At 65.2% G+C, this 57,671-nt stretch carries 48 protein-coding genes and 1 other RNA gene (1 of these 49 running past the window's edge); 29 read left to right on the top strand and 20 right to left on the bottom strand.

The annotated features are described in order from the left end of the window. The 6 genes from EVC45_RS28165 to EVC45_RS28140 form a co-directional block, all read right to left on the bottom strand. Positions 1–810, bottom strand: the 5' portion of a protein-coding gene (locus EVC45_RS28165; RefSeq protein WP_129961479.1) for an adenosine deaminase. The gene continues 231 nt to the left of window position 1, outside the view; 810 of the gene's 1,041 nt are visible here — the first part of the coding sequence; its start codon is at positions 808–810; its stop codon lies off the left edge, out of view. Positions 811–858: 48 nt separating this feature from the next. Next, on the bottom strand, positions 859–1,875 hold the full coding sequence (gene xdhC, locus EVC45_RS28160) for a xanthine dehydrogenase accessory protein XdhC (RefSeq protein ID WP_129961478.1): 1,017 nt from the start codon (positions 1,873–1,875) through the stop codon (positions 859–861). Continuing rightward, positions 1,856–4,348 (bottom strand): xanthine dehydrogenase molybdopterin binding subunit, encoded by a 2,493-nt coding sequence (gene xdhB / locus EVC45_RS28155; protein ID WP_129961477.1) that lies wholly within the window; start codon positions 4,346–4,348, stop codon positions 1,856–1,858. The genes xdhC and xdhB overlap by 20 nt, the downstream gene beginning before the upstream one ends. Next, a complete protein-coding gene (gene xdhA / locus EVC45_RS28150; RefSeq protein WP_211193490.1) occupies positions 4,348–5,886 on the bottom strand; it encodes a xanthine dehydrogenase small subunit in 1,539 nt (512 codons plus the stop codon). The genes xdhB and xdhA overlap by 1 nt, the downstream gene beginning before the upstream one ends. Positions 5,887–6,272: 386 nt before the next feature. After that, positions 6,273–6,782, bottom strand: coding sequence for a disulfide bond formation protein B (locus tag EVC45_RS28145; RefSeq protein ID WP_129961475.1), 510 nt, complete (start codon positions 6,780–6,782; stop codon positions 6,273–6,275). A gap of 144 nt (positions 6,783–6,926) precedes the next feature. After that, positions 6,927–8,306 carry an amidase gene (locus tag EVC45_RS28140; RefSeq protein WP_129961474.1) on the bottom strand — a complete coding sequence of 460 codons (1,380 nt, stop codon included), beginning with the start codon at positions 8,304–8,306 and terminating at the stop codon, positions 6,927–6,929. Positions 8,307–8,520: 214 nt separating this feature from the next. Between EVC45_RS28140 and EVC45_RS28135 the strand changes: the two genes are divergently transcribed. Both EVC45_RS28135 and EVC45_RS28130 read left to right on the top strand, forming a co-directional pair. Continuing rightward, a complete protein-coding gene (locus EVC45_RS28135; RefSeq protein ID WP_129961473.1) occupies positions 8,521–10,278 on the top strand; it encodes a cation:proton antiporter in 1,758 nt (585 codons plus the stop codon). A 128-nt stretch (positions 10,279–10,406) separates the two neighbouring features. Beyond that, on the top strand, positions 10,407–11,861 hold the full coding sequence (locus tag EVC45_RS28130) for a gamma-glutamyl-gamma-aminobutyrate hydrolase family protein (protein ID WP_129961472.1): 1,455 nt from the start codon (positions 10,407–10,409) through the stop codon (positions 11,859–11,861). Between the two features lie 181 nt (positions 11,862–12,042). Here EVC45_RS28130 and EVC45_RS28125 read toward each other — a convergent pair whose 3' ends face one another. After that, positions 12,043–13,086: a hypothetical protein gene (locus EVC45_RS28125; protein ID WP_129961471.1), complete on the bottom strand. Its 1,044-nt coding sequence runs from the start codon at positions 13,084–13,086 to the stop codon at positions 12,043–12,045. Positions 13,087–13,297: 211 nt separating this feature from the next. Next, positions 13,298–13,822, bottom strand: a complete 525-nt coding sequence (locus EVC45_RS28120; RefSeq protein ID WP_129961470.1) for a GNAT family N-acetyltransferase — start codon at positions 13,820–13,822, stop codon at positions 13,298–13,300. A gap of 329 nt (positions 13,823–14,151) precedes the next feature. Here EVC45_RS28120 and EVC45_RS28115 point away from each other — a divergent pair, with 329 nt between their 5' ends. Further along, entirely contained in the window at positions 14,152–15,453 is a 1,302-nt protein-coding gene (locus EVC45_RS28115; RefSeq protein ID WP_129961469.1) for an MFS transporter, read from the top strand. Between the two features lie 75 nt (positions 15,454–15,528). Here the strand turns inward: EVC45_RS28115 and EVC45_RS28110 are convergent, their stop codons facing one another. Further along, on the bottom strand, positions 15,529–17,376 hold the full coding sequence (locus EVC45_RS28110) for a tetratricopeptide repeat protein (RefSeq protein WP_129961468.1): 1,848 nt from the start codon (positions 17,374–17,376) through the stop codon (positions 15,529–15,531). Between the two features lie 208 nt (positions 17,377–17,584). On the opposite strand from EVC45_RS28110, the gene EVC45_RS28105 reads away from it, so the two are divergent. Further along, positions 17,585–19,306: an FAD-dependent monooxygenase gene (locus EVC45_RS28105; protein WP_129961467.1), complete on the top strand. Its 1,722-nt coding sequence runs from the start codon at positions 17,585–17,587 to the stop codon at positions 19,304–19,306. A gap of 92 nt (positions 19,307–19,398) precedes the next feature. Here EVC45_RS28105 and EVC45_RS28100 read toward each other — a convergent pair whose 3' ends face one another. Genes EVC45_RS28100 through EVC45_RS28085 form a run of 4 tightly spaced genes read right to left on the bottom strand, consistent with a single transcriptional unit; the run spans position 19,399 to position 24,712 of the window. Next, the gene (locus EVC45_RS28100) at positions 19,399–19,650 is read right to left on the bottom strand and encodes a formate dehydrogenase subunit delta (RefSeq protein WP_129961466.1); all 252 of its coding nucleotides are present in this window, start codon (positions 19,648–19,650) and stop codon (positions 19,399–19,401) included. A gap of 8 nt (positions 19,651–19,658) precedes the next feature. After that, positions 19,659–22,640: a formate dehydrogenase subunit alpha gene (fdhF, locus tag EVC45_RS28095; RefSeq protein WP_129961465.1), complete on the bottom strand. Its 2,982-nt coding sequence runs from the start codon at positions 22,638–22,640 to the stop codon at positions 19,659–19,661. Between the two features lie 15 nt (positions 22,641–22,655). Beyond that, positions 22,656–24,230: an NADH-quinone oxidoreductase subunit NuoF gene (locus tag EVC45_RS28090; RefSeq protein WP_129961464.1), complete on the bottom strand. Its 1,575-nt coding sequence runs from the start codon at positions 24,228–24,230 to the stop codon at positions 22,656–22,658. Beyond that, positions 24,227–24,712, bottom strand: a complete 486-nt coding sequence (locus tag EVC45_RS28085) for an NAD(P)H-dependent oxidoreductase subunit E (protein WP_129961463.1) — start codon at positions 24,710–24,712, stop codon at positions 24,227–24,229. Before EVC45_RS28085 ends, EVC45_RS28090 begins: the two co-directional genes overlap by 4 nt. A gap of 135 nt (positions 24,713–24,847) precedes the next feature. Here EVC45_RS28085 and EVC45_RS28080 point away from each other — a divergent pair, with 135 nt between their 5' ends. Beyond that, positions 24,848–25,927: a substrate-binding domain-containing protein gene (locus tag EVC45_RS28080; RefSeq protein WP_129961462.1), complete on the top strand. Its 1,080-nt coding sequence runs from the start codon at positions 24,848–24,850 to the stop codon at positions 25,925–25,927. 130 nt (positions 25,928–26,057) lie between these two features. After that, complete coding sequence (locus tag EVC45_RS28075) at positions 26,058–26,324, top strand: hypothetical protein (protein WP_129961461.1); 267 nt, start codon at positions 26,058–26,060, stop codon at positions 26,322–26,324. Between the two features lie 115 nt (positions 26,325–26,439). Here the strand turns inward: EVC45_RS28075 and EVC45_RS28070 are convergent, their stop codons facing one another. The 5 genes from EVC45_RS28070 to ompA all read right to left on the bottom strand — a co-directional run bounded on the left by EVC45_RS28070 (position 26,440) and on the right by ompA (position 29,889). Next, positions 26,440–26,808 (bottom strand): hypothetical protein, encoded by a 369-nt coding sequence (locus tag EVC45_RS28070; RefSeq protein ID WP_129961460.1) that lies wholly within the window; start codon positions 26,806–26,808, stop codon positions 26,440–26,442. 229 nt (positions 26,809–27,037) lie between these two features. Beyond that, positions 27,038–27,407, bottom strand: a transfer-messenger RNA (tmRNA) gene (gene ssrA / locus EVC45_RS28065). Between the two features lie 144 nt (positions 27,408–27,551). Then, entirely contained in the window at positions 27,552–28,265 is a 714-nt protein-coding gene (gene gph / locus EVC45_RS28060; protein WP_129961459.1) for a phosphoglycolate phosphatase, read from the bottom strand. Between the two features lie 41 nt (positions 28,266–28,306). Beyond that, positions 28,307–29,005, bottom strand: coding sequence for a bifunctional 2-polyprenyl-6-hydroxyphenol methylase/3-demethylubiquinol 3-O-methyltransferase UbiG (ubiG, locus tag EVC45_RS28055; protein ID WP_129961458.1), 699 nt, complete (start codon positions 29,003–29,005; stop codon positions 28,307–28,309). A 236-nt stretch (positions 29,006–29,241) separates the two neighbouring features. Further along, a complete protein-coding gene (ompA, locus tag EVC45_RS28050; protein WP_026228725.1) occupies positions 29,242–29,889 on the bottom strand; it encodes an outer membrane protein OmpA in 648 nt (215 codons plus the stop codon). 475 nt (positions 29,890–30,364) lie between these two features. On the opposite strand from ompA, the gene gyrA reads away from it, so the two are divergent. The 17 genes from gyrA (at position 30,365) to cysM (ending at position 49,672) form a co-directional block, all read left to right on the top strand. Then, positions 30,365–32,995: a DNA gyrase subunit A gene (gene gyrA, locus EVC45_RS28045; protein WP_129961457.1), complete on the top strand. Its 2,631-nt coding sequence runs from the start codon at positions 30,365–30,367 to the stop codon at positions 32,993–32,995. Positions 32,996–33,121: 126 nt separating this feature from the next. Then, complete coding sequence (locus EVC45_RS28040; RefSeq protein WP_026225970.1) at positions 33,122–33,727, top strand: DUF2059 domain-containing protein; 606 nt, start codon at positions 33,122–33,124, stop codon at positions 33,725–33,727. A 205-nt stretch (positions 33,728–33,932) separates the two neighbouring features. Continuing rightward, positions 33,933–35,015: a 3-phosphoserine/phosphohydroxythreonine transaminase gene (gene serC / locus EVC45_RS28035; protein WP_129961456.1), complete on the top strand. Its 1,083-nt coding sequence runs from the start codon at positions 33,933–33,935 to the stop codon at positions 35,013–35,015. A 63-nt stretch (positions 35,016–35,078) separates the two neighbouring features. Continuing rightward, entirely contained in the window at positions 35,079–36,158 is a 1,080-nt protein-coding gene (pheA, locus tag EVC45_RS28030) for a prephenate dehydratase (RefSeq protein ID WP_129961455.1), read from the top strand. Between the two features lie 81 nt (positions 36,159–36,239). Further along, positions 36,240–37,358: a histidinol-phosphate transaminase gene (hisC, locus tag EVC45_RS28025; RefSeq protein ID WP_129961454.1), complete on the top strand. Its 1,119-nt coding sequence runs from the start codon at positions 36,240–36,242 to the stop codon at positions 37,356–37,358. A 61-nt stretch (positions 37,359–37,419) separates the two neighbouring features. Beyond that, positions 37,420–38,361 carry a prephenate dehydrogenase/arogenate dehydrogenase family protein gene (locus EVC45_RS28020; protein ID WP_129961453.1) on the top strand — a complete coding sequence of 314 codons (942 nt, stop codon included), beginning with the start codon at positions 37,420–37,422 and terminating at the stop codon, positions 38,359–38,361. An 18-nt stretch (positions 38,362–38,379) separates the two neighbouring features. Then, complete coding sequence (aroA, locus tag EVC45_RS28015) at positions 38,380–39,684, top strand: 3-phosphoshikimate 1-carboxyvinyltransferase (protein WP_129961452.1); 1,305 nt, start codon at positions 38,380–38,382, stop codon at positions 39,682–39,684. Positions 39,685–39,730: 46 nt separating this feature from the next. After that, entirely contained in the window at positions 39,731–40,414 is a 684-nt protein-coding gene (cmk, locus tag EVC45_RS28010) for a (d)CMP kinase (RefSeq protein WP_129961451.1), read from the top strand. 142 nt (positions 40,415–40,556) lie between these two features. Then, positions 40,557–42,290 (top strand): 30S ribosomal protein S1, encoded by a 1,734-nt coding sequence (gene rpsA, locus EVC45_RS28005; protein ID WP_008921410.1) that lies wholly within the window; start codon positions 40,557–40,559, stop codon positions 42,288–42,290. Between the two features lie 21 nt (positions 42,291–42,311). Then, the gene (locus EVC45_RS28000; protein WP_129961450.1) at positions 42,312–42,635 is read left to right on the top strand and encodes an integration host factor subunit beta; all 324 of its coding nucleotides are present in this window, start codon (positions 42,312–42,314) and stop codon (positions 42,633–42,635) included. A gap of 298 nt (positions 42,636–42,933) precedes the next feature. Next, a complete protein-coding gene (locus EVC45_RS27995) occupies positions 42,934–43,227 on the top strand; it encodes a lipopolysaccharide assembly LapA domain-containing protein (protein ID WP_013090140.1) in 294 nt (97 codons plus the stop codon). 69 nt (positions 43,228–43,296) lie between these two features. Continuing rightward, positions 43,297–44,472, top strand: a complete 1,176-nt coding sequence (gene lapB / locus EVC45_RS27990; protein WP_129961449.1) for a lipopolysaccharide assembly protein LapB — start codon at positions 43,297–43,299, stop codon at positions 44,470–44,472. A gap of 126 nt (positions 44,473–44,598) precedes the next feature. Then, complete coding sequence (locus EVC45_RS27985) at positions 44,599–46,002, top strand: UDP-glucose/GDP-mannose dehydrogenase family protein (RefSeq protein ID WP_129961448.1); 1,404 nt, start codon at positions 44,599–44,601, stop codon at positions 46,000–46,002. Next, the gene (rfaE1, locus tag EVC45_RS27980; RefSeq protein ID WP_129961447.1) at positions 45,968–46,975 is read left to right on the top strand and encodes a D-glycero-beta-D-manno-heptose-7-phosphate kinase; all 1,008 of its coding nucleotides are present in this window, start codon (positions 45,968–45,970) and stop codon (positions 46,973–46,975) included. The genes EVC45_RS27985 and rfaE1 overlap by 35 nt, the downstream gene beginning before the upstream one ends. Positions 46,976–47,085: 110 nt before the next feature. Beyond that, a complete protein-coding gene (rfaD, locus tag EVC45_RS27975) occupies positions 47,086–48,078 on the top strand; it encodes an ADP-glyceromanno-heptose 6-epimerase (protein ID WP_129961446.1) in 993 nt (330 codons plus the stop codon). Between the two features lie 78 nt (positions 48,079–48,156). Next, the gene (locus EVC45_RS27970; RefSeq protein ID WP_129961445.1) at positions 48,157–48,531 is read left to right on the top strand and encodes a helix-hairpin-helix domain-containing protein; all 375 of its coding nucleotides are present in this window, start codon (positions 48,157–48,159) and stop codon (positions 48,529–48,531) included. Positions 48,532–48,769: 238 nt separating this feature from the next. After that, a complete protein-coding gene (cysM, locus tag EVC45_RS27965; RefSeq protein WP_129961444.1) occupies positions 48,770–49,672 on the top strand; it encodes a cysteine synthase CysM in 903 nt (300 codons plus the stop codon). 113 nt (positions 49,673–49,785) lie between these two features. Here the strand turns inward: cysM and mltB are convergent, their stop codons facing one another. After that, complete coding sequence (gene mltB, locus EVC45_RS27960; RefSeq protein WP_129961443.1) at positions 49,786–50,964, bottom strand: lytic murein transglycosylase B; 1,179 nt, start codon at positions 50,962–50,964, stop codon at positions 49,786–49,788. Positions 50,965–51,302: 338 nt separating this feature from the next. Here mltB and EVC45_RS27955 point away from each other — a divergent pair, with 338 nt between their 5' ends. Further along, positions 51,303–52,226: a histone deacetylase family protein gene (locus EVC45_RS27955; protein WP_129961442.1), complete on the top strand. Its 924-nt coding sequence runs from the start codon at positions 51,303–51,305 to the stop codon at positions 52,224–52,226. Between the two features lie 79 nt (positions 52,227–52,305). Beyond that, entirely contained in the window at positions 52,306–53,115 is an 810-nt protein-coding gene (locus EVC45_RS27950; protein WP_129961441.1) for an enoyl-CoA hydratase, read from the top strand. Positions 53,116–53,142: 27 nt separating this feature from the next. Here EVC45_RS27950 and EVC45_RS27945 read toward each other — a convergent pair whose 3' ends face one another. Further along, positions 53,143–54,048 (bottom strand): alpha/beta hydrolase, encoded by a 906-nt coding sequence (locus EVC45_RS27945; RefSeq protein WP_129961440.1) that lies wholly within the window; start codon positions 54,046–54,048, stop codon positions 53,143–53,145. Between the two features lie 239 nt (positions 54,049–54,287). Between EVC45_RS27945 and EVC45_RS27940 the strand changes: the two genes are divergently transcribed. The 4 genes from EVC45_RS27940 to EVC45_RS27925 form a co-directional block, all read left to right on the top strand. Then, positions 54,288–55,322: a methionine ABC transporter ATP-binding protein gene (locus EVC45_RS27940; protein ID WP_129961439.1), complete on the top strand. Its 1,035-nt coding sequence runs from the start codon at positions 54,288–54,290 to the stop codon at positions 55,320–55,322. Then, a complete protein-coding gene (locus tag EVC45_RS27935; RefSeq protein WP_129961438.1) occupies positions 55,312–55,965 on the top strand; it encodes a methionine ABC transporter permease in 654 nt (217 codons plus the stop codon). Before EVC45_RS27940 ends, EVC45_RS27935 begins: the two co-directional genes overlap by 11 nt. A gap of 49 nt (positions 55,966–56,014) precedes the next feature. Beyond that, positions 56,015–56,812, top strand: a complete 798-nt coding sequence (locus EVC45_RS27930) for a MetQ/NlpA family ABC transporter substrate-binding protein (protein ID WP_129961437.1) — start codon at positions 56,015–56,017, stop codon at positions 56,810–56,812. A 236-nt stretch (positions 56,813–57,048) separates the two neighbouring features. After that, positions 57,049–57,671, top strand: a 623-nt coding sequence (locus EVC45_RS27925; RefSeq protein WP_129961436.1) for an electron transfer flavoprotein subunit beta/FixA family protein, incomplete at its 3' end; no start/stop codon positions are given.

Below are 57,671 nucleotides of genomic sequence, written 5' to 3'. Positions count from 1 at the left end.
CTTGGTCAGGTCGTCGAATACGCACAGTTTCAGGTTCGACAGCGGGCACACGGTCAGCGCGACGCGCGTGTCGGCGAGGCGCGTGACGAGCGCCGGGTCCTCGATGCTGCGCACGCCGTGATCGACACGGTCGACCTTCAGCACGTCGAGCGCTTCGTAGATGTAGGACGGCGGGCCTTCCTCGCCCGCATGCGCGACCAGCTTCAATCCAAGCGCGCGCGCCTTTGCGAACACGCGCTCGAACTTCGACGGCGGATGGCCGCGCTCCGACGAATCGAGCCCCACGCCGATCAGCCGATGCTTGTACTGCTCGAAGAGGGGCAGTGCTTCGTCGAAGGTGGCGAGCGCATCGTCCTCGGACAGATGGCGCAGGAAGCACAGGATCAGCTTGCTCGACATGCCGCGCTTCTCGGCGTCGGCGAGCGCGCGTTCGATGCCGGCCACCACCGTCGCGATCCGTACGCCGCGCTCGGTGTGCGTCTGCGGGTCGAAGAAGATTTCGCTATGCACGACGTTGTCGGCGAGACAGCGCTCGACGTAGGCCATCGTCATGTCGTAGAAGTCCTGCTCGTGCAGCAGCACGCTCGCGCCCGCGTAATAGATGTCGAGGAACGATTGCAGATCGGTGAACGCATAGGCGGCGCGCAACGCTTCCACCGAGTCGTAGGCGAGCTTCACGCCGTTGCGCTGCGCGAGCGCGAAAATCAGCTCGGGTTCGAGCGAGCCTTCGATGTGGATATGCAGCTCGGCCTTCGGCGCGCGTGCGGTTTTGTCGGCGAGCGATAGAGCGGTAGCGGTTGTCGTATTCATGCTGATTTGGAATTGTGTATTGGAGTAACGGGCGGTCCGGCTCGCGTATCAAACCGCCTGGGTCGCGTGGTGCGCGCCCGCGTTCGCCTCGACGGCCTGTAGCACCTGCGCGGCCGCCGAGATCGCGATGACCTCGGGCGATTTGTCGACGATGCCGTCGACGCCGAGCGGACACTTCATCCGCGCGATCCGCGCCGGATCGAGACCGCGCGCCGCGAGCCGATGCTCGAACTGCTTGCGCTTGGTGTGCGAGCCGATCATGCCGAAGAATGCGAAGTCGCCGCGCCGCAGGATGCGCTCGGCCAGCTCGAGATCGCGCGCGTGGTTGTGCGTCATCACGACGAAGTACGTGTTCGGCGCGGCCTGGTCGATCGCTTCGTCGGGGGCGTCGTTCGCGTCGATCGTCACGTTCGGCGCGTGCAGCGCATCGAGCGCGGGAAACTGCGCGTCGCGCTCGTCGACCCAGCGCACCGTGCAAGGCAGCGTCGCGAGCACGCGCACGAGCGCCGCGCCGACGTGACCGGCACCGAACAGCACGACGGCGAATTCGCCCGGCGCGATCGTTTCGGTCAACAGCGCGCTGCTGTCGTCGAAACCCGCGCCGTCCCACAGCAGGCAGTCGGCGCCGTCGATGCCGGGCTCGGGCTCGGACAGCATCACCGCATCCGGCGCGGGGCCGAATGATACGCTACGCACCGTCGATTGACCCGCCGCGAGACGCTTGGCGAGCGACGCGAGCCAGCCGAGATCGCCGACGTCGAGCCGCTCGAACGCGAGAATCACCGCGCCGCCGCAGCACTGGCCGAGGCTCGGCCCCAACGCGAAGCGTTCGAGCCGCCGCATGTGCGGTGCGCGCATACCGTCGCGCAACACCTGGCGCGCGGTCTCGATCGCCTTCCACTCGAGGTGGCCGCCACCGATCGTATGCCTGGCCGCCTCGCGCGTGACGATCATCTTCGTGCCGGCTTCGCGCGGCGCCGAACCTTCGACGCGCGCGACCGTCACCAGCACCGCGGCGTCGCCATGCGCGAGCAGATGTTGCAGGTCAGTGAGCCAGGCTTGCATCCGGCGATTCTCCGTGGGGGGCCGCGTCAGCTGTCGGCGCGGCGGGTTCGGGGTGCGCTGCGGGTTGGGGCGGCCCGGCGTCGTGCATCGCATTCGCGGCATTCAGCGCGTCCAGCGCGTCGAGTATCGCTTCGGGTGTCGCCGGCGCGCGCAATGGCGGAGCATGTTGCGCGCCCGGCAGCGCGGCCGCGATCGCGTCGCGAATCGCCAGAAACGCCGAGAACGGCAGCAATAACGGCGGCTCGCCGACGGCCTTCGAGCGGAACACGGTCGGCTCGGCATTGCTGTTGTCGTAGAGCCGCACGTGGAACGCGGCCGGCGTGTCGCTGACCGCGGGAATCTTGTAGGTCGACGGCGCGTGCGTCATCAGGCGGCCGTCACGGTTCCACCACAGCTCTTCGGTGGTGAGCCAGCCCATGCCCTGAATGAAGCCGCCTTCGATCTGGCCGAGATCGATCGCCGGATTGATCGACTGGCCGGCGTCGTGCAACACGTCCGCGCGCACGAGCTTCCACTCGCCGGTCAGCGTATCGACGACGACCTCCGACACCGCCGCGCCATACGCGAAGTAATAGAACGGATGACCGGTCAGCGTCTTCGCATCCCAATGCACCTTCGGCGTCGCGTAGAAGCCGTCCGACCACAGCTGCACGCGCGCCAGATACGCCGCGTTGACGAGCTGTTCGAACGGCAGCGCGCCGCCGTTTACCGATACGCTGCCGCGCGCGAATTCCACGTCGTTGGCGTCGCCGCCGAGCTGGCGCGCCGCGAGTTCGGCCAGGCGTGCGCGGATCGTCTGCGCGGCGGCTTCGGCCGCCATGCCGTTCAGGTCGCTGCCGGTCGAGGCCGCGGTCGCCGACGTGTTGGCGATTTTCGAGGTGTCGGTGGCGGTCACCCGCACGCGCGATAACGGCAAGCCGAACTGATTCGCGACCACCTGCGCGACTTTCGTATTGAGCCCCTGGCCCATCTCGGTGCCGCCGTGATTGACGAGCACGGAGCCGTCCTTGTACACGTGCACGAGCGCGCCGGCCTGATTCAGGAACGGCACGTTGAACGAGATGCCGAACTTGACCGGCGAAAACGCGAGGCCGCGTTTGAGCACGGGACTCTTCGCATTGAATTCGGCAAGCGCCGCGCGACGCGCACGGTAGTCGCTCGAATCGAGCAGCGTGTCGGTCAGCGGCGCGATGACGTTGTCTTCGACGCGCTGTCCGTACGGCGTCGTATCGCGTTCGCCGATACCGTAGTAATTCGCGAGCCGCACGTCGAGCGGATCGAGCCGCAACTCGCGAGCGATGTCGTCGAGCAGCACTTCCATCACGAGCGCGCCCTGCGGTCCGCCGAAGCCGCGAAACGCGGTGTTCGACTGCGTATTCGTCTTGCAGCACAGCGCGACGATATCGACGTCGGACAGGTAATACGCGTTGTCGAAGTGGCACACCGCGCGCGTCGCGACCGCGCCGGACAGATCCGCGGAATAGCCGGCGCGCAAGGCGATTTCGACGCGCACGCCAAGCAGGCGCCCCTGGTCGTCGAAGCCCGCCTCGTATTCGTAGACCGCGTCGTGGCGCTTGCCGGTGATCAGGAAGTCGTCGTCGCGATCGGCGCGCAGCTTGACCGGCCGACGCAAGGACTGCGCGGCGAGCGCGGCCACGCACGCGAACAGCGCCGACTGCGATTCCTTGCCGCCGAAGCCGCCGCCCATGCGCCGGCATTCGCACACGACGCTATGCGCGGGCCAGTCGAGCATATGCGCGACGACCTGCTGCATCTCGCTCGGATGCTGCGTCGAACTGTAGACGAGCATGCCGTCCATCTCCTTCGGCACCGCGTAAGCGATCTGGCCTTCGAGATAGAACTGCTCCTGGCCGCCGACCTCGAACCTGCCGGCGAGCCGGTGCGGCGCGGCGGCGATCTTCGCGTCCGGGTCGCCGCGCCGCAGATGCAGCGGCGGCAGCACGAACTGTTTCGCGGCTTTTGCTTCGGTGGCGGTGAGGATCGCGTCGAGCGGCTCGTAGCGGATCACGTCGTCGCTTTTCGCGAGCGCGGCCGCGCGGCGTGCGAGCTCGTGAGTTTCGGCGATCACCGCGAAGACCGGCTGGCCGAGGTACAGCACTTCGCCGTCGGCGAGGATCGGATCGTCGTGCAGCACCGGGCCGCAATTGTTTTCGCCGGGGATATCGTCGGCGCTCAGCACCGCGAGCACGCCGGGCGCGTTTCTGACCGCGTCGAGATCCATCGACACGATGCGCGCGTGCGCATGGCGCGACAGACCGAGCGCCGCGTGCAGCGTGCCGTGCAGCTCGGCGATGTCGTCGGTGTAGGTCGCTTCGCCGCTCACGTGCAGCGCGGCGGATTCGTGCGGCAGCGGCACGCCGATCGACGCGCCGCCGGCGGCATCGTTCGGCCCCGCGTCGCGTTGCTCGGCACGCTCGGCCGCGCGTTCGATAAAGGCATCGGTCCGGTTCATTACGGCGACTCCTTCGCGACGGCTGCGCCCGCTTCGAACGCGAAGGCGTTGACGTCGCACAGCGCGAGCGGCGCGTCGTCGCGCGTTTCGAGGTAGAAGCGCCACAGCAGATTGCGTGCGACCTTCAGCCGATAGGCGCTCGACGCGCGCATGTCGGTGAGCGGCTGGTAATCGGCGGCGAGCGCGTCCATCGCGCGACGGGCGGTCTCTTCGGTCCACGCCGCGTCGTTGAGCACGGCTTCGGTGTGGGCGGCGCGCTTCGGTGTTGCCGCCATGCCGCCGAACGCGACGCGCGCCGCGCGGATCGTGCCGTCTGCCGCGACGTGCAGCGCGAACGCCGCGCACACCGCCGAGATGTCCTGGTCGTAACGCTTCGCGACCTTGTAGGTGCGAAACCGCAGCGCGCCGACCGGGCGCGGCACGCGCAGCGCGCCGACGAATTCGCCGGGCGCGAGCGCGGTCTTCTGATAGCCGAGGTAGAACGCGTCGAGCGGCAGCGTGCGGGTCGTGCGATCGCGGCGCAGTTCGACCTCGGCGCCGAGCGCGAGCAGGGCCGGCATCGAATCGCCGATCGGCGAGCCGTTCGCGACATTGCCGCCGAGCGTGCCCGCATTGCGGATCGGCAGCGATGCGAAGCGCGTCCACAGTTCGGCGAGCTCGGGGTAGTCGGCGGTGAGCGCCGCGTACGCGTCTTCGAGCGTGACCGCCGCGCCGATGGTCAGCGTCTGCGCGTCGCGCGCGATCGTCTTCAACTCGGCGACGTTGCCGATGTAAAGCAGGTCGCCGAGATCGCGGAACTGCTTGGTGACCCACAAGCCGACGTCGGTGCTGCCCGCGACGATGCGCGCGTCCGGATGCTGTGCGCGCAGCGACGCGAACGCGTCGAGCGTGAGCGGGGCGTGGAAGGTCGGCGAGCCGAACGCGGCGCCGCGGATGTCGGGCGCGCTGTATTCGAACGTGTCTTTACGTTGCAGCGTGCGCAGCGTGGCCGCGATCGCGTCGCGGTCGAGCGTGACACGCGGATGCTGCGCGTAGTCGAACATCTTCTGCGCGGCATCGATGATCGGCCGGTAGCCGGTGCAGCGGCACAGATTGCCGGACAGCGCGGCGTCGATTTCGTCGCGGGTCGGCAGGCCGGCGCCGGCGGGCTGGTTTTCGTAGAGGGCCCACATCGACATCACGAAGCCGGGCGTGCAGAAGCCGCATTGCGAACCGTGGCAGTCGACCAGCGCCTGCTGCACCGGATGCAGCGCGCCGTTGGCGGCGTGCAGGTCTTCGACGGTGAAGAGGGCGCGGCCGTCGAGCGTCGGCAGGAACTGGATGCAGGCGTTGACCGCCTTCAGGGCGAGGGCGCCGCGCGCGTCGAGTTCGCCGATCACGACCGTGCACGCGCCGCAGTCGCCTTCCGCGCAGCCTTCCTTGGTGCCGGTGCAGCGCAGGTCCTCGCGCAGGTGCTGCAGCACGGTGCGCGTCGCCGGGACGTCCGCGACCTCGCGGACGGACCCCTGGTGGTAGAAGCGGATGGTTTGCGTTGTCATGGCGAGTCGGAAGACAGTGCGGACCGGGCGCGCGTTACGCAGGGGGTCGAAAAAGCCGGCCTCGCGCACGTAGATCGCCATCCATACCCGAAGATAGCACTACCCCGGCCCGAAAATATTTCCCGCGTCGCATGAAGCTCATGCGGCGACGGTCATGATCCTGGTACGAGTCGCGCGGCAGCGAGAAGTTGCGTGCGCGTGGCGGGAAACGACGGGAAGGGCGTGCGGGCTGAGAGCGTCGCGCAGAAAAAACGCCGGACTTCGTTGGCCCGGCATGGGCAACACGAAGTCCGGCGTGTTTGGCGATGCGGATCGGCAAGCGCGCTGGCGGCGAGTTCGGCGTTTCGAACGGCGTTCGAGGCTCGCTCGACCAGGTTTCGCCGCCGTCAGGAAACCCGACGGCGATTGCGCACCAGGCTCAGCACCAGCGCGACGAACGCGACGATGAACGCGACGCCCGACCACATCGGCAGCGTCAGCCCGAGAATCGGCGGATATGCGGTTTCGCACAGGCCCGCGACCTTGAACACGCTCGGCAGCCAGTGCGCGGGGGGCAGGCTGTCGACCACCGGCTGCAGCGCGTCGAAGCCGCAGCTGAAGCCGGGATTCGCCTGGATGTACACATGCCGCCCCGCGGTCGCGATGCCAGCGAGCGCCGACAGCGCCGCCATCACTTCGAGCAGGCGCACGCCGCGCCAGTTCCGGAAGCGCGCGCCGAGGAACGCGAAGATCGCGATCAGCAGGAAGAAATAGCGCTGGATGATGCACAGCGGGCACGGGTCTTCGCGCAGGCCGAATTGCAGGTACAACGCACCGCCCACGAGGGCGACGCAGATCAGGCCGAGCAGAACCAGCAGGGTGCGCTCGCGGCGCAGCATCGCGGAGTCGTTATTCATGGATCTTCGATTGGTCTGGAGACGAAAGGGCGGGTGCCCGCGATTCTAGCGCGAACCCCCGCCGTGACGTTTATGGCCTGACGATTGGCGCGGCCGGTGGCGGTGCCGCTGCCGTTGCAGCCGGCCAGCGGCCCGCGCCGCGCTTTACCGGATCGCGTTCAGCACCGCCTCGGCCCCTCGGCCGATCGCGAGCAGCGCGTCGTCGGCGTACGGCGCGCCCGCGAGCATCAGGCCGACCGGCGCGTCGCCGCGCAGATGGCACGGCAGCGACAGCGCGCAGCTGTCGAGGAAGTTGAACGCGCTCGGATTGCGCAGGATCAGCGCGTTGGTGCGGCCAAACGCGTCGTCGTCGTCGACCAGGTCGGCCAGACGCGGCGGCACGACCGGCACCGTCGGCGCGACGACCGCGTCGAAACGCTGCCACAGCGTGCGTGCGGCTTCATCGAGCATGGCTTCGCGCTCGGCGAGCAGGTCCAGATAGTCGACCGCGCTGGCCGGCTGCCCCTTCATGATGCGCACGAGCACGCGCGGATCGTATTGCTCGCGATGCTTGTCGAGCAGCGGACGATGCCACGCATACGCCTCGATCGGCGAAAAGCCGAAGCGGTTGATCTGCGGCAGACGGTCGAGCGGCGCGAAGCGCACTTCGCTGACGATCGCGCCGGCCGCCTCCAGATGCTTGAGCGCGGTATCGATCGCGCTTGCGACTTCGGGCTCGACACCGTCGGTCACGAAGTTGGTCAGCACGCCGAGGCGCACGCCCTCGAGCGGCCGCGCGGCCGGGATGCGCGGCTCGAGCCCGGCGAGCATCCGGTCGACCAGCGCGCAGCACGCGACCGACACGCCGATCGGCCCGAACGAATCGAGCGTCGGCGACAGCGGCACGCCGCCCTGCTTCGGAATGCGCGCGGCGGTCGGCTTGAAGCCGGTCAGCCCGCACAGCGCGGCCGGAATGCGGATCGAGCCGCCGGTGTCGGTGCCGAGCGCGACCGCGGCCATGCCGTCGGCGACCGAGGCCGCCGCGCCCGACGACGAGCCGCCCGAAACCCGCTCGTCGCCCTTCGCGCCGCGCCGGTACGGAGACAGCGGATGGCCGTAGTGCGGATTCAGGCCGAGCCCCGAAAACGCGAACTCGCTCATGTTGGTCCGCCCGACGATCACGGCGCCGGCCCGCTTCAGACGCGCGACCGCAACCGCATCGGCCTTCGCGGCGGGCGCGTCGGCGAGCGCGATGGAGCCCGCGCGGGTCGGCTGGCCTTCGATGTCGAACAGATCCTTGACCGACACCGGAATCCCGGCGAGCGGCGACAGCACCGTGCCGGCCGCGCGCAGCCGGTCGTGCGCGTCGGCGGCAGCACGCGCGGAGTCGGCGTCGACGTGCATGAAGACGGCGGTGCCCTGGCCGGCCGGATCGGCGATCCGGCCGAGCGCGGTTTCGACGAGCGCGCGGCTGGTGGTGCGGCCGGCGGCGAGATCGGCGGCGAGCTGGGCAAGCGGCGGGAAGGGGGCGAAGTCAGTGGCCATGATGTCGGTAGAAATCCGGTTGAGCGCCGTTGGGGCGTATGCGCGGGGCAGTGTCGAGCCAACGTGAAAGGTCCGTCCGCATTGTAGAGCAAGGTTTTGCGGCCGAGCGGCCTGACACCGATGGTGCACTGCCGCGCACGAATTCGCCAGAAACCTGGCCGGTTCGTTTGTTACACTGCGCTTTACGAGATTACTGTTTGTAAGGAATGCGTTCATGCACCATGGCATCGGCTTCATCCAGGATCTGGCCGTCGTGATGGCGCTGGCCGGCGTCGTCACCGTGCTGTTCCATCGCCTGAAGCAGCCGGTGGTGCTCGGCTATATCGCGGCCGGCGTGATCATCGGACCGTACACGCCGCCGTTCCAGCTGATCCACGACGAACAGACGATCCAGACGCTCGGCGAACTGGGCGTGGTGTTCCTGATGTTTTCGCTGGGCCTCGAATTCAGCCTGCGCAAGCTGTTCAAGGTCGGCGCGACGGCGATCGTCGCCGCGCTGTCCGAGATCGTGCTGATGCTGTGGATCGGCTATGAGATCGGCAGCGCGTTCGGCTGGAGCCCGATGGACTCGCTGTTCCTCGGCGCGATCCTCGCGATCTCGTCGACGACGATCATCGTGAAGGCGTTGTCGGACCTCGGACTGAAACGGGAAAGCTTCGCGCAACTCGTGTTCGGCATTCTGATCGTCGAGGACATTCTCGGCATCGCGATGCTGGTGCTGCTGACCGGCATCGCGCAGACCGGGCAGCTGTCGGCCGGGCTCGCGGCCGTCACGCTCGGCAAGCTGCTGCTGTTCATGACGGTGTCGCTGCTGGTCGGCGTGCTGCTCGTGCCGCGCGCGCTGAACTACGTCGCGCGCACCGGCAGCGACGAGATGCTGCTCGTGTCGGTGCTCGGCTTCTGCTTCGGTTTCTGTCTGCTGGTCGTCAAGCTCGATTACAGCATTGCGCTCGGCGCGTTCCTGATCGGCGCGATCATGGCCGAGTCGCGTCATCTGCACCGGATCGAGCATCTGATCGCACCGCTGCGCGACGCTTTTTCCGCGATCTTCTTCGTCACGATCGGACTGATGCTGAACCCGGCCGTGATGCTCGACTACGGGTGGCCGATTGCGGTGATCACGCTGGCGGTGATCGTCGGCAAGCTCGTGTCGTGCGGGCTGGGCACGTTTCTGTCGGGGCAGGACGCGCGCACCTCGATGCGGGTCGGCATGACCGTATCGCAGATCGGCGAGTTCTCGTTCATCATCGCGACGCTCGGTTTGACGTTGAAGGTGACGAGCGGGTTTCTGTACCCGATCGCGGTCGCCGTGTCGGCGTTGACCACGCTGACGACGCCCTATCTGATCCGGGTCGCCGATCCGCTGACGCGCCGCATCGCGCGAGCGATGCCTGCCACGATGTCCAACGTGTTCGGCATGTACGGGCAATGGCTGCGCAGTCTGATCACGGCTCGCGGCGAGCCGACGCTGATCGGCATGACGCGGCGCATCGTCCTGCAGATCGCGGTGAATCTCGCGCTCGTCGCGGCGATTTTCCTGGCCGTTTCGTATACCGCGCCGCACAGCGGCCGGCTGCTCGCGCACTGGCTCGACGACGAGCAACTGCAACGCGTGGTGCAGTGGAGCGTCGCGCTCGTCGTGTCGCTGCCGTTCCTCGTGGCCGTGTATCGCAAGACCAAGTCGCTCGCGCTGCTGCTCGCCGAAGTCAGCGTGCAGCCGACCACCGCCGGGCGCTTCACGAGCGCGCTGCGTCACGCGATCGCCGACCTCGTGCCGATCGTGTCGATGATCGGCGTGTTTCTGCTGGTGGCGGCGCTGTCGGGCAGCATCCTGCCGCCGACTGGCCTGCTCGTCGCGGTGCTCGTGTGCGCGGCGCTGCTGCTCGCGCTCGTGTGGCGCTGGTGTGTGAAGATCCACGCGTCGATGCAGATCGCCTTGCGGGAAACTTTCGAAGAGCGGCCAGACCCTTGACTCATAGCGATGGGTGCGGCGCTTCGCAACAATGTGAGTAATTGTGTGCGGGTTTGCCGGGCCTGCTGCGCTGGCGGATAATCAGGGCATATTCATTCGTTCCCGTGAAAGGCGCCCGTCCGACAGTCATGAGCGAAAACAAACCACCCGAAAACGCCGGCACGACCGGCAGTCCGCAGCCGGCCTCGCCCGCGCCGGGCGGCGCGCCGGTTACACCGGCCGCGGCGCTTGCTCCGTCGCATGAAGATGCCACTCAGTCGGCCGCCAAAGACACGAGCCCGGCCGTCGAGGAGGCGATCGCGAGGTCGTCGACCGACGATCCGATCAGCGCATCGTCGGTGACTCCCGAAGATCCGCGAACGGCGCGGCTGCGCGACGCGCTCGAGGCACGCAGCGCCGCCGCGGAATCGACCGCGCGGCAGGAAGCGGCGGTGCACGAGCGCGAAGCGCGGCGCGCCGGTACGTACACCGGCGGCGCGACTACGATGAAATCCGATCCTGTCGTGAAACCGACGGCGGCCGCCGGCGAGCCGCACGCGGGCGGCATCAGCGCCGCGGACATCGCCACCGACGCCGAAATCGCCACCGAGGAAGCCGCCGCGCCCGCGGCGCGTGCGCCCGGTTCGCCGCCGCCCGGTTTCGGCGCGGCCCCCGACTTCAGTGCCAACAACCCGCCGCCGCCCAACGCGCTGCCGCCGTCACCGCCGCGTTATCTGAAGCAGAGCGATTCGGCGTGGAGTGTGTTTGGGCGCATCATCGCGGCGCGTGCACGGCAACTGTTCGATCGCGCCGGACAGAGGATCACGCAGCGCACGCTGCGCATCGGCGTGTCGGCGCGCATCTTCCACCCGGAACCGGGCGCGAAGGGGCTACGCGGCAAGACGCTGCAGTATCTGGAAGAGTCGGTCGCGCACTGGGTGATGTCGCGCGACGTGCTGGTGTTCATGATCCCGACCGTCGGTCATCAGGGCATGCTGCACCCGAGCAATATCCGTCTGCGCGACTATGCGAAGCATCTCGACGGGCTGCTATTGCAAGGCGGTGCCGACGTGTCGCCACAGACGTATGCGGAAGCCGCGGTCAGCCACGAATGGCCCGGCGATCGCGTGCGCGACATGTACGAGCTCGAGTTGCTGCACGAGTTCGTCGAGTCGGGCAAACCTGTGCTCGGCGTGTGCCGCGGCTGCCAGCTGATCAACGTCGCGTTCGGCGGCACGCTGTATCAGGACATCGCAACCGAAGTGCCGACCGCGAACGCACACGTCAACGAGAACTACGATCAGCATCGGCACGGTGTGCACTTTCCGGATGGCTCGACGCTGCTGAACATGTTCCCCGGGCGGCGCGACGGGATCGTCAATTCGATCCACCATCAGGCGGTGAAGACGCTGGGCCGCGATCTGAATATCGAGGCGGTGTCGGCGTCGGACGGCATCATCGAGGCCGTGCGCTACCGGCGCGCGCCGTTCGTGATGGGTGTGCAGTGGCATCCGGAGTTTCATCGCGCGGGCGGCCCGGAGATGCTCGACTGCACGCCGTTGCTCGATACGTTCCTGCGGGTCGCGCGGGAAACGCGGTTTTAAGCATGGCGGGTTGGCGTTGGCGCGGTGTGCGCGGTGGAGGTTGAGTCCGCTGTCGTGCCTGTGTATCGAGCCGGCGCTTTTGCTGCTTTCGGGAGCCCGACGAGGCGATCCCAACCAACTGACGCACTGCCATGTTATGTGGCAGTGCGTTTTCTTTTTCTCGGACTCGCTCACCCGGCACTCATCGCGCGAATTGTTCCGGGATTTCGGTGACGCGACGCTGCGACATATGGTTCATCCACTCGGTACTGTCTGCCGGCGGATGGTTCGATGCGGCGGCGCGCGGCAGCGGCGCGACGTCGCGCGAAGACATCATGGCGAACGCCGCCACGTCGGCGTATTCGTCTTCACCGAACCCGGTCGGCACGCGCGCTTGATGCGACGACTCATTCGAGGCTCGGCGATTCACGGCGAGCGGATGGGATCGCGCATGAAGCACGCGACGCGGAGGTGATGAGCGAATCGCGTCACGCGGCGCGGGCGCAGGTCGCGCTGGGGGGCGCTCAGGCGGGGCTGCCATGGGCACGGCTGCTGCGGCGGCCACGTCGACCGGTGATGGCTCAAGTACAGGAGCCGGTATGACGGCATCGGCAATCACCGGAGCTTCGGGACTCGCAGCCGGAGGCTGCGCACGAGGCTTTCCTACCGGCGCTGGCACCGGCGCTGGCACCGGTGCCTCTCGACGCGCCATCAGAGCTTGCGCCGATTTCAGCAAGTCGGAGCTCAGGTGCCGAGGCGCCAGAGGCTGATCGACGATCCACCACGCCAGCACCGCAACGCAGCCGATTACGCCGGCACTCGCGGCGACCGTACGCCGATGCCACACGGTGCGCCGCTGCACGATTTGCGGCGAGCGGGCCTTGAGCGCGATTCGCATTGGACCCTGAGGCACGATCCGCCGCATATCGGGACGGGCGGCCGCGGCAATATCCGCAGGCTCCGCCACAGGCCGTGTGGCGTCCGCGACGCGCGCTTCTGCCGTCCGCTTGACGCCGACCAGCAAGCTGTCGATCAACACCCGCTGCCCATACGACCGCAACTGCCGATTTCTGATGCAGACGGTGCGCAGCAGCGCGGCATACAGCGAATCGAGTCCGGCATGCCAGCGCTGACCCGGGGGCAGCAACGCCCAGCCGCGACCGAACGGTTCGGGCAGATGGTTGAGTGAGCGGAGAGAGGGAAGCGCCAATGCGCCTTCGATCGCGGTGAGCGGCGTGCTGGTCATGGGTTTCTTCCGGTGTCTCGTGACAGACCACCGGTGCGGCAGTGATGGAATCTGTAGGGGGCCGATGAAGCCATCGGCAACAGAAAATCATGCCTCGAAACTACCCCGTCCAGCCTTCGGATGATTCCGATAACGGGAGGGGGTACGTCCACGCGCCATCGCCGCGATGCCACCCGACGGCGCGCGCGTCACGCACCGTCAACCGAAGCGCTCAGGGCGTCAACCGGTACACGTAGCGCAACGCGGTGATATCCATGCCGCCCATATGATCCGGCTCCGCGCCGACGAACTGCCAGCCGTGCCGCTCGTAAAAGCCGATCGCCGCCGTATTGCCCTCGAGCACGTAGAGATACAGCTGCGCCTCGCCCTGCGCGCGCGCCCAGTCGACGGCTGCGTGCATCAGCGTCTTGCCGACGCCGATGCCCTGGTAACCGGGCAGCGCATGCAGATTGTCGAGCAGCACGCCCCACGCGGACTCGGGCTGACGCTCGACACACACGAAGCCGATCGGCTCGCCGGCCAGCTCGGCGATCAGCACGATGCGGCGCTCGCCGCCCGGCGCGCCGAGACGCGCTGCCCAGTAAGCGGCGCGTTCGCGCGTGACTTCGCCGTCGAGGAACGCGTCGGGCAACAGGCCGCGATAGGTCGCCTGCCAACTGACGCTGTGGATCGACGCAATCAGCGCGGCGTCGTCGAGCGTGGCGGGGCGCAGGGAAAGAGCAGGGGTGGTTTGCATCGGAGTAATCGACTGAATGGCCTCGCGCGGACAGTCTACTGCGCTGCCCGTCGGTGTCGCGCGTCAGCAAACTGTATGCGTTTCGCGGCAACCTTATCAGCAGTAACATTACGTGGCATCGGTCCCGCATCGAGCTCAGCGTTTACCCTGATATCGGATGAACGCCGTGGGCAGCAGAATGCGGCGCCCCCGCGGGCGCGCGCTTCGCTTATACCTGCGTGTCCGCCTGCGGCATCCGCTTGCCAAACGCAGCGGATCGTTCCAACTGCCCGCTCGTCACCGTCCGCGTCGATCCGTCCGACAGGGCGGCGGCCCTATCCGAGAGTGTCATGTCTACTGCGACCCACGCCGCTTCCACCACGGAAGAATCCAAGGTCAAGACAGTGTTCCGCGTCGTCAGCGGCAACTTTCTTGAGATGTACGACTTCATGGTCTATGGCTACTACGCTTCGGCGATCGCCAAGACCTACTTCCCGAGCGGCAGCGATTTCGCGTCGCTGATGCTGTCGCTGTCCGTGTTCGGCGCGGGCTTCCTGATGCGTCCGCTCGGCGCGATCGTGCTGGGCGCCTACATCGACCATCACGGCCGCCGCAAAGGCCTGATCCTCACGCTGAGCCTGATGGCGCTCGGCACGCTGACGGTCGCGACGATACCGGGCTACGCGACCATCGGGCTCCTGGCGCCCGTGCTCGTGCTGTTCGGCCGGCTGCTGCAAGGTTTCTCGGCCGGCGCCGAGCTTGGCGGCGTGTCGGTGTATCTGTCGGAGATCGCGACGAAGGGCAACAAGGGCTTCTATTGCTCGTGGCAGTCGGGCAGCCAGCAGGTCGCGGTGGTATTCGCCGCGCTGATCGGCGTGATGCTCAACAAGATTCTGCCCGCCGACCAGATGTTCGCGTGGGGCTGGCGCGTGCCGTTCCTGATCGGCTGTCTGATCGTGCCGTTCCTGTTCATCATCCGCCGCTCGCTGCAGGAAACCGAGGAGTTCACGGCGCGCAAGCATCGTCCGAGCATGGGCGAAATCCTGAAGTCGATGCTCGAGAACTACCCGATCGTGCTGGGCGGCATGGGCATGGTCGTCATGACGACCGTGTCGTTCTATATGATCACCGCGTACACGCCGACCTTCGGCAAGGAAGTGCTGAAGCTGTCGGCGATCGACGCGCTCGTCGTCACCGTCTGCGTCGGTATCTCGAACCTGATCTGGCTGCCGCTCTCGGGCGCGCTGTCGGATCGGATCGGCCGCCGTCCGGTGCTCCTCGCGTTCACGATCCTGACGCTCCTCACCGCGTATCCGGCGCTGCAATGGCTCGTCGCCGAACCGTCGTTCGCGCGTCTGCTCGCCGTGCAGCTGTGGCTGTCGTTCCTGTACGGCTGCTACAACGGCGCGATGGTCGTCGCGCTGACCGAAGTGATGCCCGTCGAAGTGCGTACCGCCGGCTTCTCGCTCGCGTACAGCCTCGCGACGACGATCGGCGGCTTCACGCCGGCCATCGCCACGCTGCTAATCCACGTGACCAGCAACAAGGCGGCGCCGGGCCTGGTGCTCGGCGTGGCGGCGATCTGCGGTCTGCTCGCGACGCTGTTCCTGTATCGCACGCCCGAGTCGCGCAATCAGTATCGGGCCGCCTGACGGGTTCGCCTCGTGTTCTGAAAACGAAAAACCCCGCGAAAGCGGGGTTTTTCGTTGGCGGAGCGTGGTTCGTCGCTAGCCGTGCCGCAATTCGTCGGCGACCGCAGCGACGACTTCATCCCACGCGCCCGGCCTCGGCTGACGCACCAGCGTCGCGGCGGGATACCACGGGCTGCGGGTATCGTCGTCGAACCAGCGCCAGTCGGCGGCGAACGGCAGCATCAGCCACAGCGGCTTGCGCAGCGCACCGGCGAGGTGCGCGATCGACGTGTCGATCGACACCACCGCGTCGAGCCGCTCGATGATCGCCGCGGTATCCGCGAAGTCGCCGATGCGATCGTCGAAGCGATGGATCGCGGCCGCGCGCGGATGCGCGTCGAGCGCCGCGCGTTCCTCGTCGGACAGATCGGGCTGCAGCACGATCCAGTCGATGCCGTCGAGCGCGAACAGCGGCTCCAGCGCGGCGAGCGGCATCGTGCGGGTTTCGTTGCGCTGGATGCGCCCCGACCATGCGAGCCCGATCTTGCGCTTCGCCTGCCCGCCGAGCGAGCCGCGCCATTTGCGGCCATAGGCCGGCGGCACGCTCAGATACGGCGTGCGCGCGTCGATCGTGTCGTAGCGCGTGCCGAGCGCGAGCGGCAGGCTCAACAGCGGAATCTGCAGATCGGCGGCGGGGCGCGGCTGACCCTGCGCGATCAGCGAGACGCGCCATGCCTTCGCGACCGGCGCGAGCAGCGGCACCAACTGCGGCTGCACTTCGAGCACGACGCGCGCCGCACGAAGCGCAGCGAGCGGCACGAAGCGCACGAACTGCAGCGTGTCGCCGAAACCCTGTTCGGCATGGATCAGCAGCGTGTACTCGTCGATCGGCTCGCCGTGCCAGCGGGGTAACGTCTGGATCGCCGGTTGCGCGACGGTTTGCAGGCGCCATTCGTATTCGGGCAGCCCGCGCTCGAAGTCGCGCATCGCGAGCCACGCGAGCGCACGGTTCATATGCGCGGACGCGAGATCGGGACGCAGCCGCAACGCCTGATCGAGCGCGCGCACCGCCGCCGCATGCGCGCCGAGCGCCTGGTGCGCGGTGCCGAGCGCGAGCCACGCAAGCGCGAATTGCGGATCGAGCCCGACCGCGCGCTCGAGATATGGCAGGGACTGTTCGGCACGGCCGAGCGACGCGAGCGCGTTGCCCATGCCATAGATCGCGGGCGGCAGATTCGGCTGCAGACGCAGCGCCGCTTCGAATGACGCGACTGCCTGCGCATGCTGGCCGGTCGCATCGAACGTGTTCGCGAGATTGAAGTGCGCGGCGACGAAGCGCGGCTCGGTGGCGAGCGCGGCCTCGAAGCAGGGCACCGCCTCGTTCGGCCGATCGAGCGCGTTCAGCGACATGCCCATGTTGTTCAGCGCGCCCGCGTGACCGGGGCGCAGCTCGAGCGCGCGCCGGAACGACGCGATCGCGTCCGCGTGACGGCCGAGCGCGTGCAGCGCGTTGCCGAGATTGTTGTGCGACGACGCGTCGTTCGGCTGCAGACGCAGCGAGCGTTCGAACGCATCGGCGGCGTCTTCGTGACGGCCCAGCGACGCATACGCATTGCCGAGGTTGTAGTGCGCCATCGGGAACGTGGGCGCGAGCGTCAGCGCGTTGCGGAACTGCTCGATCGCGGCGTCGATCTGGCCGAGCGCCTTCAGCGCATTGCCGAGGTTCAGTTGTAGCGCGGCGTCTTCAGGGCGCAGGTCGACCGCGCGCCGTACGAGCTCGGCGGCTTCGGCGTGCTGGCCCTGCTGGTGGCGCAGCACGCCGAGCAGGTGCAGCGCGTCGACATGGCTTGGGTTGTGGTCGAGCGTGGTGCGGTAGCCGCGTTCGGCGTCGTCGAGGCGGCCGTCACGATGCGCCGCGAACGCGCGGTCAAATACAGGTTGCATGACGGGGAGGGCATTCGGATCAATCAGACTGAGGCCGCATTTTCCCATACTTGCGCGAAGGGCCCGGATTTGGGCGGATCAGGAGCGTATCGCGGGCGACCGGCGGAGCGCCCGCGCGAGGTGTCCGGCGACGCGATTGATGCAGCGCACCCGTGTGCGCAAGAGCGGCGGCGTACACTAGAACGCATTGTTGCCTCCGGAGTTCCGCATGGACGCTGCCGCCTACGACGCGTCGCCGGTGCTGATCGTCGGGGCCGGTCCCACCGGACTTGCCGCAGCGATGAGTCTCGCGCGTGCGCATATCCCCGTGCGTCTGATCGACAAGGCGCCGCAGCCGAATCCGTACTCGCGCGCGATCGGCATTCAGGCGCGCACGCTCGAGCTGCTGGAGCAGCATCGGCTGATCGAGCCGTTTCTCGAACTCGGCCATCGCGCGCGCGTGGCGAACCTGTTTTCGAACGGCATGCGGCTGGCGCAGCTCGATTTCGACCCGCTGCACACGCGCTATCCCTATCTGCTGTTTCTCGATCAGTCCGTGACCGAGCGGCTGCTCACCGAGCATCTGGCGTCGCTCGGCGTGAAGGTCGAGCGCGGCGTCGAACTGATGGCGTTCATGCAAGGCTCCGCGAGCATTCAGGCGACCTTGCGCCGCGCGGACGGCCGCACGGAAGCGATGCGTCCGTCATATATGATCGCGGCCGACGGTGCGCATAGCTCGATTCGCCATCGCCTCGGCCTGAACTTCGAGGGCAAGACCTTCGACCAGACCTTCCTGCTCGCCGACCTGCACGCGGAAACCGACTGGCCCGAAGACGAGTTCCATATCTTCGCGTCGGGAGACGGTCTGGTCGCGCTGTTTCCGATGGGCCACGGCCGCCATCGTCTGATCGCCGATCACGCGGTCGCGCTGGCCGGCAGCGCCGTGCCACCGACCCCCGCGGTGCCCGGCGAGCCGCCGCTGGACCCGGCGCCGTCGCTCGAACAATGCAAGGCGCTGATCGCGCGACGCGTGCGCGAGCGGGTCGACGTGTCGGATCTCGCGTGGTCGGCCTATTTCCATGTGAACAGCCGGATGGTCGATCGGCTGCGCGTGGGCCGTATCTTCCTCGCCGGCGATGCCGCGCACGTGCACAGCCCCGCAGCTGCGCAGGGCATGAACACCGGCATCCAGGAAGCGCTCAATCTGGGCTGGAAGCTCGCGCGCGTGATCGGCGGCGCGGCGCCGGACCGCCTGCTCGACACGTACCACGCCGAACGGCATCCGATCGAGCGCGACGTGCTGCGGCAGACCGGTTTCATCACGCAGATCGCCGAGGCCGATCACGGTCCGCTGAAGCTGCTGCGCGAGCGCGTGATGCCGGTGCTGGCCGCCCTCGGTCCGTTGCGCGACGCCGCGCGCGCGACGATCAGCGAGCTGTCGATCCAGTACCGGCGCAGCCCGCTCACGCTCGAACGCGTGCTCGACGGCGGCCCGCGCGCGGGCGAGCGCGCGCCGGATGCGCTCGTGCATGTCGTCGACGGCCCGCTCGGGCGGGCGCCGGGCGTCGGCTGCATTTTCGATCTGCACGATCCGGCGTTCTTTTCGCTGTTTCTGCTGGTGCCGCCGCTGCCCGTCGACGGCACGCCGCTCGATCCGGCCGCCAAACATGCGGCGCCGCCAGATCCGGAGCTGGAAAAGCTCGCCGCCGAGGTCGAGCGGCTGCTGCCGAACGCGGTGCGGATCTGGCGCGTCACCGATACGAGCGGTGATGGCGGCCCGGCGTTGTCCGAATCGTATGGACGCACGCGGCCGTCGTTCTATCTGGTGCGGCCCGACGGCTATATCAGCGCGCGCGGACGCACCGGCTCGGACCTGCACGGGCTCGTGCGGCACTGCGAGGCGTGGTTTGCGGTGGGCGGAGAGATACCGGAGCAGGCGACGTCGTTGTGATCAGGGTCGCCTGTTGCCTGGCATGGGCGAGAGCGCGACGGCGGATCTCGCCGCCGCGCTTCGGTGATGGAGCGTACGGCCTAAGCCTGACCCTAAGCCGCCGCCTGCGCCGGCGTCAACTTCTCGCGATACCTGACGATCGCCTCGCGCGTGAAGTCCGATAGCGTGATGTCGTACGTGTCCGGCGCTTCGTCGAGCGTCGCGAGCAGCGCGCGCCGCATGCGGGGCTCCCAGAAGCGGCGGATGTGTTCGGCGACGCCGCTCAGCGCTTCTTCGTGGTCGGGCATCGACTCGAAGAAGTCGCCGATCCGGTTGGCCATGTCGATCAGATTCCGATTGTCCATCGCTCGCCTCACTTGCCCGCAGTGACGGCCGCGGCCGCGTTGGCCTGCTCGCGCCGCTTCAGCAGTTCGAGCTGTTCGCTATTGAAGCGCAAATAGTCCTTCTGCCATTGCGACGGTTGCTCGACCGGCATCACCTGCACCGCGGTCACCTTGTATTCCGGGCAGTTGGTCGCCCAGTCGGAGCTGTCGGTCGTGATCACGTTCGCGCCCGATTCGGGGAAGTGGAACGTCGTATAGACGACGCCCGGCTGCATCCGCTCCGTCACCTTCGCGCGCAACACGGTCTGCCCCGCGCGCGATTCGATGCCGACCCAGTCGCCGGTTTTGATGCCGCGTTCCTCGGCATCGTGCGGATGCAGTTCCAGCCGGTCTTCGTCATGCCAGCGCGAGTTTTCGGTGCGGCGCGTCTGTGCGCCCACGTTGTACTGCGACAGGATGCGGCCGGTCGTCAGCAGCAGCGGATACTTGCGCGTGACCTTCTCCGGCGAGGCGATGAACTTCGTGATCACGAACCTGCCCTTGCCGCGCACGAAGGTACCGACGTGCATCGTCGGCGTGCCGTCGGGCGCGTCCTCGTTGCAGGGCCACTGGATGCTGCCCAGCTCGTCGATCTTCTGGAACGATACGCCGTGGAAAGTCGGCGTGAGCCGGGCGATCTCGTCCATGATCTCGGACGGATGCGTGTAGTTCATCTCGTAGCCGAGCGCGCGCGACAGCAACTGCGTGACTTCCCAGTCCGCGTAACCGCCGAGCGGCGGCATCACCTTGCGCACGCGCGAGATGCGGCGCTCGGCATTGGTGAAGGTGCCGTCCTTTTCGAGGAACGACGAGCCGGGCAGCAGCACGTGCGCATACTTGGCGGTCTCGTTCAGGAAGATGTCCTGCACGACGATGCATTCCATCGACGACAGCGCCGCCGCCACATGATGCGTGTTCGGGTCCGACTGCACGATGTCCTCGCCCTGGCAGTACAGGCCCTTGAAGCTGCCGTGCAGCGCGGCGTCGAACATGTTCGGAATGCGCAGGCCCGGTTCCGGTTGCAGCGTGACGTTCCAGGCGTTTTCGAACTGCGTGCGCACGAGCGGATCGCCGATGTGCCGATAGCCCGGCAGCTCGTGCGGGAACGAGCCCATATCGCACGAACCCTGCACGTTGTTCTGGCCGCGCAGCGGATTCACGCCGACACCTTCGCGGCCGATGTTGCCGGTCGCCATCGCGAGGTTCGCGATGCCGATCACCATCGTCGAGCCTTGCGAGTGTTCCGTGACGCCGAGGCCATAGTAAATGGCGGAGTTGCCGCCGGTCGCGTACATGCGCGCGGCTTCGCGCACCTGTTGCGCGGGCACGCCGGTCGCCGCTTCGGTCGCTTCCGGCGAGTTTTCCGGCAGCGCGACGAAATCGCGCCACTGTTCGAACGCGCGGGTCTCGCAGCGCTCGGCGACGAACGCTTCGTCGAGCAGGCCTTCGGTGACGATCACATGCGCGAGCGCATTGACGATCGCAACGTTGGTGCCGGGCCGCAATTGCAGATGATGCGACGCCTTCACGTGCGGCGTATCGACGATATCGATGCGGCGCGGATCGACGACGATCAGCTTCGCACCCTCGCGCACGCGGCGCTTCAGACGCGAGGCGAACACCGGGTGGCCATCGGTCGGATTCGCGCCGATCACCATGATGACGTCGGCTTTGTCGACCGACGCGAACGTCTGGGTGCCCGCCGATTCGCCGATCGTCGTTTTCAGACCGTAGCCGGTCGGCGAATGGCAGACGCGCGCGCAGGTGTCGACGTTGTTGTTGCCGAACGCGGCGCGCACGAGCTTCTGCACGAGGTAAGTCTCTTCGTTCGTGCAGCGCGACGACGTGATGCCGCCGATCGAATCGCGCCCATGCTTCGCCTGGATGCGGCGGAATTCCGACGCCGCATACGAGATCGCTTCGTCCCAGCTGACTTCGCGCCACGGGTCGGTGATCTTCGCGCGGATCATCGGTTTTTTGATGCGGTCCTTGTGCGTCGCGTAGCCCCATGCGAAGCGGCCCTTCACGCACGCATGGCCTTCGTTGGCCTGGCCGTTCTTGTGCGGCACCATCCGCACGACCTGGTTGCCCTTCATCTCGGCCTTGAACGAACAGCCGACACCGCAATACGCACAGGTGGTGACGACCGAGTGCTCGGGCTGGCCGAGCATCACGACGGTCTTTTCCTGCAGGGTCGCGGTCGGGCACGCGGCCACGCACGCGCCGCACGACACGCACTCCGATTCCATGAACGGCTGGTTCTCGCTCGCCGCGACGCGCGATTCGAAGCCGCGACCGGTGATCGTCAGCGCGAACGTGCCCTGGGTTTCCTCGCACGCGCGCACGCAGCGATTGCAGACGATGCACTTCGACGGATCGTACGTGAAGTACGGATTCGATGCGTCCTTCCTGTCCTTCAGATGATTCGCGCCGTCGAAGCCGTAGCGCACTTCGCGCAGGCCGGTCACGCCCGCCATGTCCTGCAGTTCGCAGTCGCCGTTGGCGGGGCAGGTCAGGCAATCGAGCGGGTGATCGGAGATGTACAGCTCCATCACGTTGCGACGCAGCGACTGCAGACGGTCGGTCTGCGTGCGCACCTTCATGCCGGCTTCGACCGGCGTCGTGCACGAGGCCGGATAGCCGCGCCGTCCTTCGATTTCGACGAGACACAGACGGCACGAGCCGAACGGCTCGAGCGAATCGGTCGCGCACAGCTTCGGCACATTGACGCCGGCTTCGGCCGCCGCGCGCATCACCGATGTGCCGGCCGGTACGGTGACCGCCTGGCCGTCGATTTCGAGCGTCACGTCGACGTCCGAGTGGCGGGCTGGGGTGCCGTAGTCGGTTTCGTCGGTATAAGGGTTGGCGGCGCGTGCCAGCGCTTGCGACTTGCACGCGCAGTTGCCTGAGCCGCAGCCGCCCCCTTGGGGGACTTCCTTCGGGCCGGCGGGGGAGTTGAACTGGTCGGACATGGTGAACTCCTGGAGTCAGGCCGCGGCCGCTTTGGTAGCGTGGTCGGCAGTGGGATCGGCGGCGAGACCGAAGTCTTCAGGGAAATGATCGAGCGCGGACAGCACCGGGAACGGCGTCATGCCGCCCATCGCACACAGCGAGCCGGACACCATCGTGTCGCACAGATCGCGCAGCAATTGCACCTGACGCGTCGACGTGTCGCCGTCACGAATCCGCGCGATCACCTCGACGCCGCGCGTCGAGCCGATCCGGCACGGTGTGCATTTGCCGCACGATTCGAGCGCGCAGAAGTGCATCGCGTATTGCGCGAGCTCGGCAAGGTTCGACGTGTCGTCATGCACGACCAGACCGCCGTGGCCGATCACCGCGCCGACTGCCGCATACGCTTCGTAGTCCATCGGGATGTCCCACTGGCTTTCCGGCAGATACGTGCCGAGCGGACCGCCGACCTGCACCGCGCGCGCCGGCCGGCCGCTCGCGGTGCCGCCGCCGAAGTCGTCGAGCAGTTCGCGCAAGGTCACGCCGAACGCGAGTTCGACGAGGCCGCCTCGCTTGATGTTGCCAGCCAGCTGGAACGGCAGCGTGCCGCGCGAGCGGCCCATGCCGAAGTCCTTATAGAACGCCGCGCCGCGCGCGAAGATGATCGGCACCGTGGCGAGCGTGATCGCATTGTTGATCACGGTGGGCTGGCCGTAGAGGCCCACGAGCGCGGGCACCGGCGGCTTCGCGCGAACGATGCCGCGCTTGCCTTCGAGCGATTCGAGCATCGCGGTTTCCTCGCCGCACACATACGAGCCCGCGCCTTTGGCGACGAACAGCTCGAAGCGCTGCCCACTCGAGAGCACGTCGTCGCCGAGCCAGCCAGCCCGGCGCGCACGGGCGATGGCCGCTTCGAGCGTGGCGATCGAGTGCGGGTATTCGCTGCGCACATAGATGTAGCCGACAGTCGCGCCGGTCACGACGCCCGCGATGATCATGCCTTCGATCAGCATGTACGGATCGCTTTCCATCACGAGACGATCGGAGAAGGTGCCCGAATCGCCTTCGTCGGCATTGCAGACGACGTACTTCTGCGCGGCCTTCGCGCCACGTACCGTGCGCCACTTGATGCCGGCCGGGAAGGCCGCGCCGCCGCGGCCACGCAGGCCGGATTCGATCAACGCTTCGCAGGCGCTGTCGCCGTCGGCTTTGAGCGCGTTTCGCAGGCCTTCGAGGCCGCCGTGCGCGACGTAATCGTCGATGGACAGCGGGTCGGTGATGCCGATCCGCGCGAAGGTCAGGCGCTGCTGCTTCTTCAGATACGGAATCTCGTCGACCAGACCGACGCGCCGCGCATGCTCGCCGCCGTCGACGAAGCCCGCGTCGAACAACCCGGCGACGTCTGCCGCTTCAACGTTTGCATAGCCGATGCGGCCCTCAGGTGTCGCGACTTCGACGAGTGGTTCGAGATACAGCAACCCGCGCGAGCCGTTGCGGATCAGTTCGATCGCAATGCTGCGGCGCGCGGCTTCGCTGGTGATGGCTTCAGCCAGCGCATCGGCGCCGAGCGCGAGCGCCGACGAATCTCGCGGAACATAGATGCGCGTCATGCCGGCACCTCCACGCATTTTTGGGCCGCGGCGAACAGCGCGTCGAATTTCTGTGGCGACACGCGCGCGTGCAGCGTGCCGTTGAGCATCAGCGCCGGCGACAGCGCGCATTGGCCGAGGCAGTACACCGATTCGAGCTCCACCGTCGCGCCGTCATGGTGACCGGCGTCGAAGCGGCAACCGGTGTGCGCCTCGATGTGCTTGGCGAGCGCCTCGCTGCCCATGCTGCGGCACGCTTCGGCGCGGCATAGCTGCACCGTGACGGGCGCGGCCGGCGTGGTGCGGAAGTGATGGTAGTAAGTGATGACGCCGTGCACTTCCGCGCGCGACAGGTTCAGCGCGCGGGCGAGCGGTTGGACCGCCGCGGGCGGCACATAACCGAGTTCATCCTGGATCGCGTGCAGGATCGTGATCAACGAGCGGCCGGGCTGCGCGTGACGCTGCACGAGCTGATCCGGCGCCGTGGCGAGGGAATCGTCCAAAGTGGGGGCTCCTCCAAAGCGATATATGCTCTTGTTATTCATAATACGTGCACGTATGCTTCGCTTATTCGATATGGTATAGCCGAAAGATAGGCGGGCCAACGGGCGCATGCAATAGGAAAGAGTAATACATATATGGTCAGGATCGAATGTCAGGTCGAGCTGGTGGTGAAGGGCGCCGATGGCCGCGAGGCCAGCCTGTCGGACGTGGTGCCGCTGCTCGCGCTCGTCGACGAATCTGGCAGCATTGCGCAGGCCGCGGCGCTTAAGGGTTTGTCCTACCGGCACGCATGGGGTTTGCTGCGCAGCATCGAGGAGCGGCTCGGTGGTCCGCTGATCGCAAAAGAGCGTGGCCGCGGCTCGGTGCTGTCCGAACTTGGGCACGCGGTGCTGCGTGCGCAGCGGCTCTGCGGCGAGCGGCTCGACGGCAATCTGCAGGCGCTCGCGAGCGAAGTGGCGAGCGATCTGAACCGCTGGCTCGCGCCCCCCGCCGATGACGTGCGCATCCACGCGTCGCACGGTTATGCGGTGGCCGCGCTCGTGACGGCGTTGGTCGCCAACGATCTGCTGGTCGAGATCAAGTACCGCGACAGCGCCGACGCGGTCAGCGCGCTCGCGCGCGGCGAGTGCGATCTGGCGGGTTTTCATCTGCCGCTCGGCGAGTTTCGCGCGGTATGCGCCGATACCTACCGGCGCTGGCTCGATCCGCAACGCCATGTGCTCGTGCATCTGACCCGGCGCAAGCAGGGTCTCTTCATCGGCAAGGGCAATCCGAAGCGGATCGGCGGACTCGGCGATCTGGCACGCGACGACATCCGTTTCGTCAACCGCCAGCCGGGCTCGGGTACCCGGATGCTGCTCGATCTCGCGCTGCGACAGGTCGGCGTGGACCCGGACCGCGTCAACGGCTATGCGTCGACCGAGCTGACGCACTCGGCGATCGCGGCGTTCGTCGCGAGCGGGATGGCGGACATTGGCTTCGGTGTGGAGCCGGCCGCGCATCATTTCGGTCTCGATTTCATTCCGATCGTCGACGAGGACTACTACTTCGCGTGCGACCGCGCGCATCTCTCTCGGGCGCCGCTTGCGACGGTGATCGATCTGTTGCGCGGCAGCGCGTTTCACCATCGCGTCGAGCAGCTAGCCGGCTACGATCCGTGCGATTGCGGCAGGCTCGTCGATGTTGACGAGGGGCTCGGCGGCGCGCTCGCGTAACGGCGGCGTAAGAGCCTGTAACCAGAAAAGCGCCGGCGCTCGGCGCGTGCCGCTGCGCAGTGCGGCGGTTTCGGCTAATCTCTTGGCTTCGTATCCGCTTTAACCGCGCGCCAAGCCGCGCCGAACCGACATGAAAGCTCTACTCCACGCATGTGCCGCCGCTGCCGCGGCTGGTGTGCTCTGTGCCACCGTCTCCGTCGCTTACGCGCAAAATTCGCCTGGCGTGCCGGGCGGCATCCTGAACGACGAATTCCGCCTCAACGAGCATCCACAGATGCCGTTCGCCGCGTCCGCGCCATCGGCCAAGTATCAGCACGGCAAACGCTCGGAGGCGCGCAAGCGGGGCGACCTGGGCGATCCGAATGGCTGCAATCTGCAGTGCCCGAATGACGAATAAGCGTCCGCTCGAGCTTTGCCCGAGCTTCGAGGTTTGACGCAACGCCGGCTCCTGGGCCGGCGTTGTGCTTTGTGGCGAGTGAATTCGCGGCCCGGTTGCCAGCTGGGCTGGCTTCTTATGGCTTGGCGATGTGCCAGACCTCCTTGAAGCCGTCTCCCTTTGCATCGCCCGCCTGCTTGTCGGCCGCGTAGTGATACAGCGGATGGCCCTTGTATGCCCATTGCTGCTTGGCGTCCGCGCTGGGGATCAGCGTCCAGTCGCCCGTCGGCTTGTCGGTCGGCTCCGCTGTGGCCGCCGGCCAGTTGCTCATGCAGCCGCCGGTGCAGGCGCTGACGCCGGGCATGGTGTCCTTGTCGAACGTATAGAGCGTCATGCCGTCGGCGGTGACGAAGCGGCCGTTGGACAGTTTGGGTGGATCGGCGAACGCGCTCGCGTGTAGCGCGGCGAACGCGAGCGGGGCCAGCAAAGCGATGGTCTTGCGCATTACGCGGGCTCCTGTTTTGACGACGAGGTTGACGAGCGACGACGCGCTTCGAGCTACGAGTATAGGCAGCGGCCACGGATTTACCGGGTCGCATAGTTTGTCGGTGAGGGAAGGGGAGACGTCAGACTCGCCCGCGAGGCGTCGCGGACGGTGCTGAAAATAAAAAACCCCGGCAGCGTTATGCTACCGGGGTTTTTTGCGGGCGTTCATCGCGAACGTTCCGGGTGTTTGGTGGAGGCGGCGGGAATCGAACCCGCGTCCAGAAGTCCTCTACGACCAGTTCTACATGTTTAGTTCTGTCTTTTGATTTAACCGCAGCGACGCGGACGAACACGCTGCGCTACGGCGATTCACTAAATTTTCGACCCGGACGTCGTGACGCCGCCAAGGCTTAACTGACGTATATGACCTCTGTCGGTATTGCTACCGGTCTTGCGACACTAGCCCGTCAGTGAACTAGGCAGAGGACGGCGGCCCTTAGGCTGCCAGTGCGAACGTATCGTCGTTTGCAGTTACGTTTTTCCCATTGATTAACGAGGTGACGGGTCCTCGACATGCCCTAGCCGCTTCGCAACCCCTGTCGAAACCAGGTCGCCCCCGCGGTTCGTTGCTCACATATATGAGCCAAAGCAGATTTTACAATAGATCGACGGCCACGTCGTGTGTATTGAGTGGCCGCTGAATGGTGCAAGCTGGTTAGCAAGGGTGCCGGACGGACCTTTCCGTCGATCCGTCTGACTTTGTCAGCCGATGTCGCGCAGCAGTGTCTGCAACTCGGCCGTCGATTGCACGACGTGTTGCGCGTGCCACCGTGTCGGCGGAATGTCATTGCCGCAGTAGCCGTACGCCGCCGCGACGGTCTTCATGCCGGCGGCAAAACCGGCCTGCACGTCGCGCAGATCGTCGCCAATATAGACGACGCGCTCCGGCGCGATGTCCAGCTCACGCGCCGCGTGCAGCAGGGGCGCAGGGTGTGGCTTCGAATGCGGCGTCGTGTCGCCGCTCACCACGCAGCCGGCACGCTCTTCGAGCCCGAGTTGCGCGACGAGCGGCTCGGTGAGCCGCGCGACCTTGTTCGTGACGATGCCCCAGCGCACGCCGCGCACATCGAGTTCGTCGAGCACTTCCGCGATGCCGGGAAAGAGCGTCGTCTCGATGCACAGATCCGCTTCGTAGTTCGCGAGAAACTCCTCGCGCATCGAGGTGAACTCATGATGATCGGGCCCGATGCCGAACGCGCCGCCGATCAGTCCGCGCGCTCCGGCCGAAGCCAGCGGGCGCAGCTTTTCGAGCGGCACCATTTCGAGCCCACGGTCGTGGCGCATTTTGTTGACGGCGGCCGCGAGGTCGGGCGCCGTGTCGGCAAGCGTGCCGTCGAGGTCGAAAAGCACGGCGAGGCAAAAGCCGAGCGTGTCGTCGTTGTCTTCGCGTTGTGGCAGGGGAGTCGGGTCGCTCATTGTTCGTTTCGGATACGGCGGATCGGGGCGGTTCGGGCAGGTCAGGCGTCGCGACGACAGGCGAGCATGTAGTTGACGCTCGTGTCGGACGACAGCGCGAAATGCTTGCTAAGCGGGTTGTACACGATGCCCTTGATGTCGGTCGTGCGCAGTTCGGCGGCGCGCACGAAGCCGGCGAGCTCCGACGGGCGGATGAAGCGCGAGTAGTCGTGCGTGCCCTTCGGCAACATTCGCGCAATGTATTCGGCGCCGATCACGGCGAACAGATACGACTTCACGTTGCGGTTCAGCGTGGAGAAGAACACCCAGCCGCCCGGCTTCACGAGATTCTTGCAGGCTTCGACGATCGCGGCTGGCTTGGGCACGTGTTCGAGCATTTCCATGCAGGTGACCACGTCGTAGGTGCCCGGTTCGCGCGCGGCCAGTGCCTCGGCGGCGATTTCTTCGTAATCGACGGTTACACCGCTTTCAAGACTGTGAAGATCGGCGACGCCGAGTGCCTGCGTGGACAGGTCGATGCCCTTCACATGAGCGCCCAAACCTGCCATCGATTCCGACAGGATGCCGCCGCCGCAACCGATATCGAGCACTTTCTTGCCGGCGAGATGCGCGTGTGTGTCGATCCAGCTCAGGCGAATCGGATTCAGTTCGTGCAGCGGTTTGAATTCGGCGTTCGGGTCCCACCAGCGATGCGCGAGGTCGCTGAATTTTTGTAGTTCGTGGGGATCGGCGTTGGTCATGGCGAAGGCTGCCTCGATGAAAGCGGTGAGCGGACGCTCGAGGATAAACCCTGAGTATATAGGGCGAGAGAAAGAGCGGCAAAAGCGCGTCGGGTAGCGGGCGCCGATTCGGGCTGCTGGTTGCTGGTGGCGGAGCGAGGGCGTTCCGCCGTCACGCATCACACCACCGCGCGGTACCCGCGCATAAAAAAAGCCCCGCCGAAGCGGGGCTTTCGATACTGCGGTAATTTTCCAGCTTACTGCTTCGGCGTACCGACAACTTCGACTTCCACGCGGCGGTCCGGTGCGAGGCAGGCGATGAGTTGCTTGCGGTTCTTCTGGTTGCAACCGGTGGTAACCGGGTTGCGACGGCCCTTGCCTTCCGTGTAGATACGGTTGGCTTCGACGCCCTTGCTGACCAGGAAGGCCTTCACAGCTTGAGCACGACGCAGCGACAGGCGGTCGTTGTAGGCGTCCGAACCGATGCGGTCGGTGTGGCCCGTAGCGACGACGACTTCGAGGTTGATGCCCTGGATCTTCGATGCCAGTTCGCTCAGACGTTCCTTGCCAGCCGGCTTCAGGATTGCCTTGTCGAAGTCGAACAGCGCATCAGCTTGATACGTAATCTTTTCGCTGGAGATAGCCGGAGCCGGAGCGACCGGTGCCGGCGGGGTCGGAGCCTGAGCAACCAGGGCGCCGTCGCACTTGGCGTTAGCCGTTGCAGGCGTCCAGAATGCATCGCGCCAGCAAAGCTCGTTCGTGCCGTTCATCCACACGTATTCGCCAGTACCATTCACCCAGTTGTCGTTGGTAGCTTGTCGCGACGCCGGCACCGACTGCGCCATGGCGGATGCAGCCATAACTGCGGTAGCTGCAATGAACGCGAGCTTTGAAAGTTTATTCATATTTCTCCTCTCGAAATTGAGATTACCGCAGGTTTACTGCGAGCCTGTTGACGAAGACAAGTCATACATTGCTCGAAGTATAACATTGGTGCGGAACAAAAACCGGCTGTGTAGACTTCGAGCAGTGTCTGACTCTTTGTGCGTTGGCATTTTGCCATATCGTTCCCCTCCGACGAAAAAAAAATCTGCCCCCATTCAAATCCCCCTCCAAATGTGGTGCATGAGCAACAAATGTTTTGGTCTGAGCGGTCCGCCGGCTCTGGCTGAGCGGCGAATTGGCCCCACGCAGGAATCGCGCCTGATGACACTGAAAATGTGCGATCGGCGAGGTGTTGGCGGGCGCCCCTCTAATATGTATACGTACCTCCGTCGGGCGCGGATGCGTGGCATGTTAGAATCGCGTGATGCGTTGCGCCTGCAATGCTTACGCGAAGATGCGGCGAACCCCCGCCTTCGCACGTAAAAGATACGGATAATGGATCAATTCGCCAAAGAGACTTTGCCAATCTCCCTCGAGGAGGAAATGCGCCGTTCGTATCTCGATTACGCGATGAGCGTGATCGTAGGGCGAGCGCTTCCCGATGTCCGCGATGGCCTGAAGCCGGTGCACCGGCGCGTGCTGTACGCGATGCACGAGCTGAACAACGACTGGAACCGGGCCTACAAGAAGTCGGCTCGTATCGTCGGCGACGTCATCGGTAAATACCATCCGCACGGCGACACTGCTGTCTACGACACGATCGTGCGGATGGCGCAAGACTTCTCGCTGCGCTACATGCTCGTCGACGGCCAGGGGAACTTCGGTTCGGTCGACGGCGACAACGCCGCGGCGATGCGTTACACCGAAATCCGCATGGCGAAGATCGGCCACGAGCTGCTGGCCGACATCGACAAGGAAACGGTCGACTTCGTGCCGAACTACGACGGCAGCGAGAACGAGCCGGCCATCCTGCCCGCGCGCATCCCTAATCTGCTGATCAATGGCTCGTCCGGCATCGCGGTCGGCATGGCGACCAACATCCCGCCGCACAACCTCAATGAAGTCGTCGATGCGTGTCAGCATCTGCTGAAAAACCCGGAAGCGACGATCGACGAACTGATCGAGATCATCCCCGCACCCGATTTCCCGACCGCCGGCATCATTTACGGCGTGGCTGGCGTGCGCGACGGCTATCGCACCGGTCGAGGCCGCGTTGTGATGCGCGCGCTCACGCACTTCGAGGAAATCGACCGCGGCCAGCGCATGGCGATCATCGTGGACGAGCTGCCGTATCAGGTGAACAAGCGCTCGCTGCTCGAGCGTATCGCCGAGCTCGTCAACGAGAAGAAGCTGGAAGGCATTTCCGACATCCGCGACGAGTCCGACAAGAGCGGCATGCGCGTCGTGATCGAACTCAAGCGCGGCGAAGTGCCTGAAGTCGTGCTGAACAATCTGTACAAGGCGACCCAGCTTCAGGACACTTTCGGCATGAACATGGTCGCGCTCGTCGACGGCCAGCCGAAGCTGCTGAACCTGAAGGAAATGCTGACGTGCTTCCTGTCGCATCGCCGGGAAGTGCTGACGCGGCGCACGGTCTACGAACTGCGCAAAGCGCGTGAACGTGGGCATGTGCTCGAAGGTCTCGCGGTCGCGCTGGCGAACATCGACGAGTTCATCGCGCTCATTAAGGCCGCGCCGACGCCGCCCATCGCCAAGCAGGAGCTGATGTCGCGCGCGTGGGATTCGTCGCTCGTGCGTGAAATGCTGTCGCGCGCAGAGTCGGAGAACGCGTCAGCGGGAGGTCGGGAGGCTTACCGTCCGGAAGGGTTGAACCCGTCGTTCGGCATGCAGGTCGACGGCCTCTACCGTCTGTCCGATACCCAGGCGCAGGAAATCCTGCAAATGCGTCTGCAGCGCCTGACCGGTCTCGAGCAGGACAAGATCATTGGCGAATACCGCGAGGTGATGGCGCAGATCGCCGACCTGCTGGACATTCTGGCTCGCCCGGAGCGCATTTCCGCGATCATCGTCGACGAACTCACGTCGATCAAAGCCGAGTTCGGCGATGCGCGCCGGTCGAAGATCGAGCTGAACGCGACCGAGCTGAACACCGAAGACCTGATCACGCCGCAGGAAATGGTCGTGACGATGTCGCACGCGGGCTACGTGAAATCGCAGCCGTTGTCGGAATATCGGGCGCAGAAGCGCGGTGGTCGTGGCAAGCAGGCCACTTCCATGAAGGAAGACGACTGGATCGACACGCTGTTCATTGCCAACACGCACGACCACATCCTGTGCTTCTCGAACCGCGGCCGCGTGTACTGGGTCAAGGTCTACGAAGTGCCGCAAGGTTCGCGCAACTCGCGCGGCCGGCCTATCGTCAATATGTTCCCGCTGCAGGAAGGCGAAAAGATCACGGTCGTGCTGCCGGTCAAGGAGTTCTCGGCCGACAAGTTCGTGTTCATGGCGACCGCGTTAGGAACGGTAAAAAAGACGCCGCTGGAAGCATTCAGCCGGCCGTTGCGCAAGGGTATTATTGCGGTCGGTCTCGATGAGGGTGATTACCTGATCGGCGCCGCGATCACCGACGGGCAACACGACGTAATGCTGTTCTCGGATTCCGGCAAGGCAGTGCGCTTCGACGAAAACGACGTCCGTCCGATGGGTCGCGAGGCGCGCGGCGTGCGCGGCATGCAGCTCGAGGACGGCCAGAACGTGATCGCATTGCTGGTGGCCGGCGACGAGCAGCAGTCGGTGCTCACCGCGACCGAGAACGGTTTCGGCAAGCGCACGCCGATCACCGAGTACACGCGTCACGGCCGCGGCACGAAGGGCATGATCGCGATCCAGACGTCGGAGCGCAACGGCAAAGTGGTTGCCGCGACGCTCGTGGATCAGGAAGCGCAGATCATGCTGATCACCACGACAGGCGTGCTGATTCGCACGCGCGTGTCCGAAATTCGCGAAATGGGACGCGCAACGCAAGGTGTTACACTCATCAGCCTTGACGAAGGGACCAAGCTGTCCGGTCTGCAACAGGTAGCTGAGGCCGAGGGCGAGTCGGAAAGCGAATCCGACGGCTCCACTGAAGGTAATAACGGCGGTGAGGGCGACGGCGCGGCCTGATCCGTGCCAGCAGAACTTTCAGTCTCAGTTAATACGTTGAAGCTACGCTGCGGGTCACCGCGTATCGGGCCGGTACGCTTTCCCGTGCAGCGTGCGGTTCAAGTTAATTTCTCTTAGGGAGTGATGATGCAAAAACGATTCAAACAACTGATGTTGCTGGCTGCCATCGTGCCGACCTTCGCCATGGCTCAAGCGCTGCAGAACCAGGCGCCGGCAGCTCCGGCTGCCGCAGCAGCACCGGTTGATCCGGCCAAGCAGGCTGCCATCAAGGAACTGCTCGACGCCATCGACGCGCAGAAGCTGGTTGGCGCAATCGGCAACAGCGCGCAGATGCAGGCCAAGCAGCTCGTTCCGGCAATCCTGTCGGACGCGCTGACCGAAAACAAGACGATGACGGACAAGCAGAAGCAGGCCGCCGTGCCGACGCTGCAGAAGAATGCAGTGCCGAAGCTGGTCGACAGCGCGGGCCAGGTGTTCGCGACCGACTCTTTCCGTCAGGACGCGATGCAGGCACAGTACGACGCGTACGCGAAGTACTACAGCACGTCGGAGATCAAGGATCTGACCACGTTCTACAAGAGCCCGACCGGCCGCAAGTTCATCCAGGTGCAAGACCAGGTTGGTCGCGACGTCGTGAACGGCCTGATGCAGAAGTACATGCCGGAATCGATCAAGGCAACGCGTGACCAGGCCGACAAGGAAGTCGCATCGGTCAAGCCGGCTGCCAAGTAAATTCCGCTCGCAGGCTGCGCTGAACAAGCCAGCCTGTCGCCGCGCCCGCTGGGCCACCCGGCGTGGCGGGTTGGCGGCGACAATGCGATAATGGTCGTTTGCGCACTGGCGCAGACGGCCATTTTCTTTTTCGGCGAGCCTTTCGCAGTTCTTTTCGCCGATTCCTGCGCGACTTCGTTTTTCGCGCCCGCTTCCAGGACCTCACATGCGCGTCTTTAATTTCTCCGCCGGCCCGGCGGCCATGCCCGAAGAAGTGCTGCGCCAGGCAGCCGACGAGATGCTGAACTGGCAAGGCAGTGGCATGAGCGTGATGGAAATGAGCCATCGCGGCAAGGAATTCATGTCGATCCACGAGGAAGCGCTGACCGATCTGCGCGAGTTGCTGCAGGTGCCGGCAAGCCACCGCATCCTGTTCCTGCAGGGTGGTGGGCTTGGCGAAAACGCGATCGTGCCGATGAACCTGTTCGGCTCGAAACCGCGCGCGGATTTCGTCGTGACCGGCTCGTGGTCGCAGAAGTCGTTCAAGGAAGCGCAGAAATACGGCACCGTGCATCTGGCCGCCACCGGCAAGACCGACGAGGGCTTCACGCGTGCCCCAGCGCGCGCGGAGTGGCAGCTTTCGGACGATCCTGCCTACGTTCATCTGTGCACGAACGAGACCATTCACGGCGTCGAAACGTTCGAGATTCCCGATCTCGGCGATATTCCGCTCGTCGCTGACGCGTCGTCGCACATCCTGTCGCGCCCGATGGACATCGCCAAATACGGCGTGCTGTTCGGCGGCGCGCAGAAGAATATCGGCATGGCCGGCGTGACGGTCGTGATCGTGCGCGAGGACATGCTCGAACGCGCGATGCCGATCTGTCCGTCGGCGTTCGAATGGAAGACCGTCGCCGAGAACAATTCGATGTACAACACGCCGCCCACCTACGCGATCTATATCGCCGGGCTCGTGTTCAAGTGGTTGAAGAAGCAGGGCGGCCTCGCGGCAATGGAGGCGCGCAACCTCGAAAAATCGAAGCTGCTGTACGACACGATCGACTCGAGCAGCTTCTATCTGAACAAGGTCGAACGTGGCTCGCGCTCGCGGATGAACGTACCGTTCTTCCTCGCCGACGAGTCGCGCAACGAAGATTTCCTGTCCGGCGCGAAAGCGCGGGGATTGGTGCAGCTAAAGGGCCACAAGTCCGTCGGCGGCATGCGGGCGTCGATCTATAACGCCGTCCCGCTCGAAGGCGTCAAAGCGCTTGTCGAATACATGAAGGAATTCGAACAGCGCAGCGCCTAAGTCACACTGACCGGCAGGCGTGCGCATCTTTTCCAGCAGTTACCCGGCAGAGCCGTTTTACGCATGGACGACGAACTCAATACACGACTCAAACCTCTGCGCGACCGTATCGACGCGCTCGACGCGCAGCTGATCGCGCTGCTGAACCAGCGCGCGTCGGTCGCGCTCGAAGTCGGCGAGGTCAAGAAGCATTTCAACGCGCCGGTGTTCCGGCCCGAACGCGAGATGCAGGTGATCGCGCGCCTGCAGGAAATGAGCGCGGGTCCGCTCGCGGACGAACACATCGCCGCGATCTGGCGCGAGATCATGGCCGCGAGCCGCGCGCTCGAAAAGACCATCAGGGCCGCGTTCCTCGGGCCGGTCGGCACCTATAGCGAACAGGCGATGCACGAGTACTTCGGTCAGTCGATCGAAGGGCTGCCTTGCCCGTCGATCGATGAAGTGTTTCGCTCGGTCGAGGCGGGTGCCGCCGACTACGGCGTCGTGCCGGTCGAGAACTCGACCGAAGGCGCGGTGTCGCGCACGCTGGATCTGCTGCTGCAAACGCAGTTGACCATCGGCGGCGAACTCGCGTTGCCGATCCATCACAACCTGCTTACGCAAAACGGGCTCGCCGGTGTCACGCGCGTGTGCGCGCATGCGCAGGCGCTTGCGCAGTGCCAGCGCTGGCTGTCGACCAACGCGCCGCATCTCGAGCGCCAGGCGGTGTCGAGCAATGCGGAGGCCGCACGGATGGCGGCCGAAGATCCGACCGTCGCGGCCATCGCGGGCGATCGTGCCGCGATCCACTACGGCCTGCAGGTCACCAACGCGCTGATCCAGGACGATCCGCACAACCGTACCCGCTTCGTGATGATCGGCAAGCAGCCGACCGGTCCTAGCGGCTACGACCAGACTTCGCTGATCGTGTCGGTCGCGAACGAACCGGGTGCGATGGTCAAGCTGCTCGAGCCGCTCGCGCGCCACGGCGTGTCGATGACCCGTTTCGAATCGCGCCCGGCGCGCGTCGGCACGTGGGAGTATTACTTCTATATCGACATCGAAGGCCATCGCGACGACCCGGACGTGGCCGCCGCGCTCGCCGGGCTCGGCGAGAAGGCCGCGTTCCTGAAGATACTCGGCTCTTATCCGCGCGCCCGCTAACGGCGGGCAGCGGGGTCCGGGCGGCGCCGAGTGCGCTGCCCGAACGCATATTTCACTATCCATCGTCGTTCGGAGATTTTCATGACAGCTTTCGGCCCTTCCTATGTGCGTGCGATCGCGCCGTACATCGCCGGCAAGCCGATTTCGGAAGTGGCCCGCGAGTTCGATCTCGACGAGGCGAGCATCGTGAAACTGGCATCGAACGAGAATCCGCTCGGCATGCCGGAATCGGCGCAGCGCGCGATGGCGCAGGCAATCGCCGATCTCGGCCGCTATCCGGACTCGAACGGTTTCGAACTGAAGGCGGCGCTTGCCGCGCGCTACGGCGTGCCGGCTGAGTGGATCACGCTCGGCAACGGCAGCAACGACATTCTCGAACTCGCCGCGCACGCGTTCGTCGAGAAGGGCCAGGCGGTCGTGTTCTCGCAATATTCGTTCGCGGTCTATGCGCTTGCTACACAAGGTGTCGGCGCGCGCGCGATCGTCGTGCCGGCCGTGCGCTATGGTCACGACCTCGACGCGATGCTCGCCGCGATCGACGACGACACGCGTCTCGTGTTCGTCGCGAATCCGAACAATCCTACCGGCACGTTCGTCGACGGTCCGACGCTCGAGGCGTTTCTCGCCAAGGTGCCGCGCCATGTGGTCGTGGTGCTCGACGAGGCGTACACCGAGTATCTGTCGGCGGACAAGCGCTACGACTCGATTGACTGGGTGCGCCGCTATCCGAACCTGCTGGTGTCGCGCACGTTCTCGAAGGCGTTCGGCCTCGCGGGCTTGCGCATCGGCTTCGCGATCGCGCAGCCCGGTTTGACCGATCTGCTGAATCGTCTGCGTCAGCCGTTCAACGTGAATACGCTCGCGCAAGCCGCGGCGATCGCGGCACTGAACGACAGCGTGTTTCTGCAGGAAAGCGCGACGCTGAATGCGCAGGGCTACAGGCTTCTAACGGATGCGTTCGACAAGCTCGGCCTCGAATACGTGCCGTCCGAAGGCAACTTCGTGCTCGTGCGTGTCGGCAGCGACGACAAAGCCGGCGCTCGTGTGAACCTCGCGCTGCTGAAACAGGCTGTAATCGTGCGACCGGTCGACAACTACGGCTTGTTTCAGTGGCTGCGCATCACGATCGGCTTGCCGGAGGAAAACGAAGCGTTCCTCGCGGCGCTCGAGAAGACGCTTGCCGAGCCTGCCGCAGCGTAAGTATTGACCCTTGATCCCGCGCGTCGGCCGGCAGGAGCGGCGCGCTTATTGTCCGTATTGTGTGAACGACGTGGCCGCGTTTTCTTTTAACAAGCTGGTGATTTTCGGTGTCGGCCTGATCGGCGGCTCGCTCGCGCGCGCGTTGCGTGAGCGAGGCGGGGCCGGCGGGGCGCGCACGGTGGTTGGGGTGGGACGGACGTCCAGGTCGAGCGAACGTGCGTTGGCCCTCGGTGTGATCGACGGCGCCGCGGCGCTCGACGACGACGCCGCGCTGCGCGACGCGCTCGCGGGCGCGGACTTCGTGCTGCTCGCAGCGCCGGTCGCGCAAACGCAGCCGCTGCTCGAACGCATCGCGCCGCATCTCGACGCCAACACGATCGTCACCGATGCGGGCAGCACCAAGTCCGACGTGGTGGCCGCCGCGCGCGCGGCGCTCGGTGCGCGGATCGGCCAGTTCGTGCCGGGCCATCCGATCGCCGGCCGCGAGTCGAGCGGCGTCGATGCCGCGTTGCCCGATCTGTACGTGAACCGCAACGTCGTGCTGTGCCCGCTGCCGGAGAACACGCCGGAAGCGGTCGAGCGCGTCGCGGCGATGTGGCGCGTCACGGGTGCATTGGTGCGGGACATGACGCCGCAGCAGCACGACCGGGTGTTCGCGTCGGTCAGTCATTTGCCGCACGTGCTGTCGTTCGCGCTCGTCGAGCAGATCCTCAATTCGCCCGATGCCGCGTTGAAGTTCTCGTTCGCGGCGGGCGGTTTCCGCGACTTTACGCGCATCGCCGCGTCGAGTCCGGAGATGTGGCGCGACGTATGTGTGGCCAATCGCGCGGCGCTGCTCGACGAGCTCGACGCGTACACCGCGGTGCTCGCGCGCCTGCGCGCGGCGATCGAAGCCGGCGACGGCGCCGCGCTCGAAGCGGTGTTCGCCCGCTCGCGCGTCGCACGCAGTCAGTGGCAGGAGCAGCGCGCGGCTGGCGTGGCCGGCAGCGACGCGTCGAAATAACCGGAAACTGGACACATCATGGAATTCCTCGATCTCGGACCTTTTTCCCGTGCGTCCGGCACGGTTCGTCTGCCCGGCTCGAAGAGCATCTCGAACCGCGTGCTACTGCTGGCCGCGCTCGCCGAAGGCGAGACGACGATCACGAACCTGCTCGATTCCGACGACACCCGTGTGATGCTGGACGCGCTCGAAAAGCTTGGCGTGCGTCTGAAGCGCGACGGCGACACCTGCGTCGTGACCGGCACGCGCGGCGCGTTCACCGCGCGCACGGCCGACCTGTTTCTTGGTAACGCGGGCACGGCGGTGCGCCCGCTGACCGCGGCACTCGCCGTGAACGGCGGCGACTACCGGATCCACGGTGTGCCGCGCATGCACGAGCGGCCGATCGGAGATCTCGTCGACGGCCTGCGTCAGATCGGCGCGAAGGTCGACTACGAGCAGAACGAAGGCTATCCGCCGCTACGCATCCGGCCCGCGCAGATTACGGCCGACGCGCCGATCCGCGTGCGCGGCGACGTGTCGAGCCAGTTCCTGACTTCGCTGCTGATGACGCTGCCACTCTTGCGCACCGCGAGCGGTGTCACCACCGTGCAGGTTGACGGCGAGCTGATCTCGAAGCCGTACATCGAGATCACGATCAAGCTGATGGAGCGCTTCGGCATCAAGGTCGAGCGTCACGGCTGGCACCAGTTCGTCGTGCCGGCGGGGCAGCGGTATCAGTCGCCGGGCGCGATCATGGTGGAAGGGGATGCGTCGTCCGCGTCGTATTTCCTTGCCGCGGGCGCGCTCGGCGGCGGCCCGCTGAAAGTGGAAGGGGTGGGCCGCGCGAGCATCCAGGGCGACGTCGGCTTTGCCGACGCGCTGATCAAGATGGGCGCGAATCTGCAGATGGGCGACGACTGGATCGAAGTGCGCGGCGTCGGCAACGACCACGGCAAGCTCGATCCGATCGACATGGACTTCAATCTGATCCCCGACGCCGCGATGACGATCGCGGTCGCCGCGCTGTTCGCGGACGGCACGAGCACGCTGCGCAACATCGCGAGCTGGCGCGTGAAGGAAACCGACCGCATCGCCGCCATGGCGAACGAGCTGCGCAAGGTCGGCGCGAAGGTGCAGGAGGGCGAAGATTTCCTCGTCGTCACGCCGCCGGAACAGCTGATCCCGAATGCCGCGATCGACACCTACGACGATCACCGCATGGCAATGTGCTTCTCGCTCGTGAGCCTCGGCGGCGTGCCGATCCGCATCAACGACCCGAAGTGCGTCGGCAAGACGTTTCCCGATTATTTCGAGCGCTTCACCGCGCTCGCACAACCCTGATGCAACCCAGATTCGCATGCGAATCGCCCGAAGTGCGACTTTTTCGATGAAACCGACCCGTCCCTTTCACCAGACGCCCGTCATTACGATCGACGGCCCCAGCGCCTCCGGCAAAGGCACGGTTGCCGCGATGGTGGCCGCCAACCTCGGCTTTCACCTGCTCGACAGCGGCGCGCTGTACCGGCTCGCGGCGCTCGCGAGCCTGCGCTACGGCATCGCGGCGGACGACGTAGACGCCCTTGTCAAACTGATCGACGACCTCCATATCACGTTCCGCGAGGGGCTCGCGCAGCTCGACGGCGTCGATGTGTCGACCGAAATTCGCGCCGAGGAAGTGGGCAGCCGTGCCTCGGCGATCGCCGTGCACGCGCCCGTGCGAACCGCGCTGGTGGCGCGTCAGCGGGCGTTTCGCAAGGAGCCGGGGCTGGTCGCCGACGGTCGCGATATGGGCACCGTGATCTTCCAGGACGCCGCGCTGAAGGTGTTTATGACCGCGAGCGTCGAGGCCCGCGCCACGCGTCGGCATAAGCAATTGATCCAAAAAGGATTTTCTGCTAATATAGATGACTTGCTCCGGGATTTGCGTGAGCGCGACGAGCGTGACAGTCAACGCGCGGCCGCACCGCTCAAGCCCGCGGCGGATGCAAAACTGCTTGATACCTCCGCATTGTCGGTCGACCAGGCGGTCGAGCAGGTGGTGCAATGGTATGAAGCGCTGGTCACGCAGTAGTGGCCAGACGGCAGAAGTCCCGTTGTTGGTAGGTGCTTCGCGATGGTCGCGAAGCGTTGTTTTCAACCCTTTAACCCCGCGTGGCGTTCGTGTAATTGCCGCAGTTGCTGACCAGTCCGGTGAGCCAGGCGTCGCGAAGACCATGCAAACTCTGATTTTTATGTCCGACCTGCAAACCTCTACCCCGAATACCGAATCTTTCGCGGCTCTGTTCGAAGAGTCGCTGACCAAGCAGGACATGCGCGCTGGCGAAGTGATCTCCGCCGAAGTCGTGCGTGTCGACCACAACTTCGTGGTCGTGAACGCTGGTCTGAAGTCCGAAGCCTACATCCCGCTCGAAGAGTTCCTGAACGACGCGGGCGAGGTAGAAGTGCAGGCGGGCGACTTCGTTTCCGTCGCGATCGACGCGCTGGAAAACGGCTATGGCGACACCATCCTGTCGCGTGACAAGGCGAAGCGTCTGGCTTCGTGGCTGTCGCTGGAAAAGGCGCTGGACAACAACGAACTCGTGACCGGCACGATCACGGGCAAGGTCAAGGGCGGCATGACCGTGATGGTCAACGGCATCCGCGCGTTCCTGCCGGGTTCGCTGGTTGACACGCGTCCGGTCAAGGACACGACCCCGTACGAAGGCAAGACCCTCGAATTCCGCGTCATCAAGCTCGACCGCAAGCGTAACAACGTCGTGCTGTCGCGCCGCGCTGTCATCGAGGCAACGCAAGGCGAAGAGCGTGCGAAGCTGCTCGAAACGCTGAAGGAAGGCGCGATCGTCGAGGGCGTGGTCAAGAACATCACCGACTACGGCGCGTTCGTGGACCTCGGCGGTATCGACGGCCTGCTGCACATCACCGACATCGCATGGCGTCGTGTGCGTCACCCGAGCGAAGTTCTGTCGGTTGGCCAGGAAGTCACCGCGAAGATCCTCAAGTTCGACCAGGAAAAGAACCGCGTTTCGCTCGGTATCAAGCAACTGGGCGACGATCCGTGGGAAGGCATCTCGCGCCGTTACCCGTCGGGCACGCGTCTGTTCGGTAAGGTCACCAACATCACCGACTACGGCGCATTCGTCGAAGTGGAATCGGGCATCGAAGGCCTCGTCCACGTGTCGGAAATGGACTGGACCAACAAGAACGTTGCTCCGTCGAAGGTTGTCCAGCTGGGCGACGAAGTCGAAGTGATGGTTCTCGAGATCGACGAAGACCGCCGTCGTATCAGCCTCGGCATGAAGCAGTGCAAGCCGAACCCGTGGGACGACTTCAGCCGCAACTTCAAGAAGGGCGACAAGATCAGCGGCGCCATCAAGTCGATCACCGACTTCGGCGTGTTCATCGGTCTGCCGGGCGGCATCGACGGTCTGGTTCACCTGTCGGATCTGTCGTGGAGCGAAACCGGCGAGGAAGCCGTCCGCAAATACAAGAAGGGCGACGAAGTGGAAGCGATCGTTCTCGGCATCGACGTCGAGAAGGAACGTATTTCGCTGGGTATCAAGCAACTCGAAGGCGACCCGTTCAGCAACTACGTTGCAATGAACGACAAGGGTTCCGTCGTCGACGGTACCGTCAAGTCGGTCGACGCGAAGGGTGCTGTGGTCCAGCTGTCGGGTGAAGTCGAAGGTTACCTGCGCGCTTCGGAAATCGCCCAGGACCGCGTGGAAGACGCTCGCAACGTGTTGAAGGAAGGCGACAAGGTCAACGCGATGATCATCAACATCGATCGCAAGTCGCGTGGCATCAACCTGTCGATCAAGGCGAAGGATTCGGCTGAGCAGCAGGAAGCCATCCGCGGTCTCGCTGCTTCGGATTCGAGCGCAGCCGCTACCGGCACGACGAACCTCGGCGCGCTGCTGAAGGCCAAGCTCGACGGCCAGAACCAGTAAGCCTGAGAGGTCTGCTGCAGTATGACCAAATCGGAATTGGTCGCCCAGCTGGCTGCGCGATTTCCGCAACTTGTTCTTAAAGATGCGGATTTCGCGGTGAAGACGATGCTCGACGCGATGTCGGAGGCACTTGCCAAAGGTCATCGCATCGAAATTCGTGGCTTCGGCAGCTTCGGCCTCAACCGCCGTCCCTCCCGCGTCGGGCGCAATCCGAAGTCGGGCGAAAAGGTGTTGGTACCCGAGAAGTACGTACCGCACTTCAAGCCAGGCAAGGAATTGCGCGAGCGGGTGGATCGTCGCGCGGGCGAGCCGCTGAAGGCCGAGGAGCCGGATGACGACCTTTAATGACTCCGCTGTGCGTCTTGCAGCGTGGCATAGCTAGCGTCAGCGGCCAAAGCCAGTCGGCAAAAGACCAGGAAAAGCGCCTTCGGGCGCTTTTTTTTTCGTCCATCATTTGTGGAGGGGAGCCTCCCGGCGCGACCGTTGCATTTCGCGAATCACCCGTAAGTGCAGCATCCCGCCGGTTGCTGCCCAGCCGCGAGGGCATCCATTACAATACGGGTCACTTCGGCGCGGGCAACACCGTGGCGCGACGCGTCATCAAGCCGGCGTCACCCCGCAACTGCCGTCAAGAGATCTATTCATGAAATTTATCGTCTGGCTGATCCGTGTACTGGTGTTCGTGCTGCTGCTGGTGCTGGCGCTCTCCAATACGCAACCCGCTACGCTGAATTTCCTCGCCGGATACGTCTGGTCGGCGCCTCTGATTCTGATTGGCCTCGCGTTCTTCGTGATCGGCTTGCTCGCGGGGCTCGTGTCGGCGATGCCGGCCGTCGTGCGTCTTCGCATGGAGAATGGCCGGCTCAGGCGCGAGCTGCGGGTGGCGCGCGAAACCCCGGCCGTCGTCGAACAGCCGCCGATGCCACCGCTGATCTGAGCTGTCTTGCGCCGCGCACTCTGAGCGCGGCTTTTCGTTTTCGCTTTCCCGCACATTTGCATTAATCGCATGGATCTAGACTTCTGGTGGCTGCTGGTCATACCCGTCGCGTTCGCGTTCGGCTGGATGGCGGCGCGCTACGACCTCAAGACGCTGCTGTCCGAGAGCGCCAACCTGCCGCGGTCGTATTTTCGCGGCCTGAACTTCCTGCTCAACGAGCAGCCCGACCAGGCGATCGATGCATTCATCGAAGTCGTCAAGCTCGATCCTGAAACGGTCGAATTGCATTTCGCGCTCGGCAATCTGTTCCGCCGGCGCGGCGAAACCGACCGCGCGATCCGCGTACATCAAAATCTGCTGAGCCGCGCGGACCTGCCGGTCAGCGAGCGCGATCACGCGCTGTACGAACTCGGCCAGGACTTCCTGAAAGCCGGCCTGCTCGACCGTGCCGAAGAAACCTTCCGCTCGCTGCAGGCGGGCGATTACGCACTGGGCGCTCAACGCGCGCTGTTGACGATCTACGAGATCGAGAAGGACTGGGTCAAGTCGATCGATACCGCGCGCCACCTCGAAACGATGGGTGCGCCGTCGCTCGATAAGGAAATCGCGCAGTTCCACTGCGAACTCGCGCAGGAAGCGTTGCAACAGAAGAACGCGGACGAAGCGCGTCGTCAGCTCGGTCTCGCGCTGAAGGCGAACCCGACCAACGTGCGCGCGACGATCCTGTTCGGCGATGTCGACGCGACCGGCGGCGCGCCGGAAGCGGCGATCGGACAATGGCGCCGCGTCGAGGAGCAGAACCCCGCGTATCTGCCGCTCGTCGCCGAGAAGATCATGAAGGCGTATGAAGCGCTCGGCCGCGCGCAGGAGGGCGCCGATCTGCTGACCACGTGGGTCGACCGTCATCCGAGCAACGATCTGCTCGACGTCGCGTATCAGCACGTCGCCTCGCTGCGCGGCGCCGATGCCGCGCATGCGCTCGCGCGCACGCAGATGCAGAAGTCGCCGAATCTGGCCGGCATGACACGTCTGCTCGAAGCGCAGCAGGCCGTCGCCGAAGAGCCGCGGCGCAGCGAGCTCGAGCTGATGCGCACACTGATCCGCCAGCGCACCAAGAATCTGCCACGCTATACGTGCCAGAATTGTGGTTTCAGGGCGCGGCTTTTCTACTGGCAGTGCCCGGGTTGCAGCGGTTGGGAAACCTATGCGCCGCGCCGCGTCGAGCCGATTACCGCGTCGAATTGATGCTGCAGGGGCGGCGTTGGCCGCGTCGGCGTTCATGGCCACGCAACCGTCCCGCGAATTTCGCAACGAGTTTATCGCCGGCCTCATGACCGGCATTCATCACCGGAACCTTCCACCGGAAAGCGTATGAAAATCACCATTATCGGCACCGGCTATGTGGGCCTCGTCACCGGCGCCTGTCTCGCCGAAATCGGCAACGACGTCTTCTGTCTCGACGTCGATCAGCGCAAGATCGACATCCTCAACAAAGGCGGCGTGCCGATTCACGAACCGGGCTTGCAGGAGATGATCGCCCGCACGCGCGCGGCCGGTCGCATCACGTTCTCGACCGATGTCGCGGCGAGCGTCGCGCACGGTGACGTGCAGTTCATCGCGGTCGGCACGCCGCCCGACGAAGATGGCTCCGCCGACCTGCAATACGTGCTCGAGGCCGCGCGCAACATCGGCCGCACGATGAACGGATTCAAGGTGATCGTCGACAAATCGACGGTGCCGGTCGGCACCGCGCAGCGCGTACGCGCGGTGATCGAAGAAGAGCTCGCGAAGCGTGGCCTCGCCGGCAGCGCGCAGCATCGCTTCTCGGTCGTGTCGAATCCCGAGTTCCTGAAGGAAGGTGCGGCCGTCGACGACTTCATGCGTCCCGACCGTATCGTGATCGGCATCGACGAAGACGAACCGGGCGTGCGCGCGCGCGAAATGATGAAGCGTCTGTACGCGCCGTTCAACCGCAATCACGAACGCACGCTGTACATGGACGTGCGCTCGGCCGAGTTCACGAAGTACGCGGCCAACGCGATGCTCGCGACGCGCATCTCGTTCATGAACGAGATGTCGAATCTCGCGGACAAGGTCGGCGCCGATATCGAAGCGGTGCGCCGCGGCATCGGTTCCGATCCGCGCATCGGCTATCACTTCCTGTATGCGGGCTGCGGCTATGGCGGCTCGTGCTTCCCGAAGGACGTGCAGGCGCTGATCCGCACCGCGAGCGAGAGCGGCCATAACCTGCGCATTCTCGAGGCGGTCGAGGAAGTGAACTACCAGCAGAAGGACGTGCTCGTGAACAAGATCGCCGCGAAACTCGGCGAGGATCTGAGCGGTCGCACGTTCGCGGTGTGGGGCCTCGCGTTCAAGCCGAATACCGACGACATGCGCGAGGCGCCGAGCCGTCGCGTGATCGGCGAGCTGCTCGCGCGCGGCGCGAACGTGCGCGCGTACGATCCGGTTGCCGTGACCGAAGCGCGTCGCGTGTTCGCGATGGATCTGCACGCGGCGCCTGAGCAGCTCGCGCGCCTCACGTTCACGGGCACCCAGGACGAAACGCTGACCGGCGCCGACGCGCTCGTGATCGTGACCGAATGGAAGGAGTTCAAGAGTCCTGATTTCGTGCATCTGAAATCGGTGCTGAAGACACCGCTGATTTTCGACGGCCGCAATCTGTACGAGCCGGACGCGATGACCGAGCTCGGTATCGACTACCACGCCATTGGACGCCCCTATGCCCAACCCTCTGAACTTCCGGCCGATGCCTGAGGCCATGCCCGCGGCGCCCGCGTCCACCACGGCGCAGAAGCTCACGGTCGTGCCGCGCGCTCAACTCAATGCGGCGCGCGTGCTGGTGGTCGGCGACGTGATGCTCGACCGTTACTGGTTCGGCGACGTCAACCGTATTTCTCCCGAGGCGCCCGTGCCGGTCGTGCACGTGCAGCGCCAGGAAGATCGCCTGGGCGGCGCGGCGAACGTCGCGCGCAACGCGGTCGCGCTCGGTGCGCAGGCGGGTCTGTTGTGCGTGGTCGGTCATGACGAGCCCGGCGAGCGCATCGTGCAGCTGCTCGGCGAAAGCGGCGTGAAGCCGCATCTCGAACGCGACCCGGCCTTGCTGACGACGATCAAGCTGCGCGTGCTGTCGCGTCAGCAGCAATTGCTGCGCGTCGATTTCGAAAACTCGCCGGCGCATGAAGTGCTGCTCGCGGGTCTCGCGCGTTTCGACGAGCTGCTGCCGTCGTACGACGTGATTCTGATGTCCGACTACGCGAAGGGCGGCCTCACGCACGTCACGCAAATGATCGCGAAGGCGCACGCGGCCGGCAAACCGGTGCTGGTCGATCCGAAGGGCGACGACTGGGAGCGCTATCGCGGTGCGACGCTGATCACGCCGAATCGCGCCGAACTGCGCGAGGTCGTTGGGCAGTGGAAGTCCGAGGAAGATCTGATCGCGCGCGTCACGAAGCTGCGCGCCGAACTCCAGTTCAAGGCGCTGCTGCTGACGCGCTCGGAGGAGGGCATGACGCTGTTCTCCGACGACGGCATCCTGCACGCGTCGGCCGTTGCGCGCGAAGTGTATGATGTGTCGGGCGCGGGCGACACCGTGATCGCCACGCTCGCCGCAATGCTCGGCGCGGGTCTGTCGCTCGTCGACGCGGTCGGGCTCGCGAATCGAGCGGCCGGCATCGTGGTCGGCAAACTGGGCACCGCCACCGTCGACTACGACGAACTCTTTTCCTGAAGCAGCCCGCGCGGTGCCGTCGTCCTGACGGACCAGCGCGCCCCGCGCGGCGTTGACTGAACGAAGCTCGCTACAAAGCTCATTCCAAAGCTCACTACGGCAGGATCATCATGACCGTCATCGTCACCGGCGCGGCCGGTTTTATCGGCAGCAATCTCGTGAAGGCGCTCAACGAGCGCGGCGAACAACGCATCATCGCGGTCGACAACCTCACGCGCGCGGACAAGTTCAGGAATCTGGTCGACTGCGAGATCGACGACTATCTCGACAAAACCGAATTCGTCGAGCGCTTCAGGCGCGGCGACTTCGGCAAGGTGCGCGCGATCTTCCACGAAGGCGCCTGCTCGGACACGATGGAAACCGACGGCCGCTACATGATGGACAACAACTATCGCTATAGCCGCGACGTGCTCGACATCTGCCTCGCGCAGAACGTCCAGTTCCTGTACGCGTCGTCGGCGGCCACGTATGGCGGCTCGAGCCGCTTCGTCGAGGAGCGCGAGGTCGAGCAGCCGCTGAACGTGTACGGCTATTCGAAGTTCCTGTTCGACCAGGTGATCCGCCGCGTGCTGCCCACGGCGAAAAGCCAGATCGTGGGCTTCCGTTATTTCAACGTGTACGGTCCGCGCGAAACGCACAAGGCGCGCATGGCGTCGGTCGCGTTTCACAACTTCAACCAGTTCCGCGCCGAGGGCAAGGTCAAGCTGTTCGGTGAATACAACGGCTATGCGGCCGGCGAGCAGACACGCGATTTCATCTCGGTCGAAGATGTCGTCAAGGTCAACCTGTTCTTCTTCGATCATCCGGAGAAGTCGGGCATTTTCAATCTCGGCACCGGCCGCGCGCAGCCGTTCAACGATATCGCGAGCACCGTGGTCAACACGCTGCGCGCGCTGAACAACGAGCCGGCGCTGTCGCTCGCGGATCAGGTGCAACGCGGGCTGATCGAATACATTGCGTTCCCGGACGCGCTGCGCGGCAAGTATCAGTGCTTCACGCAGGCCGATCAGTCGAAGCTGCGTGCCGCCGGCTACGACGCGCCGTTTCTGAGCGTACAGGAAGGTGTCGATCGTTACGTGCGCTGGCTGTTCGGCCAGGTGTAATTAGTACGTCATCCTCTTTAAACTGGAATCTCCTGGCCGGTGATGGTCGCCGGCCAGTGGCAACAGGGAGATTCCAATATGTTTCGAAAAGTTCTGGTTACCGCGGCGATGCTCGCCGCTTTCGGCCACGCGTATGCGGCGGTCGACGTCAACACGGCCAACGAAGACGCGCTGCGCGGCATCAAAGGCATCGGTCCGGCAAAAGCCAAAGCGATCGTCGACGAACGTAATGCGCACGGCCCGTTCAAGGACGCGGCCGATCTCGGCAAACGCGTCAAGGGCATGGGCGGGCACACCATCGAGCGCCTGCAGGCGGAGGGTCTCGCTGTCGGACCGGCTGGCGCGGCTGCTAGCACGCAGGTTGCGGCAACTGCAGCGGGTAAGGAGCCGGCCGCTACGGCCGCTTCCGCCGCCACGCAGAAGGGGACCGCCGCGGTGGCGGTGAAGAAGTAAGCGGCCGCGAGCCTTGCGCGTGTCATGCCGACGGGCGGCATGCGGCGCGCAGGGTTCGCCCACCTCCCATGGCTTCGACTGGTACACACGATTTCCCGCGGCTCGCCGCCGCGGGCTTCCCGCGCAGCAAGCGGCATGCATCCATGCGGGCATTAGGGCTGCAGGGCAGCGCCAGAGATCGTGGTTTAGAATCGATGGATTGAAGACACTCTTTCGCGCATCGATCGCTAGACCCTATATGGCATACAAAACGATTGAAGACACGATCGGCAATACGCCGCTCGTACAACTCGTCCGGCTCCCCGACGACGAGATCCGCAGCCGCAACAATGTGGTCCTCGCGAAGCTCGAGGGCAACAATCCAGCGGGGTCTGTGAAGGACCGGCCGGCATTGTCGATGATCAAGAAGGCCGAAGCGCGCGGGCGCATCAAGCCGGGCGACACGCTGATCGAATCGACGAGCGGCAACACCGGCATCGCGCTCGCGATGGCCGCTGCGGTCCGCGGCTACAGGATGGTGCTGATCATGCCGGAAGACCTGTCGGTCGAGCGCCGCCAGAGCATGGCCGCCTACGGTGCGGAAATCATCCTGACACCGGTCAAAGGCGGCATGGAGTACGCGCGCGATCTCGCCGAGCAGATGCAGCGCGAAGGCAAAGGCATCATCCTCGACCAGTTCGCGAACCCGGACAATCCGGCCTCGCACATCGAAGGCACCGGCCCGGAAATCTGGCGCGACACGGAAGGGCGCATCACGCACTTCGTGTCGTCGATGGGCACGACCGGCACGATCATGGGCGTGTCGACGTATCTGAAAACGCAGAATCAGCAGATCGAAATCATCGGCGCGCAGCCGGAAGAGGGCTCGCGTATTCCGGGCATTCGCAAATGGCCGGAAGCGTATCTGCCGAAAATCTTCGACCGCAGCCGCGTCGACCGCGTCGAAAACGTCAGTCAATCCGCGGCCGAGGCGATGGCGCGCCGATTGGCGTCGGTCGAAGGCATCTTCGCGGGCATTTCGTCGGGCGGCGCGTGCGAAGTCGCGCTGCGCATCGCGCGTCAGGTCGAGAATGCGACGATCGTGTTCATCGTCTGCGACCGCGGCGACCGTTATCTGTCCACGGGGGTCTTTCCCGCGTAAGCGGGTCGCCGAGCGCCTTCGCGGGCGCACGAGCCAAACAAAAGCGCCGGTCGAGCCGGCGCTTTTTTTTACGTCCTTCAACGCGAGGCGCGCACGGCGACTCGCGGCGTGACTCACTGCGAATCAGAGTTCGACTGATCCGCCTGACCTTGCGACGCGCTGCCGTTGTTGGCCGCTTTCGCGGCATTCGCCGCGTCGATCGCTTCCATCTGCGCCTTGACCTTCTGACCGAGCTGATACACCGCGAGCGCATAGAAGAAGCTGCGGTTGTAGCGCGTGAGCACGTAGAAGTTCTTCAGGCCGAGCATGAATTCGGTGCCGCGTCCCGGCGACGGCAGATCGACCACCGTGACTGGGGTTCCCGCCTCGGAAGCGATGTCGACGTTCGGCTCGTTCAGCACGAGTCCGGCGCGCAGCAACTGGTCGAGCGGCCAGTGCGGCTCCGGCTGACCATTGGCCGCCGCCTGCGCGACACCGAGGCTGCCCGCGTCCGAGCCGATTCGCCACACCACCGGCCGGCCGCTTTCCCAGCCGTTCTGACGCAGATAGTTCGCGACGCTGCCGATCGCATCGGCATCGCTCGTGCGCAGATCGATGCGCTTGTTGCCCTCGTAGTCGACCGCGTACTGGACGATGCTGCTCGGCAGGAACTGCGGAATGCCGATCGCGCCCGTGTACGAGCCGAGCACGGTGTTCGGGTCGATCTGCGCGTCGCGCGTCCACACCAGGTAGTCTTCGAGATTCTTGCGGAAGGTCGCCTGACGGTCCGCGCGATTCGCGGTGTTCGGATAATCGAAGCTCAGCGTGGTCAGCGCGTCGAGCACGCGGAAATTGCCCATGTAGCGACCATAGATCGTCTCGACGCCGATGATGCCGACGATCATCTCCGGCGGCACGCCGAACTGCTGATACGCGCGCTGCAGCGTGGCCCGGTTCTCGCGCCAGAACTGCACACCGGCGTTGACGCGCACCGGGTCGAGGAAGCGCGCCTGATACGAGCGCCAGTTCTTGATCGACGGTGTCGGCGACGGCGTGACCAGTTTCACCGCGGTCGCCGAGTAGCTGACGCCGGCGAACAGCGCGTGCAGCGACGCTTCGTCGAAATCGTAGCGGGCGACCATCTCGTTGATGAACGCATCGACGTTCGCGTTATTCGCATAGCGCTGGGGAATGATCTCTTCCTCAAACGTTTGCCCTTGCGGTACGGGCTGCTGCGGCTGGCTCTGCGCGAGTTGCACCGGTGCTTTCTTCGTGGCGCTTTGCGCGCTCGCGGGACTTGCTGCGATGAACACGCACGATGCGACGGTCAGTGAGGCGGCGAGGGTGCGGAGGCGAAGCCGGTTGCGTGGGGATCCTGCGGACAGAGCAAGCTTGACGGTCATGGTGAGCAGTGAGCGCGATGCGTGAAAGGCTGGAAGCAGTCGGAAAGCGGCAGGAACGAAACGGCGAGTTACGGGTCGGGGAAGTATACCCGACGGCTTCCGCAAAACCGTGCTGAATCGGCGACAGCGGCGTCGTGTGGTAACTTGACGAATGTTGGCGCGCAGGGGCGCGCGCCGCTCGACGGAGACACGCCGCGCGCGCACGCGGTCCATGCGCCGCGCCGTAAAAAAGACGCACAACACGAACTATGGCAACAGGCTTCTATTCCCACCCCGACTGTCTGCTGCACGACATGGGGCAATGGCATCCCGAGTGTCCCGCGCGCCTGCAGGCGATCGAGGATCAGCTGATCGCGAGCCGCATCGACGCGCTGATCGAGCGCGAGTCGCCGCCGCTCGCCGACGAGGCCGCGCTGCTGCGCGTGCACACGCAGGCGCACGTCGACTTCATCCGCGGCCGCGCGCCCGTCGAGGGCACCGCCGAAATCGATCCCGACACGACGATGAACCCGCACACGTGGCAGGCCGCGTTGCGCGCGGCGGGCGCGGCGGTCGCCGCCACCGACGCGGTGATCGAAGGCCGTTACGACAACGCGTTCTGCAGTGTGCGGCCGCCGGGCCATCACGCGGAGCCGGCGCGCGCGATGGGCTTCTGCTTCTTCAACAACGTAGCGATCGCTGCGCGCCACGCGCTCGACGTGCATGGCCTCGCGCGCGTCGCCATCATCGACTTCGACGTGCACCACGGCAACGGCACCGAGGCCGCCTTCTCGGGCGACCCGCGCGTGCTGATGTGCAGCATCTTCCAGCACCCGTTCTATCCGTTCACCGGCGCCGACAACCAGGCGCCCAACATGTGCAACGTGCCGATGCCCGCCCGCTCGAACGGCATGGCCGTGCGCGAAGCGGTCGACATGCTGTGGTTGCCGCGCCTGCACGAGTTCAGGCCGGAGATGCTGTTCATCTCGGCCGGCTTCGACGCGCATCGCGAGGACGACCTCGGCAATATGGGCCTCGTCGAAGACGACTACGCGTGGATCACCGACCAGATGCGCGAGATCGCGCGGCGCTACGCGCGCGGGCGCATCGTCAGCTGTCTCGAGGGCGGCTACAACCTGTCGGCGCTCGGGCGCAGCGTGGTCGCGCACGTGCGGTCGCTGGCGGAGATCTGAGCTCGCCCGCCTGCGCGCGATGGCAACGGCTCGAAAGCCAGCGAGCACAGATCGACAGTCACGCACCGAGGAGCGAGCCATGAACGCCAGTCCCGCCAGCACCGCCGACGCGTCGCTGATCACGATCGAACACGACGCGTATCGCGTGCCGGGCGTCGTGCGCGTGACGATGAACCGGCCCGATGCGTTCAACGCGCTGTCCGAAGCGCTGCTCGACGAACTGCAGCAGACGCTGACCGACATCGCGAAGAGCGCTGCGCGCGTCGTCGTGATCGCCGGCGCGGGCCGCGCGTTCTGCGCGGGGCACGACCTGAAGGAAATGCGCGCGGCGCCGTCGCTCGGGTATTACCAGCAGCTGTTCGCGCGCTGCACGAAGCTGATGATGACGATCCAGCGCATGCCGCAGCCGGTGATCGCGCGCGTGCATGGCGTCGCGACCGCGGCCGGCTGTCAGCTCGTCGCCATGTGCGATCTCGCGGTCGCCGCCGATACCGCGCGCTTCGCCGTATCGGGCGTGAACCTCGGATTGTTCTGCGCGACGCCGTCGGTGCCGCTGTCGCGCAATCTGTCACGCAAGGCCGCGCTCGAAATGCTGTTGACCGGCGATTTCATCGACGCCGCCGAAGCACGCAAGCAGGGCCTCGTGAACCGCGTCACCCCTGCCGATGCGCTCGACGACGAAGTCGCGCGGCTCGCAGCGAGCATCTGCGCAAAGCCGGTCGAAGCGGTCAGCGCGGGCAAGGGCCTGTTCTACCGGCAGCTCGAAATGGGTATCGAAGCCGCATACCAGCTCGCCGGGCAGACTATGGCGTGCAACATGATGGACGACTCGGCGCTCGAAGGCGTGCAGGCTTTTATCGACAAACGCGCGCCGGAGTGGAAGCGGTAGCCGGCGGCTACCCAGCGCCGCGTCTTCTCAACTCCGCCCCACCGCGCGCCGCTCAATCCACTCGATCAACGCGTCGATCACCCGATCGCGATCGAGGTCGTTCATCGTCTCGTGATAGCTGCCGTCGTAAAGCGTGAGCGTCTTGTCGGGCGAACCCGCGTGCGCGCCGAACGCACGGCTGCCGTCGGGCTCGGTCAGTTTGTCTTCGGTGCCGTGAAACACCAGCAGCGGCATGCGCAGCTCCGCGCGACCGCGTTCGATACGCGCCATCGCGAGCAACAACTCGGCGCCGGTGCGCGCGCAAATCGCGTCGTGATGCACGAGCGGATCGTTGATATTGGCATTGACCACCGGCTGAAGGCGCGAGAGCAGCGCGGGGTCGATCTTCATCGCCGGGAAACTGGGGTAGACACGGCTGATCACCTGACTTAGCGCGAGCATCCACTTTGGTACGTCACGGCCCGGCGCAAGCGCGGGGCTCGACAGGATCAGGCCGGCGAGGCGCCGCCCGCTCGCATCGAGGCGCTCGATCGCATACAGCGCAGCCACCGCGCCACCCATGCTGTGACCCATCAGAAACAACGGCGCGCAGCTTTGCGCGGCGGCGTCGAGCAGCGCCTGCGCATCGAGCAGGTAGTCGTCGAAGCGCTTCAAATAGGCGCGCTTGCCGGGCGCGTGGCCGTGGCCGCGCAGATCGATCGCGACGAGCTCGATGCCCGCCGCGTTGAGCCGGCCCGCTATGGCCGCGTAACGCCCCGCGTGTTCGGCGAGACCGTGCAGCAGCGCGACCGTCGCGCGTAGCGGCCCGCTCGGGCGCCAGCGATAGAGCGGCAACTCGATGCCATCGCCGGTCGTGACCGACCCGCGCTGCGGCGCGTCTTTGTTGAGACTGCCGGCACTCGCGCGCACGGTGGGGCTCGGGGAAGTCTGCATGGCGACGGCCTGTGCGGAAGGAGGGTGGCCCGATCATAGTCGTAGCGGCGTGAGGCACGCGAGCTTTGCGCACAGGGCGCGGCTCTAATTCCCTCAGGTTATGAAAAGATCGGAATTGATTATTAAAGGGTATGTCGCCGCTACGGTAGAATGGCGGCCTTAAATCCCAATAAAAGAAACGGCGGCCGCTTGTCGGGAGCACGATGCTCGCCGGCAGCCTCCGCCGTTTTCGTTTGTACATGATCGAAATACGCAATGTTTCCCAGCGGTTCGCCGGACCCCGGGGCTGGGTCGAGGCGCTGCACAACGTCAATCTGACGATTCCCGCGGGCGAGGTGTTCGGCATCATCGGCCGCAGCGGCGCGGGCAAGAGCACGCTCGTGCGCACCATCAATCTGCTGACGCGCCCATCCGAGGGCAACATCGTCGTCAACGGCCGCGATCTGACGACGCTGCCCGCCGCGCAATTGCGCGACGCGCGTCGCGAGATCGGCATGATCTTCCAGCACTTCAATCTGCTGTCGTCGCGCACCGTGTATGAGAACGTCGCGCTGCCGCTCGAACTGGCCGGCATGAAGCGCGACGAAATCGAGGCGAACGTGCTGCCGCTGCTCGAGCTCGTCGGTCTGTCGGCGCAGAAGGACCGCTATCCGGCGCAGATCAGCGGTGGACAGAAGCAGCGCGTGGGCATCGCGCGTGCGCTCGCTAGCAAGCCGAAGGTGCTGCTGTCGGACGAGGCGACCTCCGCGCTCGACCCCGAAACCACGCGTGCGATTCTCGATCTACTCAAACGCATCAACCGCGAATTGAACCTGACGATCGTGCTGATCACGCACCAGATGGACGTGATCAAGCAGGTCTGCGATCGCGTCGCGGTGCTCGACGCGGGGCGCGTCGTCGAAGCGGGCAAGGTGATCGACGTGTTCCTGCAGCCGCGCCACGAAGTCACGCGCGCACTGATCGGCGACGTGATCGCGCAGGAACTGCCGCCCGCCATGAAGGCGCGCGTCGCGCAGCGCCTGAAGACCGGCAGCGGCCATCTGCTGCGCCTCGCGTTCACCGGTTCGGGCGTCGATCAGCCGATCCTGTCGGAGACGATTCGCCGCTACGAGCTCGACTTCAACATCCTGCACGGCCAGATCGACGAGATCCAGGGCCAGGCGTTCGGCTCGCTCGCGGTGCTCGCGGGCGGCGAACCGGTGAAGGTCGCGCAGGCGATCACGTTTCTGCGCGAGCAGGGTGTCGTAGTGGAGGAGCTCTCGCATGTTGAGTGAAATGTTCGATATGTTCGTCCAGTCGTTCTGGGAGACGCTCATCATGGTGGGCATCTCGGGACTGATCGGCGCTGTGGTCGGCGTGCCGCTAGGCGTGCTGCTGTATCTGACCGACCGCCAGGGCGTGCTCGAAAACGTTGCGGTCAATCGTGTGATGGGCGTGATCGTCAATGCGGTGCGTTCGACGCCGTTCATCATCCTGCTGGTCGCGGTGATTCCGTTTACGCGGCTCGTCGTCGGTTCGTCGATCGGCACCGCCGCGGCGATCGTGCCGCTGACGATTGCCGCCGCGCCGTTCATCGCGCGGCTGGTCGAGACGGCGCTGCGCGAAGTCGATCGCGGGCTTATCGAGGCCGCTCAGGCGATGGGCGCGACCACCCGTCAGATCGTCTTCAAGGTGCTGTTGCCGGAATCGCTGCCCGGCGTGGTCGCCGGGTTGACCATCACGTTCGTGTCGCTGGTCGGCTATTCGGCGATGGCCGGCGCGATCGGCGGCGGCGGCCTTGGCGACCTCGGCATCCGCTATGGCTACCAGCGCTTCCTGCCGGAAGTGATGCTGGCAGTCGTGCTGATCCTGATCGTGTTCGTGCAACTGGTGCAGTCGTTCGGGGATTGGCTCGTGCGTCGTTTGAGCCACAAATAAACAAGGGCGTTCGAAAGCCCGTCAATAGAGATTCGCAAAAAGGTCCATCATGCAACGTCGCTTCATTCTCAAGCTGGCCGCCGCGCTCGGCGCGGCAACGCTCGTCGCCACCAGCGCGGCGCAGGCCGAAGACACGATCAAGGTCGGCGTCACCGGCGGTCCGCACGCGCAGATCATGGACGTCGTGAAGACGGTCGCCGCGAAGAACGGCCTCACCATCAAGATCATCGAATTCTCCGATTACGTGCAGCCGAACGCGGCGCTCGCGAGCGGCGATCTGGACGCGAACAGCTACCAGCACGACCCTTACTTGCAGGCGCAGGTGAAGGACCGCGGCTACAAGCTGATCCGTATCGCCGATACGGTCACGTACCCGATGGGCATCTACTCGAAGAAGGTGAAGTCGCTCGCCGAACTGCAGCCGGGCGCGAAGATCGCGGTGCCGAACGACCCGACCAACGGCGGCCGCGCCCTTCTGCTGCTGCAGAAGCAGGGCTTGCTGAAGCTGCGCGCCGATGCGGGATTGAAGGCGACGCCGCTCGACATCGTCGACAATCCGAAGAAACTGAAGATCGTCGAACTCGATGCGGCGCAGATTCCGCGTTCGCTGGGCGACGTCGACGCCGCCGCGATCAACACCAACTTCGCGATGGAAGCGGGCCTCAAGCCGAAGCAGGACGCCATCGCGATCGAAGATCCGAAGGGTCCGTACGTGAACGTGATCGCGATTCGCGAAGCGGACAGGAACAAGCCGTGGGTCGCGAAGCTCGTCGCGGCGTACCACTCGCCGGAAGTGAAGCAGTTCGTCGACAGCAAGTTTGGGGGTTCGGTGATCACCTCGTGGTGATGCAACGGCCCACGGACCTCGCAGAACACGACGGCAATGCGAAATTAGAGGTCTGAGTCGGAACCCGGGGTTGTCTCCCGGGTTTTTTGGAGTTTAAAATAGAACGATCGTTCGATATTGCCGTCACGCCGCTGAGGAGCGATATCCTCCCGCTAAGCGCCCGCGACATGGCTGCCATGAGGGCAGTCGCTATAATGTTCGTCGGGTTGACGTATTCGTAACTTTGGAGCGTGTGCATGAAAATTCTGGTGCCAGTGAAAAGAGTGGTCGACTACAACGTGAAGGTCCGCGTGAAATCGGACGGTACGGGTGTCGACATCGCGAACGTGAAAATGTCGATGAACCCGTTCGACGAAATCGCGGTTGAAGAAGCCGTGCGTCTGCGGGAAGCGGGTGTCGCCACCGAAGTGATCGCGGTGTCGGCCGGTGTGACGCAATCGCAGGAAACGTTGCGCACCGCGCTCGCGATCGGTGCGGATCGCGCGATCCTGATCGAATCGAACGAAGATCTGCAGCCGCTGGCAGTCGCGAAGCTGCTCAAGGCGCTGGTCGACAAGGAACAGCCGCAACTGGTGATCCTCGGCAAGCAGGCCATCGACGACGATTCGAACCAGACCGGCCAGATGCTCGCCGCGCTAGCGAATCTGCCGCAGGCGACGTTCGCGTCGAAAGTTGTCGTGGCGGACGGTAAGGCAACGGTGTCGCGTGAAGTGGACGGCGGCGCGGAAACGCTGTCGCTGACGCTGCCGGCCGTGGTCACGACCGATCTGCGCCTGAACGAACCGCGCTACGTGACGCTGCCGAACATCATGAAGGCGAAGAAAAAGCCGTTGGAAACGATCAAGCCCGAAGATCTCGG

It is taken from the genome of Paraburkholderia sp. UYCP14C, from assembly GCF_004197395.1.
Taxonomy (GTDB): Bacteria; Pseudomonadota; Gammaproteobacteria; order Burkholderiales; family Burkholderiaceae; genus Paraburkholderia.
The sequence above is the reverse complement of the archived record's forward strand: the minus strand, read 5'-3'. Positions and strand labels throughout refer to the sequence as shown.

Coding starts and splice junctions, on each gene's coding strand:
- EVC45_RS28145 (WP_129961475.1), bottom strand. CDS start 6,782: ATGAATAACGACTCCGCGATGCTGCGCCGCGAGCGCACCCTGCTGGTT.
- EVC45_RS28120 (WP_129961470.1), bottom strand. CDS start 13,822: ATGCAAACCACCCCTGCTCTTTCCCTGCGCCCCGCCACGCTCGACGAC.
- EVC45_RS27935 (WP_129961438.1), top strand. CDS start 55,312: ATGTTGAGTGAAATGTTCGATATGTTCGTCCAGTCGTTCTGGGAGACG.
- EVC45_RS28115 (WP_129961469.1), top strand. CDS start 14,152: ATGTCTACTGCGACCCACGCCGCTTCCACCACGGAAGAATCCAAGGTC.
- EVC45_RS28110 (WP_129961468.1), bottom strand. CDS start 17,376: ATGCAACCTGTATTTGACCGCGCGTTCGCGGCGCATCGTGACGGCCGC.
- EVC45_RS28105 (WP_129961467.1), top strand. CDS start 17,585: ATGGACGCTGCCGCCTACGACGCGTCGCCGGTGCTGATCGTCGGGGCC.
- cysM (WP_129961444.1), top strand. CDS start 48,770: ATGGCATACAAAACGATTGAAGACACGATCGGCAATACGCCGCTCGTA.
- EVC45_RS27940 (WP_129961439.1), top strand. CDS start 54,288: ATGATCGAAATACGCAATGTTTCCCAGCGGTTCGCCGGACCCCGGGGC.
- hisC (WP_129961454.1), top strand. CDS start 36,240: ATGACAGCTTTCGGCCCTTCCTATGTGCGTGCGATCGCGCCGTACATC.
- EVC45_RS28040 (WP_026225970.1), top strand. CDS start 33,122: ATGCAAAAACGATTCAAACAACTGATGTTGCTGGCTGCCATCGTGCCG.
- EVC45_RS27930 (WP_129961437.1), top strand. CDS start 56,015: ATGCAACGTCGCTTCATTCTCAAGCTGGCCGCCGCGCTCGGCGCGGCA.
- EVC45_RS27995 (WP_013090140.1), top strand. CDS start 42,934: ATGAAATTTATCGTCTGGCTGATCCGTGTACTGGTGTTCGTGCTGCTG.
- EVC45_RS28090 (WP_129961464.1), bottom strand. CDS start 24,230: ATGACGCGCATCTATGTTCCGCGAGATTCGTCGGCGCTCGCGCTCGGC.
- EVC45_RS27970 (WP_129961445.1), top strand. CDS start 48,157: ATGTTTCGAAAAGTTCTGGTTACCGCGGCGATGCTCGCCGCTTTCGGC.
- EVC45_RS27955 (WP_129961442.1), top strand. CDS start 51,303: ATGGCAACAGGCTTCTATTCCCACCCCGACTGTCTGCTGCACGACATG.
- cmk (WP_129961451.1), top strand. CDS start 39,731: ATGAAACCGACCCGTCCCTTTCACCAGACGCCCGTCATTACGATCGAC.
- EVC45_RS28140 (WP_129961474.1), bottom strand. CDS start 8,306: ATGGCCACTGACTTCGCCCCCTTCCCGCCGCTTGCCCAGCTCGCCGCC.
- EVC45_RS28070 (WP_129961460.1), bottom strand. CDS start 26,808: ATGCGCAAGACCATCGCTTTGCTGGCCCCGCTCGCGTTCGCCGCGCTA.
- xdhA (WP_211193490.1), bottom strand. CDS start 5,886: ATGACAACGCAAACCATCCGCTTCTACCACCAGGGGTCCGTCCGCGAG.
- EVC45_RS27950 (WP_129961441.1), top strand. CDS start 52,306: ATGAACGCCAGTCCCGCCAGCACCGCCGACGCGTCGCTGATCACGATC.
- ubiG (WP_129961458.1), bottom strand. CDS start 29,005: ATGACCAACGCCGATCCCCACGAACTACAAAAATTCAGCGACCTCGCG.
- ompA (WP_026228725.1), bottom strand. CDS start 29,889: ATGAATAAACTTTCAAAGCTCGCGTTCATTGCAGCTACCGCAGTTATG.
- EVC45_RS28125 (WP_129961471.1), bottom strand. CDS start 13,086: ATGACCAGCACGCCGCTCACCGCGATCGAAGGCGCATTGGCGCTTCCC.
- fdhF (WP_129961465.1), bottom strand. CDS start 22,640: ATGTCCGACCAGTTCAACTCCCCCGCCGGCCCGAAGGAAGTCCCCCAA.
- gph (WP_129961459.1), bottom strand. CDS start 28,265: ATGAGCGACCCGACTCCCCTGCCACAACGCGAAGACAACGACGACACG.
- pheA (WP_129961455.1), top strand. CDS start 35,079: ATGGACGACGAACTCAATACACGACTCAAACCTCTGCGCGACCGTATC.
- EVC45_RS27985 (WP_129961448.1), top strand. CDS start 44,599: ATGAAAATCACCATTATCGGCACCGGCTATGTGGGCCTCGTCACCGGC.
- EVC45_RS28080 (WP_129961462.1), top strand. CDS start 24,848: ATGGTCAGGATCGAATGTCAGGTCGAGCTGGTGGTGAAGGGCGCCGAT.
- rpsA (WP_008921410.1), top strand. CDS start 40,557: ATGCAAACTCTGATTTTTATGTCCGACCTGCAAACCTCTACCCCGAAT.
- xdhC (WP_129961478.1), bottom strand. CDS start 1,875: ATGCAAGCCTGGCTCACTGACCTGCAACATCTGCTCGCGCATGGCGAC.
- EVC45_RS28000 (WP_129961450.1), top strand. CDS start 42,312: ATGACCAAATCGGAATTGGTCGCCCAGCTGGCTGCGCGATTTCCGCAA.
- rfaD (WP_129961446.1), top strand. CDS start 47,086: ATGACCGTCATCGTCACCGGCGCGGCCGGTTTTATCGGCAGCAATCTC.
- EVC45_RS28130 (WP_129961472.1), top strand. CDS start 10,407: ATGAGCGAAAACAAACCACCCGAAAACGCCGGCACGACCGGCAGTCCG.
- gyrA (WP_129961457.1), top strand. CDS start 30,365: ATGGATCAATTCGCCAAAGAGACTTTGCCAATCTCCCTCGAGGAGGAA.
- xdhB (WP_129961477.1), bottom strand. CDS start 4,348: ATGAACCGGACCGATGCCTTTATCGAACGCGCGGCCGAGCGTGCCGAG.
- serC (WP_129961456.1), top strand. CDS start 33,933: ATGCGCGTCTTTAATTTCTCCGCCGGCCCGGCGGCCATGCCCGAAGAA.
- EVC45_RS27945 (WP_129961440.1), bottom strand. CDS start 54,048: ATGCAGACTTCCCCGAGCCCCACCGTGCGCGCGAGTGCCGGCAGTCTC.
- EVC45_RS28075 (WP_129961461.1), top strand. CDS start 26,058: ATGAAAGCTCTACTCCACGCATGTGCCGCCGCTGCCGCGGCTGGTGTG.
- rfaE1 (WP_129961447.1), top strand. CDS start 45,968: ATGCCCAACCCTCTGAACTTCCGGCCGATGCCTGAGGCCATGCCCGCG.
- EVC45_RS28100 (WP_129961466.1), bottom strand. CDS start 19,650: ATGGACAATCGGAATCTGATCGACATGGCCAACCGGATCGGCGACTTC.
- lapB (WP_129961449.1), top strand. CDS start 43,297: ATGGATCTAGACTTCTGGTGGCTGCTGGTCATACCCGTCGCGTTCGCG.
- EVC45_RS28135 (WP_129961473.1), top strand. CDS start 8,521: ATGCACCATGGCATCGGCTTCATCCAGGATCTGGCCGTCGTGATGGCG.
- aroA (WP_129961452.1), top strand. CDS start 38,380: ATGGAATTCCTCGATCTCGGACCTTTTTCCCGTGCGTCCGGCACGGTT.